The sequence below is a fragment of the Streptomyces sp. WMMB303 genome, assembly GCF_029351045.1.
Classification (GTDB): Bacteria; Actinomycetota; Actinomycetes; order Streptomycetales; family Streptomycetaceae; genus Streptomyces.
Genome location: NZ_JARKIN010000001.1, coordinates 1,070,696 through 1,128,068 on the forward strand (window position 1 = coordinate 1,070,696; position 57,373 = coordinate 1,128,068).

At 73.3% G+C, this 57,373-nt stretch carries 48 protein-coding genes (1 of these 48 only partly in view); 14 read left to right on the top strand and 34 right to left on the bottom strand.

The features are described from left to right. Positions 1-23: 23 nt before the first annotated feature. The gene (locus P2424_RS04930; protein WP_276474569.1) at positions 24-1,046 is read right to left on the bottom strand and encodes a helix-hairpin-helix domain-containing protein; all 1,023 of its coding nucleotides are present in this window, start codon (positions 1,044-1,046) and stop codon (positions 24-26) included. Beyond that, positions 1,043-4,525, bottom strand: a complete 3,483-nt coding sequence (dnaE, locus tag P2424_RS04935; RefSeq protein WP_276474570.1) for a DNA polymerase III subunit alpha — start codon at positions 4,523-4,525, stop codon at positions 1,043-1,045. The genes P2424_RS04930 and dnaE overlap by 4 nt, the downstream gene beginning before the upstream one ends. 461 nt (positions 4,526-4,986) lie before the next feature. Between dnaE and P2424_RS04940 the strand changes: the two genes are divergently transcribed. Continuing rightward, positions 4,987-6,015 (top strand): aspartate-semialdehyde dehydrogenase, encoded by a 1,029-nt coding sequence (locus P2424_RS04940; protein WP_276474571.1) that lies wholly within the window; start codon positions 4,987-4,989, stop codon positions 6,013-6,015. A 258-nt stretch (positions 6,016-6,273) separates the two neighbouring features. Here the strand turns inward: P2424_RS04940 and P2424_RS04945 are convergent, their stop codons facing one another. Further along, positions 6,274-7,350 (bottom strand): S1 family peptidase, encoded by a 1,077-nt coding sequence (locus P2424_RS04945; protein WP_276474572.1) that lies wholly within the window; start codon positions 7,348-7,350, stop codon positions 6,274-6,276. A 575-nt stretch (positions 7,351-7,925) separates the two neighbouring features. After that, positions 7,926-8,840, bottom strand: a complete 915-nt coding sequence (locus P2424_RS04950; protein ID WP_276474573.1) for a S1 family peptidase — start codon at positions 8,838-8,840, stop codon at positions 7,926-7,928. 476 nt (positions 8,841-9,316) lie between these two features. Between P2424_RS04950 and sepF the strand changes: the two genes are divergently transcribed. After that, positions 9,317-9,775: a cell division protein SepF gene (sepF, locus tag P2424_RS04955; protein WP_019355337.1), complete on the top strand. Its 459-nt coding sequence runs from the start codon at positions 9,317-9,319 to the stop codon at positions 9,773-9,775. A gap of 49 nt (positions 9,776-9,824) precedes the next feature. Here sepF and P2424_RS04960 read toward each other — a convergent pair whose 3' ends face one another. Together P2424_RS04960 and P2424_RS04965 are read right to left on the bottom strand one after the other, a co-directional pair. After that, entirely contained in the window at positions 9,825-11,009 is a 1,185-nt protein-coding gene (locus tag P2424_RS04960) for an acyl-CoA dehydrogenase family protein (RefSeq protein ID WP_276474574.1), read from the bottom strand. 43 nt (positions 11,010-11,052) lie between these two features. After that, on the bottom strand, positions 11,053-12,774 hold the full coding sequence (locus tag P2424_RS04965; RefSeq protein WP_276474575.1) for an MFS transporter: 1,722 nt from the start codon (positions 12,772-12,774) through the stop codon (positions 11,053-11,055). 198 nt (positions 12,775-12,972) lie between these two features. On the opposite strand from P2424_RS04965, the gene P2424_RS04970 reads away from it, so the two are divergent. The 3 genes from P2424_RS04970 to P2424_RS04980 all read left to right on the top strand — a co-directional run bounded on the left by P2424_RS04970 (position 12,973) and on the right by P2424_RS04980 (position 15,469). Further along, positions 12,973-13,107, top strand: coding sequence for a hypothetical protein (locus tag P2424_RS04970; RefSeq protein ID WP_276474576.1), 135 nt, complete (start codon positions 12,973-12,975; stop codon positions 13,105-13,107). Beyond that, a complete protein-coding gene (locus P2424_RS04975; protein WP_276474577.1) occupies positions 13,100-14,266 on the top strand; it encodes a glycosyltransferase family 39 protein in 1,167 nt (388 codons plus the stop codon). Before P2424_RS04970 ends, P2424_RS04975 begins: the two co-directional genes overlap by 8 nt. A 294-nt stretch (positions 14,267-14,560) precedes the next feature. Continuing rightward, on the top strand, positions 14,561-15,469 hold the full coding sequence (locus P2424_RS04980; RefSeq protein ID WP_276474578.1) for a phosphatase PAP2 family protein: 909 nt from the start codon (positions 14,561-14,563) through the stop codon (positions 15,467-15,469). A 10-nt stretch (positions 15,470-15,479) separates the two neighbouring features. Here P2424_RS04980 and P2424_RS04985 read toward each other — a convergent pair whose 3' ends face one another. The 5 genes from P2424_RS04985 to P2424_RS05005 form a co-directional block, all read right to left on the bottom strand. Continuing rightward, on the bottom strand, positions 15,480-15,707 hold the full coding sequence (locus P2424_RS04985; RefSeq protein WP_276474579.1) for an I78 family peptidase inhibitor: 228 nt from the start codon (positions 15,705-15,707) through the stop codon (positions 15,480-15,482). 269 nt (positions 15,708-15,976) lie between these two features. After that, entirely contained in the window at positions 15,977-16,963 is a 987-nt protein-coding gene (locus P2424_RS04990; RefSeq protein ID WP_276474580.1) for a YafY family protein, read from the bottom strand. 102 nt (positions 16,964-17,065) lie between these two features. Next, on the bottom strand, positions 17,066-18,064 hold the full coding sequence (locus P2424_RS04995; protein ID WP_276474581.1) for a hypothetical protein: 999 nt from the start codon (positions 18,062-18,064) through the stop codon (positions 17,066-17,068). Further along, on the bottom strand, positions 18,061-19,311 hold the full coding sequence (locus tag P2424_RS05000) for a glycosyltransferase family 4 protein (RefSeq protein WP_276474582.1): 1,251 nt from the start codon (positions 19,309-19,311) through the stop codon (positions 18,061-18,063). The genes P2424_RS04995 and P2424_RS05000 overlap by 4 nt, the downstream gene beginning before the upstream one ends. 269 nt (positions 19,312-19,580) lie before the next feature. Beyond that, positions 19,581-20,204 (bottom strand): transglycosylase family protein, encoded by a 624-nt coding sequence (locus P2424_RS05005; RefSeq protein ID WP_276474583.1) that lies wholly within the window; start codon positions 20,202-20,204, stop codon positions 19,581-19,583. Between the two features lie 459 nt (positions 20,205-20,663). Between P2424_RS05005 and P2424_RS05010 the strand changes: the two genes are divergently transcribed. Continuing rightward, positions 20,664-21,479 (top strand): hypothetical protein, encoded by an 816-nt coding sequence (locus tag P2424_RS05010; RefSeq protein ID WP_276478826.1) that lies wholly within the window; start codon positions 20,664-20,666, stop codon positions 21,477-21,479. Positions 21,480-21,682: 203 nt separating this feature from the next. After that, a complete protein-coding gene (locus P2424_RS05015) occupies positions 21,683-21,973 on the top strand; it encodes a hypothetical protein (protein ID WP_346660066.1) in 291 nt (96 codons plus the stop codon). A 56-nt stretch (positions 21,974-22,029) separates the two neighbouring features. Here the strand turns inward: P2424_RS05015 and der are convergent, their stop codons facing one another. The 5 genes from der to aroH all read right to left on the bottom strand — a co-directional run bounded on the left by der (position 22,030) and on the right by aroH (position 26,648). Beyond that, on the bottom strand, positions 22,030-23,508 hold the full coding sequence (gene der, locus P2424_RS05020) for a ribosome biogenesis GTPase Der (RefSeq protein WP_276474584.1): 1,479 nt from the start codon (positions 23,506-23,508) through the stop codon (positions 22,030-22,032). A gap of 72 nt (positions 23,509-23,580) precedes the next feature. After that, entirely contained in the window at positions 23,581-24,177 is a 597-nt protein-coding gene (locus P2424_RS05025; protein ID WP_276478828.1) for a lysophospholipid acyltransferase family protein, read from the bottom strand. A gap of 65 nt (positions 24,178-24,242) precedes the next feature. Then, on the bottom strand, positions 24,243-24,977 hold the full coding sequence (gene cmk / locus P2424_RS05030; protein WP_276474585.1) for a (d)CMP kinase: 735 nt from the start codon (positions 24,975-24,977) through the stop codon (positions 24,243-24,245). A 201-nt stretch (positions 24,978-25,178) separates the two neighbouring features. Beyond that, positions 25,179-26,270 carry a prephenate dehydrogenase gene (locus P2424_RS05035; RefSeq protein ID WP_276474586.1) on the bottom strand — a complete coding sequence of 364 codons (1,092 nt, stop codon included), beginning with the start codon at positions 26,268-26,270 and terminating at the stop codon, positions 25,179-25,181. 15 nt (positions 26,271-26,285) lie between these two features. Then, a complete protein-coding gene (gene aroH, locus P2424_RS05040) occupies positions 26,286-26,648 on the bottom strand; it encodes a chorismate mutase (protein ID WP_276474587.1) in 363 nt (120 codons plus the stop codon). A gap of 132 nt (positions 26,649-26,780) precedes the next feature. Here aroH and P2424_RS05045 point away from each other — a divergent pair, with 132 nt between their 5' ends. Then, entirely contained in the window at positions 26,781-27,101 is a 321-nt protein-coding gene (locus P2424_RS05045; RefSeq protein ID WP_019355320.1) for a DUF952 domain-containing protein, read from the top strand. Positions 27,102-27,224: 123 nt separating this feature from the next. On the opposite strand, the gene P2424_RS05050 is transcribed toward P2424_RS05045, so the two are convergent. The 9 genes from P2424_RS05050 to P2424_RS05090 all read right to left on the bottom strand — a co-directional run bounded on the left by P2424_RS05050 (position 27,225) and on the right by P2424_RS05090 (position 38,816). Then, on the bottom strand, positions 27,225-28,460 hold the full coding sequence (locus P2424_RS05050) for a pseudouridine synthase (RefSeq protein WP_276474588.1): 1,236 nt from the start codon (positions 28,458-28,460) through the stop codon (positions 27,225-27,227). Continuing rightward, positions 28,460-29,236 carry an SMC-Scp complex subunit ScpB gene (scpB, locus tag P2424_RS05055; RefSeq protein WP_276474589.1) on the bottom strand — a complete coding sequence of 259 codons (777 nt, stop codon included), beginning with the start codon at positions 29,234-29,236 and terminating at the stop codon, positions 28,460-28,462. Before scpB ends, P2424_RS05050 begins: the two co-directional genes overlap by 1 nt. Then, complete coding sequence (locus tag P2424_RS05060; RefSeq protein WP_276474590.1) at positions 29,229-30,344, bottom strand: segregation/condensation protein A; 1,116 nt, start codon at positions 30,342-30,344, stop codon at positions 29,229-29,231. Before P2424_RS05060 ends, scpB begins: the two co-directional genes overlap by 8 nt. Before the next feature lie 25 nt (positions 30,345-30,369). Beyond that, the gene (locus P2424_RS05065; RefSeq protein WP_276478829.1) at positions 30,370-31,062 is read right to left on the bottom strand and encodes a hypothetical protein; all 693 of its coding nucleotides are present in this window, start codon (positions 31,060-31,062) and stop codon (positions 30,370-30,372) included. Beyond that, a complete protein-coding gene (locus P2424_RS05070; RefSeq protein ID WP_276478830.1) occupies positions 31,059-32,267 on the bottom strand; it encodes a ParA family protein in 1,209 nt (402 codons plus the stop codon). Before P2424_RS05070 ends, P2424_RS05065 begins: the two co-directional genes overlap by 4 nt. A 382-nt stretch (positions 32,268-32,649) precedes the next feature. Further along, positions 32,650-33,765 carry an alanine dehydrogenase gene (gene ald, locus P2424_RS05075; protein ID WP_276478831.1) on the bottom strand — a complete coding sequence of 372 codons (1,116 nt, stop codon included), beginning with the start codon at positions 33,763-33,765 and terminating at the stop codon, positions 32,650-32,652. A 372-nt stretch (positions 33,766-34,137) separates the two neighbouring features. Further along, positions 34,138-36,249, bottom strand: coding sequence for a tetratricopeptide repeat protein (locus P2424_RS05080; RefSeq protein WP_276474591.1), 2,112 nt, complete (start codon positions 36,247-36,249; stop codon positions 34,138-34,140). Between the two features lie 270 nt (positions 36,250-36,519). Further along, positions 36,520-37,161, bottom strand: coding sequence for an NUDIX hydrolase (locus P2424_RS05085; protein WP_276474592.1), 642 nt, complete (start codon positions 37,159-37,161; stop codon positions 36,520-36,522). Between the two features lie 5 nt (positions 37,162-37,166). Continuing rightward, positions 37,167-38,816 (bottom strand): CTP synthase, encoded by a 1,650-nt coding sequence (locus P2424_RS05090; protein ID WP_276478832.1) that lies wholly within the window; start codon positions 38,814-38,816, stop codon positions 37,167-37,169. A 410-nt stretch (positions 38,817-39,226) separates the two neighbouring features. On the opposite strand from P2424_RS05090, the gene P2424_RS05095 reads away from it, so the two are divergent. Then, positions 39,227-41,056, top strand: a complete 1,830-nt coding sequence (locus P2424_RS05095; protein WP_276474593.1) for a glycoside hydrolase family 15 protein — start codon at positions 39,227-39,229, stop codon at positions 41,054-41,056. 137 nt (positions 41,057-41,193) lie between these two features. Here the strand turns inward: P2424_RS05095 and P2424_RS05100 are convergent, their stop codons facing one another. From P2424_RS05100 to P2424_RS05135, 8 genes are all read right to left on the bottom strand, one after another. Further along, positions 41,194-42,420 (bottom strand): glycosyltransferase family 4 protein, encoded by a 1,227-nt coding sequence (locus tag P2424_RS05100; RefSeq protein WP_276474594.1) that lies wholly within the window; start codon positions 42,418-42,420, stop codon positions 41,194-41,196. Positions 42,421-42,627: 207 nt separating this feature from the next. Further along, a complete protein-coding gene (gene recN, locus P2424_RS05105) occupies positions 42,628-44,370 on the bottom strand; it encodes a DNA repair protein RecN (protein ID WP_276474595.1) in 1,743 nt (580 codons plus the stop codon). Positions 44,371-44,681: 311 nt separating this feature from the next. Beyond that, positions 44,682-45,605 (bottom strand): NAD kinase, encoded by a 924-nt coding sequence (locus tag P2424_RS05110; RefSeq protein WP_276474596.1) that lies wholly within the window; start codon positions 45,603-45,605, stop codon positions 44,682-44,684. Between the two features lie 74 nt (positions 45,606-45,679). Then, positions 45,680-46,486: a TlyA family RNA methyltransferase gene (locus tag P2424_RS05115; protein ID WP_276474597.1), complete on the bottom strand. Its 807-nt coding sequence runs from the start codon at positions 46,484-46,486 to the stop codon at positions 45,680-45,682. Between the two features lie 3 nt (positions 46,487-46,489). Further along, positions 46,490-46,924 (bottom strand): hypothetical protein, encoded by a 435-nt coding sequence (locus P2424_RS05120; RefSeq protein WP_276474598.1) that lies wholly within the window; start codon positions 46,922-46,924, stop codon positions 46,490-46,492. Between the two features lie 40 nt (positions 46,925-46,964). Beyond that, positions 46,965-47,810, bottom strand: a complete 846-nt coding sequence (locus P2424_RS05125; RefSeq protein WP_276474599.1) for an ABC transporter ATP-binding protein — start codon at positions 47,808-47,810, stop codon at positions 46,965-46,967. 77 nt (positions 47,811-47,887) lie between these two features. After that, positions 47,888-48,940 (bottom strand): iron chelate uptake ABC transporter family permease subunit, encoded by a 1,053-nt coding sequence (locus P2424_RS05130; RefSeq protein WP_276474600.1) that lies wholly within the window; start codon positions 48,938-48,940, stop codon positions 47,888-47,890. Continuing rightward, positions 48,937-50,016 (bottom strand): iron chelate uptake ABC transporter family permease subunit, encoded by a 1,080-nt coding sequence (locus tag P2424_RS05135; protein WP_276474601.1) that lies wholly within the window; start codon positions 50,014-50,016, stop codon positions 48,937-48,939. Before P2424_RS05135 ends, P2424_RS05130 begins: the two co-directional genes overlap by 4 nt. Before the next feature lie 167 nt (positions 50,017-50,183). Between P2424_RS05135 and P2424_RS05140 the strand changes: the two genes are divergently transcribed. Together P2424_RS05140 and P2424_RS05145 are read left to right on the top strand one after the other, a co-directional pair. Continuing rightward, the gene (locus P2424_RS05140; protein ID WP_026004218.1) at positions 50,184-51,212 is read left to right on the top strand and encodes an ABC transporter substrate-binding protein; all 1,029 of its coding nucleotides are present in this window, start codon (positions 50,184-50,186) and stop codon (positions 51,210-51,212) included. A gap of 80 nt (positions 51,213-51,292) precedes the next feature. Then, positions 51,293-52,189, top strand: coding sequence for a siderophore-interacting protein (locus P2424_RS05145; RefSeq protein ID WP_276474602.1), 897 nt, complete (start codon positions 51,293-51,295; stop codon positions 52,187-52,189). 36 nt (positions 52,190-52,225) lie between these two features. On the opposite strand, the gene P2424_RS05150 is transcribed toward P2424_RS05145, so the two are convergent. Then, on the bottom strand, positions 52,226-53,299 hold the full coding sequence (locus tag P2424_RS05150) for an HAD hydrolase-like protein (protein WP_276474603.1): 1,074 nt from the start codon (positions 53,297-53,299) through the stop codon (positions 52,226-52,228). 147 nt (positions 53,300-53,446) lie between these two features. Here P2424_RS05150 and P2424_RS05155 point away from each other — a divergent pair, with 147 nt between their 5' ends. The 3 genes from P2424_RS05155 to P2424_RS05165 form a co-directional block, all read left to right on the top strand. Then, a complete protein-coding gene (locus tag P2424_RS05155) occupies positions 53,447-54,718 on the top strand; it encodes a DUF1015 domain-containing protein (RefSeq protein ID WP_276474604.1) in 1,272 nt (423 codons plus the stop codon). A gap of 196 nt (positions 54,719-54,914) precedes the next feature. Continuing rightward, positions 54,915-56,426: an aspartate aminotransferase family protein gene (locus P2424_RS05160; RefSeq protein ID WP_276474605.1), complete on the top strand. Its 1,512-nt coding sequence runs from the start codon at positions 54,915-54,917 to the stop codon at positions 56,424-56,426. A gap of 23 nt (positions 56,427-56,449) precedes the next feature. Then, a protein-coding gene (locus tag P2424_RS05165) for a SidA/IucD/PvdA family monooxygenase (protein WP_276474606.1) crosses the window boundary here: on the top strand, positions 56,450-57,373 show its 5' portion. Its footprint extends 438 nt past the window's final position; only the first 924 of its 1,362 coding nucleotides appear in the window; it begins with the start codon at positions 56,450-56,452; its stop codon lies off the right edge, out of view.

Genomic DNA, 57,373 nt, shown 5'->3' on the forward strand with positions numbered 1-57,373 from the left:
GCGTCCCGGGAGGCCGGGGCGCCTCAGGCCGCTTTCGGCGGCTCCGACCCGGCCGGGCGCACCGCGGCCGCGCCGAAGCGGCGGCGGGCGCGGTCGGCCGCCGCCTCCGCGCGGCGGGCCTTCTCCTCGCGCACGTCGAACGAAAGCTGGTGGGAGGCGAGTTCGGCCGCCGTCAGCTCCTCGGCGCGGAGCGCGAGGCCCCGGACCCTGGCGCGCTGCAGGCCCAGCGCGTCGTGCAGCGCATAGGCGGCGGCGGTCAGCTTGGGGGTGTGCGCGGTGGGTTCGGGCAGTGAGCGGGTACGGGTGGTGGCGGTGCGGTCGGCATAGCGGACGGTGAGGGTGAGGGCCCGGGCCACCTGCCCCTCGGCACGCAGTCGGAACCCCAGCTCGTCGGCGAGGGTGAGCAGCGCGCCGCGGCGCCGGTCGGCGTCGAGTTCGTCCCGTTCGAAACGGTGCTCGGCGCCCGCGGAGCGCGGTGGTGCCGTGCGGGTGACGGGCGCGGGATCGATCCCCCGCGCCCGCTCGTGCAGCCGCCGCCCCGCCGCGGCGCCGAGGATCCGCTGGAGCGTGGCGGGCGGCGCGGCGGCGAGCCGGCCGACGCTGTCGAGGCCGTAGGCGCACAGCGCACGCGCCGTCGCGGGGCCGACCCCGGGCAGCGCGGCCACCGGTCTGCGGTCGAGGAAGCCGGCCGCGTCCTCGGGGCGCACCTCGCGCACCCGCCCCGGTTCCCCCGCCTGTGCGGCCATCCGTGCCAGCAGCGGATTGGCGGCGACCCCGACGGTGCAGTCGGTTCCGTACAGCGCGAGGGCGCGCAGCCGCACGAGCCGTGCCAGGTCGACGGCGTCCCGTCCGAAGTACCGCAGCGCACCCCGGACGTCGGCGAGCGCGGCGTCCGGGGGCAGGGCCTGGACGACGGGGGTGATGTCGGTGAGCAGGGCGAGGAGCGCGTCGTGACGTCCGGGCGCGGTGGCCCCGGTGCCGTCGAAGTGCACATAGAGCACGTGGGATCGCCGGGGTCCGGCGGGTGCCGGCGCCGGGCCGCTCATCCCGCGCTCCCCGGGCTGGAGTGCCACATCCTGCGGAGCGCCCTGGCCGACCCCGCCGTCTCGCCCGCGGGGCGGAGGTCCGCCCAGGGGTGCATCTCGTATCCGGGGGCGACCTGGAGGGTGCGGCCCGGACCGTCGGCGGGCTGCGGGCCGCCCTCCGGCGGCTCCGCCAGCCGGGCCGTGACCGCCTCCAGGCCGCCGGTGCGGCGCAGCTCGACCAGTTCGGCCAGGTCCCAGGCGGCGGAGCCGACGACGGTGAGGCTGCGCGGCCCGCGCCGCTGGACGACGCCGCGCACCAGCAGCAGCCAGGAGTGGAAGACGGTGTGGGCGCAGGCGGCGTGCGCGTCCTCGAAGAAGGCGAGGTCGGACAGGCCGGTGCCGTCGTCCAGGGTGGTGAAGATGACGCGCTTGCCGGAGGCGAGCGGCGGGGTCTGGGTGGCGGCCTTGGCCCCGGCGATCAGCACCGTCTCGCCGTGCCGTGCCGTGCGCAGGGTACGGGCCGACCGGGCGCCCAGCTCCCGCAGGAAGGCGACGTGGTCGGTCATCAGATGGCGGGAGGTGTCCATTCCCAGGACATCCAGTTCGGCGCCGAGGCGTTCGCCCTGGTCCAGGTCGGGCAGGTGGACCGGTTCGGCCTGCTGCGGGGCCCGGTCCGCGGGTCCGTCGCCCTCGCCCAGCGCGAGCTGCCCCTCGCGCGCTCCGGCGGCACGCTGGGTGCGGTGCAGTTCGGCGAGGTGCAGCAGCAGGTCGCGGCGGTTGCCGCCGGGGGCGAAGGCGTCCAGCGCGCCGACCTGGGCGAGGCGTTCGGCCACGGGCCGGGAGGGGCGGGCCCGGCGCCAGAAGTCCGCGAGCGAGTCGTAGGGCTGCCCGGCCTCGATACGGGCCGCGTCGGCCTCGCTGATGCCCTGCACCTCGCCGAGCGCGAGGCGCAGCCCCCACACCCCAGATTCGGACTCCAGTTCGATCCGATAGGAGGCGGCGGACCGGTTCACCTCCAGCGGCAGCACCGGAACCCCGCGCCGCCGGGCGTCCGCCAGCAGCAGCCGCTTGGGGTACATCCCCGGGTCGTGCTCCAGGATCCCGGCATAGAAGGCGGCCGGACGGTGCGCCTTGAGCCACGCGGACTGGTAGGTCGGCACGGCGAACGCCACGGCGTGCGCCTTGCAGAACCCGTAGGAGCCGAAGGACTCCACGATCTCCCAGGCGTGCGCGACCGTTCCGGCCGCGAAACCCCGGCGCGCCGCCGCGCGTTCGAACCAGAGCTTCGCGGCGGGGCGCTGCTCCTCGTCCTTGAGCACCCGCCGCACCTCGTCCGCCCGGCCGCGGTCGCAGCCGGTGAACCGCGAGAGGATGCGGATCACCTGCTCGTGGAAGACCGCCACGCCGTACGTCTCGGCCAGCGGCTCCGCCAGGTCGGGATGCGGATGGCGGATGCGGCGCCGCCCGTGCCGGGCCTCGACGAAGGGGTGGACCATGTCGGCGCCGACGGGTCCCGGACGGAAGAGGGAGATGTCCACGACCAGGTCGTGGAAGGTCTCCGGCTGGAGCCGGCCGATCAGCTCGCGCTGGCCCGGCGACTCGATCTGGAAGCAGCCCAGCGTCTCCGAGGAGCGGATCAGCTCGTAGGTGGCCCGGTCACCCTCCGGGACCGCGTCCAGGTCGATCCGCTCCCCCGCCGCCCGCTCCACCTCGGCGACCGCGTACGCCATCGCCGACTGGAGCCGCACGCCCAGCACGTCCAGCTTGAGCAGTCCGAGGTCCTCCACGTCGTCCTTGTCGAACTGCGCCATCGCGAAACCCTCGCCGCTGGTGGGCACGACGGGCGTACGGGCACGCAGCGACGCGTCCGAGAGCAGCAGCCCGCACGGGTGCATGGCCATCCCGCGGGGCAGCCCGTCCAGCGCCTCGACCAGCTCCCAGAAGCGCTCCCCGTGCCCGGCGGGCGCTCCCTCGGCCGCCTCCCGCCGCAGCTCCGCCAGCTCCGGCAGCTCGGCCAGCGCGGAGCGCGCGTCCCGCGCCCTGATGTGCGGAAACGCCTTGGCCAGCCGGTCGGTCTCGGCCGGGTCCAGCGCCAGCGCCGCGCCCACGTCGCGGATGGCGTGCCGCACCCGGTAGGTCTCGGGCATGGCGACGGCGGCCACCCGCTCCTCGCCGAAGCGTTCGAAGACCGCGCGGTAGACCTCCAGCCGCCGGGCCGACTCCACGTCGATGTCGATGTCCGGCAGCTCGGCCCGGCGCGGAGAGAGGAACCGCTCCATCAGCAGCCCGTGCTCGACCGGGTCGGCGTGCGCGATGCCCAGCAGATGGTTGACGAACGACCCGGCGCCCGAGCCGCGCGCGGCGACCCGGATGCCCCGCTCCCGCACGTCCTCGACGATGCGGGCGACGGTCAGGAAGTACGAGGAGTAGCCGAGCTTCTCGATGACGGCCAGCTCGTCCTCCAGCCGTCGCCAGCGGGCGGGCTGCCGGTCGTAGCGGCGGGCCACCATCGCGGCGGCGCAGCGGGAGCGCAGGACGCGCACGGCGGTGCGGCCGCCGGTGTCCGCCAGCCGGGACTCGGGGAAGTGGATCCGGCCCAGGCCCAGATCCTCCTCGGGGTCGACCCGGCAGGCCTGCGCGGTCTCCTCGGTGAGGGCGAGCAGACGGTGCGCGGTGTTGCGCCGGTATCCGGCGGCCTCGGCGATCCGCTCCGCGGCGGCGGCCATCTCCGCGGGCCCCTTCAGCCAGCGCTCACCGCTGTCGAGCCCCGCGCGCGGGTCGACGGGGACGAGGCGGCGGGCGGAGTCCAGTACGTCGGCGACGTTCACCTCGGCGGACGGAGCCGGATCGGCGTAGCGCACCGCGTTGGTCAGGACGGGGGTGACGCCCTCCTGCGCCGCCAGTCCCAGCGCTCCGGCGGCCTCGCGCAGCGGCCCGGCGGCGGAGACGGCCAGCCGGAGCGCGTCGCCGTGGATCTCGCGCCACCACCCCAGGAGCGCGGCCGCGCGGTCGGGGCGGCCCGCGGCGAGGGCGCGCCCGACGTCGGAACCGGCGCCCAGCAGCACCGTCACGGCGTCGCCGCGCAGCGCGGTCCGCGCAAGGAGCGGCGCGTCCTGCCCTGCGGCGTGCGCCTCGGTGATCATCCGGCACAGTTCGGCCCAGCCGCGGGCGCCGTCGCGGGCGAGGAAGACGGCGCGCCGGGCGGACTCGTCGATGAAGCGCCCGCCTCTGACCGGGGTGCGGCGCCGCTCTCCGCCCCGCACGTCCGGCTGGTCCGGTGGCGGCGGCCCGACCGCGAGATCGACCCCGTACAGCGGGCGCACCCCGGCGCGTGCGCACGCCTTCGTGAAGCGGACGGCCCCCGCGACGCCGTCCCGGTCGGTGAGGGCGACAGCGGCCATTCCCCGCTCGGCGGCCCGCTCGGCGAGCGTCTCGGGGTGCGAGGCACCGAAGCGCATGGAGAAGCCGGAGGCCACGTGCAGATGCGTGAACGCCGACATCGTCCGCACCACCTCCTGCCTCAGCACCCCCCTCTGTCCCGAGCAACCACAATAGACCAGCTATCGAATCTATATTCGAATAGCACACCACGCCGCCGGCCCCTCCGCCGCACGGGGGCGGCCACCGGGCCGGCGGCCCCCTCCCCGAGGGCCGGGGCGGGCTTCGGGAGCAGGCCGGGGCCGGCGGGCGAGGTCGAGCTGAAGTGACGAGGACGCCCTTGCCGGCCGCCGACAGCGCGGACAGCACCTGCGTACGCTGGCTACGGGGCCGACCGCAGGACTGCGCACGCCCCGCGCGTGAACCACCGAGGCGGGCGGCACCGCGGTGCCGGGCTGTGACCCAAATCAAAGTGCTGGCACCCCGTACCCGGCACCGTGCAGGGTAGGGGCACGCGGGACACGCACGAGACCAGCGCGGCGGGACGAACCCACGAGGCCGCGCGTTCAGCAGAAGGAGCCCCATGAAGGTCGGGATTGTCGGAGCCACCGGTCAGGTCGGCACAGTGATGCGCGAGATTCTGGCCGAGCGTGATTTCCCGGTCGACGAGCTGCGGCTGTTCGCCTCCGCGCGCTCCGCGGGCCGGACGCTGCCCTGGAAGGACGGCGAGGTGACCGTCGAGGACGCGGCCACGGCCGACTACGCCGGACTGGACATCGTCCTGTTCTCAGCGGGCGGTGCCACCTCCAAGGCGATCGCCGAGAAGGTCGCGGCCCAGGGCCCGGTCGTCATCGACAACTCCTCGGCCTGGCGGATGGACCCCGAGGTGCCGCTCGTCGTCTCCGAGGTGAACCCGGACGCGGCCCGGCAGCGCCCCAAGGGCATCATCGCCAACCCGAACTGCACCACCATGGCCGCGATGCCGGTACTGCGTCCGCTGCACGCGGAGGCGGAGCTGACCGCGCTGGTCGTCGCCACCTACCAGGCGGTCTCCGGCAGCGGCCTGGCGGGCGTCGCCGAACTGGACGGCCAGGCGCGCAAGGCGGTGGAGAACGACGCCACCCGGCTCACCTTCGACGGCGAGGCCGTGGACTTCCCCGAGCCGGACAAGTTCAAGCGGCCCATCGCCTTCAACGTGCTGCCACTGGCCGGCTCGATCGTCGACGACGGCCTGGCCGAGACCGACGAGGAGCAGAAGCTCCGCAACGAGAGCCGCAAGATCCTGGACATCCCCGCGCTGAAGGTCTCCGGCACCTGCGTGCGCGTCCCCGTCTTCACCGGTCACTCGCTGCAGGTCAACGCCCGCTTCGCAAACCCGCTCAGCCCCGAGCGGGCCGCCGAGCTGCTCGCCGCGGCGCCGGGCGTGGAGCTGTCCCCGATCCCCACCCCGCTCCAGGCCGCGGGCAAGGACACCAGCTACGTGGGCCGGATCCGCACCGACGAGACGGTCGAGCACGGCCTGTCGCTCTTCCTGTCCAACGACAACCTGCGCAAGGGCGCCGCACTCAACGCCGTGCAGATCGCCGAGCTGGTCGCCGCCGAACTGGGCTGACCACCTGGGCGTTCGGAACGGGCCGGCGAAGCGGCGGAAGCGGGTCGGCCGCCCGCGCGGGTGCAGACCGGGTCGCACCCTCGCCCTCCGGCGCACGGCACGCGGCACGGCAGCCGCACAGCAGTACGGAACCCCCCGGACCACGTCCGGGGGGTTCCGCTGTGGGGGGTCCGAGCCCCTTCCGGAGGGGCTCACCAGGATCCCGTGCGGGGGCCGGGCCCGCCGCCCGGCCGACCGGGGTCGGCCGGTCCCGCGGGGTCAGCCGATCTTGGCACCGAGCGCGTCGAGCGCGGCGGGCACCGGCTGGAAGTAGGTCTCGCCGCCCGAGGAGCAGTCACCGCTGCCGCCGGAAGTGAGACCCAGCGCCTTGTCGCCCGCGAAGAGCGAGCCGCCGCTGTCGCCCGGCTCGGCGCACACGTCGGTCTGGATCAGCCCGTCGACGGTGCCCTCCGGGTAGGAGACGGAGGCGTCCAGCGCCTTGACCGTGCCGTCGTGCACCTGGGTGGTGCTGCCGCTGCGGGTGACCTTCTGGCCCACCTCGGCCTCTCCGGCGCCGGAGATGGCCTGGGTGCTGCCGTCGTAGAGGTCGACCTCGCTCGGGTGGTCGGTGTCACCGGTGTAGGTGGCGATGCCGTAGTCGTTGCCCGGGAACTTGCCCTCCCCGCTCTCCGCGATGGGCTGGCCGCCCTGCGAGTCGGACCACGAGGAGATCGCGGTGGTGCAGTGGCCCGCGGTCAGGAAACCGGGCTTGCCGTCCGCGGTGGTGACATTGAAGCCGAGCGAGCAGCGGCCGCCGTCGCCCCAGATGGCGTCCCCACCGGCGATCTTGGTGGTGAACTTGCCTTCGGTGCGCTTCAGCTCGACCTTGCCGCCCTGGGCCTTGAGCTGCTTCTCGAGCTTGGCCAGCTCGGCGCCCTCGACCGTGCTGTCGGCGGTGACGACCACCTTGTTGGCCTTCACGTCGACGGCGCGGGCCGTGCCCGTCACATCGTTCTCGGTGAGCGTCTTCTTGGCCGAGGTGAGCTGGGAGAGGGTGTGCTCGACGACCCGGGCCCTGGCTCCGGCCGCCTCGACCTTCTCCTTGGCCGCGTCGTCGGTCACGTTGACGACGAGCTGCTTGGCCTTGGCGTCGTAGTAGGCTCCGCCGTCACCCTTGATGTCCGAGGTGAGCTTCGAGGCCAGCTTCGATGCCGAGCCGGAGGAGAGGGTCTTGACCGAGGGGGCCTCGGGCGCGGCGTTGGCGGTGGTGACCGTGAGCGCGCCGGCCGCGAGGGCCGCTGCGCCCGCGCCGGCCAGCAGTATCCGCCTCTTGGGTGCGCGTCGGTGGTTGGACAAGGTGATACCTCCAGTGGGGGGTTGGGACCCGCCCCGGAGCGGGGTGGTCCCGGAGGATGTACGGACACGGCCCTCTTACCCAAGAGAAAGTCGCGTCCATGCCAACTTGTGCGCCGAGTATTGCGATCACCCCGACCTCCGCACAAGGCCCAGATCACGTCAGCCGACCGGAAGTTCGGTTCGGTTGTCAAGATGCCGAACGTCCCTTCCTGTCCCTGACGTCCGGCGGAACGAACACGGCGGGCGACACCATGTGCTCATGAGGTAAGGCATGGACCTGTCCGGTATTCGTCGCCCCGGCGGCCCAATTGCGGCAGCACATCGAGGCACTTCGCCGCGCGTCCGCCCGCGTGCGGCGACGCGGCGCCCGTCGCGCGCACCAACACACCCGCGCACGCACGCACAAAGACGCCCCGCCGGAGGAAGGGCCCACCGCAGCTCGCATCCCGCCTCCACGCGAGAACGCTCCGCGGCCACGGCCCCGCCCGCACACACGGAAGTGCCCGTACACACACCCAGGGAGCGTGTACGGGCACAGGACCGAGCGGTGCTCGGCCGGCACGGGTGGCGCTGCGTCAGTAGACGTTCACGCCGTACGCGTTGAGCGCCTCGGTGACCGGCTGGAAGAAGGTCGTCCCACCACTGCTGCAGTTGCCGCTGCCGCCGGAGGTGAGGCCGAGTGCGGTGCTGCCCCGGTAGAGGGGGCCGCCGCTGTCGCCCGGCTCCGCGCACACGGTGGTGCGGATGAGGCCGTAGACGATGTCGCCGCCGCCGTAGTTGACCGTGGCGTTGAGCCCGGTCACCTGGCCGCTGTGGGTGCCGGTGGTGCTGCCGCGCCGGGTCACGGTCTGACCCACGGACGGCGTGCCGGCCCTGGTGATGTCCTGCCCGCCGACGGTACCGGGGTGCGAGATCGAGGTGTTGTCGTAGCGCACGATCCCGTAGTCGTTACCCGGGAAGCTGGAGCCGACGGTGGGCCCGATGCGGGTGGAGTGACTGGAGTTGGTGTACCAGTCGCCGCCGCCCTCGGTGCAGTGCCCGGCGGTCAGGAAGTAGTACGTGCTGCCGCTGCGGACGTTGAAGCCCAGCGAACAGCGGTAGGAACCCGAGTAGATGGCGTCCCCGCCCGAGAGGTACTTCTTGAACGTACCCTTGACGTGCTCGATCTCCACCGCGCCCGCGTTCTTCCCGGCACTGTGCCGGATCCGGGCGATGTCGGCGTCCGAGACGCGGCTGTCGACCGCGACGACGACCTTGTCGCTCTTCTTGTCGACGTGCCAGGCCGTGCCGGCGACATCCGCCGCACGTACGGCGTCGCTCGCCGAGCCGAGCTGGCTCGCGGTGAAGGTGTGGGGGGACGGAGCTTCCGCGACGGCCGTGGCGGGCGCGATCAGCGCCCCGGCCGCCACCATGCCCGACGCGACGGCGATCAGCCGGTTGCGTCTGCGTCCGGCCGTGCTGTCGTTGGCTTTTGTGCGTTTGGTCCTCACTTTTCCTCCCGATCAGGGAAACCAAGCGTGCTCCTGACAAACGCTGCATGGAGTATTCGCGGCGGCATTCCGGCCCCGCAAGGGCATCTTTCGGACTCCGTCGGTCCAGTTCGCCTGCCGTCCACACCGTTTGGCACCGGTAGGTGCGGGGGAGAAGAGGGTTCTGGCCTATCCCTGGCCAGCCCCTTGTCAATCTGGGCGCACGACCGGACCGTCGCTCACTCGGATGTCGTCGGGCGACCACCGGTCACGGCCGGAACGGGGCAATGCGGCACAACCCCGCGCCCCGTCACCAGCCCCCGGAACAACAACCTTGCTCGAGCGCCACCCGTTTGTGCACCAGAACCGTCACGAATGTCGTGCTGGACGGGTAACCGCTTGGCGCATCATCAGCATCATGGACGACCATAGGGGTTGCGGACCCGCGGCGGAGCGCTAGCAACGGTGGGACACCGCGCAGAGGAGAGGAGGCGTCCATGGGATCGGTGCGCAAGGCGAGTGCCTGGCTGGGCCTCGTCGACGACAGCGAGATGCGGTACTACGACTATGCCGACGGGGCGGACGGCCCGGCCGAGGGGCCGGAGACCGGGAACGCCGCACGCGAGCCGTGGGTCACCGACCCCAGAGTGCGCGTCACGGCCGAGACGGCGCAGGACCAGGGCACCAAGATCGCGACGGTCAGCCCGGACTGCTTCCGGGACGCCCGCGGCATCGGCGAGCTCTTCCGGGACGGGGTCCCGGTGATCGTCAACCTCACCGCCATGGACCCCGCGGACGCCAAGCGTGTGGTCGACTTCGCGGCCGGGCTGACCTTCGGCCTGCGCGGCTCCATCGAACGGGTCGCCAACCGCGTCTTCCTGCTGACGCCGCCCGACTACAGCGTCGTCACCAACGAGGACCGCCGCGACCAGGGCGGCTTCTTCAACCAGAGCTGAGCTGCGGAGGGGCCGGCGAACAGCCCCTCCGCAGCGCGGTGGACGCTGCTCAGCCCCGGAAGGCGTCGACGCCGGTCAGCGCCTTCCCCAGCACCAACTGGTGCATCTCCACCGTCCCCTCGTACGTGAGCACGGACTCCAGGTTGGTGCTGTGCCGCATCACGGGGTACTCCAGCGAGACACCGTTGGCACCCAGCACGGTCCGGGCGGTACGGCAGATCTCGATGGCCTCCCGGGTGTTGTTCAGCTTGCCCAGGCTGATCTGCTCCGGCCGCAGCCGTCCCGCGTCCATCCGCCGCCCCAGGTGGTGCGCGAGCAGCAGTCCCTTGTGCAGCTCGACCGCCATGTCGGCCAGCTTGGCCTGGGTGAGCTGGAAGCCGGCCAGCGGCTTGCCGAACTGCTCCCGTTCGGTGGCGTAGGCCAGCGCCGTCTCGAAGCACGCCCGCGCGGCGCCCATCGAACCCCACACGATCCCGTACCGGGCGTGGCTCAGGCAGCTCAGCGGGCCGCCCAGCCCGCGCGCCTCGGGCAGCATCGCCTCCGCCGGCAGCCGCACCTCGTCGAGGACGAGTTCGCTGGTGACCGAGGCACGCAGGGACCACTTGTGCTTGATCTCGGGCGCCGAGAAGCCCGGCGCGTCCGTCGGGACCACGAACCCGCGGACCCCCTCCTCGGTGCGGGCCCAGACCACGGCGACCCCGGCGACCGAGCCGTTGGTGATCCACATCTTGCGGCCGGTGAGCACCCAGTCCGCACCGTCGCGCCGGGCGTGGGTCCGCATTCCGCCGGGGTCGGAGCCGTGGTCGGGCTCGGTCAGCCCGAAGCAGCCGATCACCTCGCCCGCCGCCATCGGCGGCAGCCAGCGCTGCTTCTGCTCCTCGCTGCCGAACCGGTGGATGGCGTACATCGCCAGCGAGCCCTGGACCGAGACCAGGGAGCGGATACCGGAGTCGGCGGCCTCCAGCTCCAGGCAGGCCAGACCGTACTGCACGGCACTCGCGCCCGCACACCCGTAGCCGGTCAGGGACATGCCCAGGGCACCGAGCGAGCCGAGTTCCCGGGCGAGTTCCCGGATGCCGGGCAGTTCTCCCCGCTCGTACCAGTCGGCGACATGGGGCAGGATCCGGTCGGCGGCCCAGGCGCGCACGGTGTCGCGCACGGCGCGGTCCTCGTCGCCGAGCAGGTCGTCGATCCCCAGCGGATCGTGCGCGTCGAACGCGGGCAGCGGGCTCATGGGCGGCCTCCGGAAGGGGACGAGCACGGATACCGACCAGACGCTACGGCTGGGTAACGCCTCGCGACAAGGGGTTCTCGGCGCGCCCCGACCGGTCCTCGCGGGCCCGGGCCCGCCGCGGGGCGGCGGAGGCGGCACCTGCTCCGGTGCCGGACTCGGCATCGCCGGAGCCCTCCACGGGCGCGGTTGCCCCGGCGGTCTCCATCCGCCGGGGCAACCGCAGCGCCGCCAGCGCACCGAGCAGCAGCAGGCAGGCGCTGACCAGCAGGGTCACATGCAGCCCGGTGACGAACGAGGACCGCGCGGCGGACCGCAGCGCGGCACCCGAAGCGCCGCCGAGGTGTCCGGCGACCTCGTACGCCTCCCCGAGCGAGTGCGCCGCATCGGCACCGGTGCGGTCGGGGAGACCGAGGCGGTGGGCGGCGTCCCGCACCCCCGGCCCATAGGCGGCGTTCATCACACTGCCCAGCAGAGCGATGCCGATGCCGGCGCCGAGCTGGTAGGCGGTCTCACCGACGGCGGCCGCGCCGCCGGACCGGCCGGGCGGTGCCTCGCTGAGCATGGACTCGTAGCAGCCGAACAGGGTGGTCTCCAGGCCGAAGCCGAGCAGCACGAACCCGCCGACCAGCAGGCCCGGCCGATCGTGCTGGCCCACCCCGGTCAGGCACAGCACCGCGGCCGCGGTCACCAGGAAGCCGAGCGCGACCATCGCCCGCGGGCCCAGCAGCGCCAGCAGCCGGGAGCCCAGCAGCCCCGCCGCGATGGCGGCGACGGACAGCGGCAGCAGCCGCAGCCCGGTCTCCAGCGGGGAGAGCCCGAGGACGAGCTGCAGATACTGGGCCGCGATCAGCGCCAGTCCGACCAGCGCCAGCACGGTCAGCACGATGCAGCCCACGGAGGTGCCGAAGGCGGCCCGGGTGAGAGTGCCGAAGTCGATCAGCGGATGGGTGCGCCGCCGCTGACGGCGCACGAACAGCGCGATCAGCACCGCCCCGGCGAGCAGCGGCAGCCAGCACAGCGGGGTGAGCACCTCGCCGCCCCCCGCCTGCTTGACCCCGAGTATCACTCCGAAGAGGCCCAGAGCCGCCATCACAGCGCCCAGGACGTCCCAGGGGCCGTCGCTGCCGGTGGCCGACTCCGGCAGCAGCCACCGCCCCACCGGGAGGCTGGCGGCCATCAGCGGAATGTTGACCAGGAAGACCGCGCCCCACCAGAAGTGCTCCAGCAGCGCTCCCCCGACCAGCGGCCCGACCGCCGCGCCCACCGCGGCGACGGCGCTCCAGATGCCGACGGCCAGCGCCCGCTCCCGGCGGTCGGGGAAGACCTGGCGCAGTATCGATAGGGTGGCGGGCATGATCATGGCACCGCCCACTCCGAGCAGCCCCCGGGCGGCGATCAGCACATCCGGGGTGGGCGCGTACGCGGCGACGGCGGAGGCGGCGGCGAAGAGCGCGTAGCCGAACAGCAGCACCCGGCGGGTGCCGATCCGGTCGCCGAGGGTGCCGAAGAGGATCAGCAGCGAGGCGCACACCAGCGGATAGGTGTCCACGATCCACAGCAGCTCGATGGAGCCGGGGCGCAGGTCCTCGGAGACCGCGGGCACGGCGACGTGCAGCACGGTGGCGTCGACGGCCACCAGGAGCAGGCTCGTGCAGAGCACGACGAGCACGACCCACCGGTTCGCCTCCCGGTCGGACCGCGCTCCCGGTCCGCTGCCGGGGACGTCCGCCGCCTTCCGCGATATGGCCGTGGTCGTCCCGGACATGTACGCACCTCCTGTTGCTCTCGCACCCGCGGGACGGACCGTGGGGGGGTGGGGGACGGCTGCCCGGATCGCGGCTCTCGCACGCGGCCCGATCGGCGTCGGCGTCCGGCCCCGGTGAAGAGGGGCAAGTGCCGGTCAGCGTACGCGAACCGGCACGGGCGTCCAGTGCTCCCCCATCAAACGGAAGGAGCGCCCCCGGTGCAGCTGCCCGACGTGCGGCTGTGCATGACCGCGATTTTCCAGCAGTTTCCGGACACCGGTCGCATCCTTCCCGCCGGACCGCCCGCCGCACCGGGCGCCGGGAGCGTGGCCAATAATCGTCCGAATGACTGACCTCGCCGACCCGGGCACACCCGAGGTGCGTTCCGGGACCACCGGATACGGCAGCCGCCGACTCCTGCGCGGGCCCGCCGCCGCGCTGGCGGCCTACGCGGGCGTGCGCGTGCTGGGCCTGCTGGTGCTGGCGCTCTGGAGCGCGGAGCGGGGCACGAGTGCGCACACCTTGCTCACGGCGCGCTGGGACTCCCTGTGGTACACCCGGGTCGCCGACGGCCGGTACGGCTACCAGGTGCGGCTCCCGGACGGCGGCGTCCATTCCGACCTGGCCTTCTTCCCGCTGCTGCCGGCGCTGGAGCGCGGACTGGCCGAGCTCTCCCCGCTCACCGCGCCGGACGCGGGCATGCTGGTGAGCTGGCTCTCCTCGCTGGCGGCGGCCTGGGCGCTGTATCTGACGGGCGCGCGGCTGCACGGGCACCGTGCGGGAGTCTGCCTGGCGGTGCTGTGGGCGGCGCTGCCGGTCGGCGTGGTGCAGTCGATGGCCTACAGCGAGTCACTGTTCACCGCGCTGGCCGCCTGGGCGCTGTGGTCGGTGCTGCGGGGCCGGTGGGTGTGGGCGGGCGCCCTGACCGCGCTGGCGGGGCTGACCCGCCCGGTGGGGGCCGCGGTGGTGGCCGCGGTGTGGATCGCGGCGCTGCTGGAACTGTGGCGGGAGCGGCGCCGACCGGATGCGCGCATGGCGCTGGGGCTGCTGCTGGCACCCATGGGGTGGCTGGGGTACGTCGTCTGGGTGGGGTTCCGCACCGGAAGTGTGACCGGGTACCTGGACGTCCAGGAGCAGTGGGGCAACGGCTTCGACGGCAGCCTGGCGTTCGCGGGATTCGTCCGGGACACCTTCGGGGACACGCCGGCCGGCGGCCTGGGGCTGGTCGCGGGGGTGGCCCTGGTGCTCTGGCTGTGCGTGCAGTGCGTCCGGCGCCGGCAGCCCGCGGCGCTGCTGGTGTACACGGGGCTGGTGGTGGCTCTCGCGCTGGGCGCCAAAGGGTACTTCGGCTCCAAGCCCCGGTTGCTGCTGCCCGCCTACCCACTGTTGCTCCCGGTGGCGGTCGCGCTGGCGCGGTGGCGGCGCCCGGCCGCCGCGGTGGTGCTGTGCGGTCTGGCGGCCGTCTCGGCCTGCTACGGCGCCTGGTGGCTCAACGGCTCCGGACCGCCGTGAGGACCGACCAGGGCGCACAGGACTCCGAGAGGCGCAGGGGGCGTACGCAGGGGCGCGGGTCGCGCCGACGCGCGACAAAGGCAGGGTGCACCGACCGGTGAATGGTGCGAATTTCCGTCAACCCACGTGTGACGGAAGTCGCTTCACGGTCCCGTCCCGACAATGAATCGGGCCCGGAATCGTGGGGGATAAACAGTACCCGGGCCGTACGAGGCGCTTTTTGCACATCACATCGGCATCACGAACGGGCCGCCCTCGCCGGACCGGCTCTTCACGGCCGGTAATCTCGATTAGGTGCGTACCGACCGAATCTTCTCCCGGCTGGAGCAGGAGCCTCATCGCCCCCGCGGGCCCTTCCCGCGGATGAGCCCTGTCCGGCTGGGCCTGTTCAGCACCACGGTCGCCTTCTACCTGGCGATCGTGGTCGCCGTGCTGGGCACGACCTGGCTCGTGCAGCTCGACTGGCAGGTCATGCTCTTCCGCCCGTACAAGCAGTGGCCCGCCATCCACGGGTTCCTGGACGCCTTCGTGGTGCTGGGGCAGCGCGGTCCCACCGCGGTGCTGGTCGCGGCGTGGCTGGGCTGGCGCTCCTGGCGGCAGCGCACGCTGCGGCCGCTGCTGGCCCTGGGGTTCGCGCTGCTGCTGCTCAACGCGTCGGTCGGCGCGGTGAAGATCGGCCTCGGCCGCCTGGGCCCGCACTACGCCACCGAGATCGGCTCGGCCGAACTGTGGGCCGGCGGGGATATATTCCCTTCGGGACACACCGCCAACGCCGTGGTGACCTGGGGCATCCTCGCCTACCTGGCCACCACGCCGCGGGCCCGCAGATGGCTCTCCGTCGTCGCCGCCGTCTTCGCGCTCGGAGTGGGCGCGACCACCGTCTACCTCGGTACGCACTGGGTGAGCGACGTACTCCTCGGCTGGGCCGCCGGACTGCTGATCCTGCTGGGGTTGCCCTGGTGCGAACCCGCGATCGCGCGAGTCGAGGCCACCGTTCTGGCACTGCGTGAACGGTTCAGCACAGCGGGGTCACCCCAGCCGGGTGAGCCCTCGCCGGCCGCCTCGCCCGCCGCGCAGCCGTTGCCGGCCCGGCAACCGCTGGTCGGGGCCCGGCTCCCGGCACAGGACTCCGGGAACGGAACCCGTGCTGCACTGCCGCGCACGGCGGACGAGACGCGCTCGGCCGCCTCGTCCCGGTCGTGACCGCCGGTCGTCAGCCCGCCCAGCAGCGGACCACCCGCTCGCCCTCGACCGCCAGGTTCAGCCGCCCCACCACGTACTCCATGGTGATGATCGCGTCCGGTTCCAGTAGCCGCACGCTCGACCAGCCCCGCGCGCGGGCCCGCTGTTCGGCCTCCTGCGCGCCGAGACCCACATAGTCCTCGGGGGCGTCCTGCGGGGTGTCGTCGGGGGGTTGTGGTGCTGCGGATTCCGGTGCCATGGGACCACCGTATGCACCCGGCCGCGGCAGCCGGAAGTCCCGCCTTCGCAGCAGCGGCGTCACACTTGCGTCACAACGCTCCGTGCACGCTCCCCCGTTGCCCGCTTCACTCGTACGTGGTCTCCGCGCGTCTGCACGCCACGCAATTCGGCGAATTCCGCATTCGCTTTCCGATGCCCCGACCAGAGGCATTGCCGACTGTCCTACGAATTCCGGAACAGCGCGGGAAGCCCGAACTGAAACCATCGGAAGAACTGCTGAACAATGCGTTACCGCCGCTCTTCCTCCCGGTCGGCGGAGACCAGTGCGCGGGACAGCCGGTCGCGCAGCAGGACGAGCTGCTCCGCCAGGTCCGCGGGCCCGCGGACCTCGAAGTCGAAGTCGAGCAGGAGCAGATGGACGAGCAGCGTCTCCCGCGAGGCGGCGCCGGTCCGCAGCAGGCAACTGTGCTCGTCGACCGCCTCCAGGGTGCCGGCGGCCAGGGATATCCGCTCGGCCGCCACCGCCACGGGAGCGTGCAGCAGAACGGTGGCCTGCGCCGGGTAAACCCGCGTGGAGATGCCTTCGGCCACCCAGGCGGCCAGGTCCCCGGCGGGCGCCGGCCGGGGCTCGAACCGCGGTCCGTGCGGCGGAGTCAGGGTGATCCGGTCGACCCGGAACGTCCGCCAGTCGGCGCGCTCGGTGTCCCAACCCACCAGGTACCAGCGGCGGTGCGTGGTCACCAGCCGGTGCGGCTCCACCAGCCGGTGCGAAGGGACGCCCTCGTGCGACTCGTACCGGAAGCGCAGCCGCTCGTGGTCTCGGCAGGCGCGGGCCAGCTCGGCGAGCGCACCCGGCTCGACAGTGGGCCCGCCGTGCGGACCGGTCAACTGCACGGTGAACTCGTTCAGCGCCGCCACTCTCCGGCGCAGCCGGTCCGGGAGGACCTGCTCCAGCTTGGCGAGGGCCCGCTCCGAGGCATCCCTGACCCCCTCTACGGCGCCGCCCGCCGCGCCGCGCAGCCCCACCGCGACGGCGACCGCCTCGTCGTCCGCGAGCAGCAGCGGCGGCAGCCGGGCCCCGGCGCCGAGCCGGTAGCCGCCGGCGGTGCCGCTGACGGAGTGGACCGGATAGCCCAGCTCCCGCAGTCGGTCCACGTCCCGGCGGACGGTGCGGGGAGTGACACCGAGCCGTCGGGCGAGGTCACCGCCCGAGCGGTCGGGATGGGTCTGCAGCAGCGAAAGCAGCCGCAACAGCCGTGCCGAGGTGTCCAGCATGGAGTGATTCTGGCAGCACCCGCGAGCGAGGCGCGCCCGGCCCCGGACCGGACGGGTCCGGGGCCCGCTCCCGCTCGGTGGCGTGCGCCCGCGGTCCCCGGTTCACTCCACGCGGTCGATCCGCACGGCCAAGTCGTTGTTGAGCGTGTAGTACGGCTTCGCGGTGACCGCCGCGGCCTCGTCGGCGACCGGACCGGCCGCGGCCGGTTGTCCGGCGTCCCGGGTGACGGGCTGCGCGGGATAGGTGAAGATCCGCTTCTTGTCCGGGACATCGTCCAGGATCCGCGCGACCCGCACCGCCTCGGCCCCTTCGGCGGGGCGCAGCCACAGGTCCCACAGCCGGCCCCCGAGCAGCGCCGCGAACGGCAGTACGGCCGCGAACTCCCGCCGGTCGCCCTCCTTCCCGGCCGCGTCGGCGATCACCGGCTCGGCCGGCCCGCGCCGCGGCCATGCCTCCAGCCGCGCGGTGGCGGAGACCTCGGCGCCGTAGAGCCGGCCGCCTACTTCCAGGGCGCCGTCCCGCATCCGCAGCGCACCGGCCTCTGCGTGCGGCCAGCGCATCCAGGACCGGACGCTGAGGTTGCCGTGCTTGGTGGCGTAGGGGATGCGCACGCCCAGCCAGCCGCGGTTCTCGTGCGGAACCCGGTCCACCAGCGAGCGCAGGTCGTTGACGCCCGGGGAGAGTCTGCGCGGATCGCGTCCGGCGAGCGCGAGGAAGACGTTCCAGCGCCCTTCGGTCAGCCTGACCGTGCTGGGCAGCGCGGCGCGCAGCGTGCCGGGCTCCGCGTCCTGCACCGGGGTCAGCGGCAGCCGGACCTCTTCCGTCTCGCCCGAGACGTCCGGACGGCGGCGCAGCAGCAGTCCCGCCTCCTCGCTTCCGGTCCCGGCGTCGGTCCCGGCGAGCCTCAGGTCGAAGGTGAGGCCGCCCGCGCTGTCGGCGGTGCAGTCGGTCGCCGGGCCGCGCTGGGCGGGCTGTGGGGGCACGGGTTCTCCAGCGTCGTGGCGGTGCTCCTCCTCGGCGCCGAGGGGAAGAGGGGCGAGCGGGCCGTCGGCGACGGACGCCGCTCCTGTGGTGACGGTCCTGATCGTGCTGCCGCTCATGCTGTGTGTCCTCCCTGGAGCGCCGCTTGCCCGTTGGCCAGCGCGTCCTTGACGGCGTAGGCCCCGCTCAGCAGCGAGGCGCGGGTACGGTGCAGGCCCCGGCTGCCCTTGCCGACGAGGTCGTGGAGTATCGACTCGTAGCGGGCCCCGATGAGCGAGGGGTCGAAGCGCGCGGAGTCGTTGAGCGCGGCCCGGCCCATCCGGCGGCGCAGTTCGTCGTCGTTGATCAGGCCGAGGAGCGCTCCGGCGACGGCGTCCTCATCGCCCGTCGGCACGAGGCGTCCGTCGACGCCGGGCCGCACGATCTCGGCGGGCCCGTGCGGGCAGTCCGTGGCGACGACGGGCAGGCCGCAGCGCATGGCCTCGACGATGGTCATGCCGAAGGACTCCAGACTGGAGGTGACGGCCGCTATCGACCCCTTGGCCCACTCCGGCTCGATGGGGTGGATGGGCCCCATCAGGAAGACGTGGTTGTAGAGTCCGAGTTCGTCGATGAGGGCGCGCAGCCCGGGCCGCTCCCGTCCTCCCCCGTAGATCCGCAGCCGCCAGTCCGGCCGCTCGGCCACGACCCTGGCGAAGGCGCGCACCAGCAGGTCGTACCGCTTGGCCGGGGCGAGCCGGCCCGCCGCGACGACCCACTTGCTGGTGCCGTCGGCCGGTTCGACGGCCGGTGCGGGGACGCTGTTGGGGACCGCCTCCACCCGGACACCGGGCAGCCGCAGCAGGCGGCGGTAGTCGGTGGCGTCGGCCTCGGTGACGGTGGTCAGCGCGTCGAGGCGGGGATAGACGGTGCGCAGCACGCGTCTGAGGCTGCGGGAGTGGGTCGCGAGGGTGAGGTGCTCCTGCCCCAGTCTCGCGGGCCCGCGCCGGGTCTGGCGGGCGAGGTGCACATTGAGGCCCGGCCGGGTGCCGATGACGACGTCCGCCTCGGTGCTGCCCAGGTGGTCCCCGATGAGGCGGTCGGTCAGCTCGCTGTACATCGGGTACTTGCCGTCGGACTCCGGGAAGACCCGGGCGGGCCGGGTGTGTTCGGCGCCCAGGCTGTCCGGTGAGCGCACTCCGCGGGTGTCGACGAGATGACGCAGCCGCACCCCCGGCCCCGGGTCGAACACCGGCCGGTCCCGGGTCCGGAAGACCGAGACGACTTCGACGTCGTGGCGCTCGGCCAGGGAGCGGGCCAGGTTGTAGGTGGTACGGACGGTGCCCCCGATGGCATACCCGTTGTGGAGCAAGAAGGAAATGTGCATTTGTCCCGAGTCCCACGCATCCTCGCGGTCAGTCCCCCTCTGTCCGCCTGTCACCGAGCTAGACCGTTAAGTGCGGGGCAGGGTTGGGTGCGTTGAGCAGGTTGTTTCAGAAGAGTTCTGAATGGTTTTACTTTTGTGACCTGTTGTGGGGAACGAAATTCGTGCGCGGGACGTAGCCGCCCGGCACCGGAGCAGGCACGGCGGCCCCGCCAGGCACGCACCTGGCGGGGCCGCTCCGCTCCGGCCGCCGGGCGGCCGGGAGCGAGTGGTCAGACGTCGAGCTTCTGACCGACGAGGATGAGGTCGGGATCGCCCCCGATGACGTCCTTGTTCGCACGGTAGAGGTCCTTCCAGCCCTTGCCGTGCGCCGCGGCGATCGAGCCGAGGGTGTCACCGCTCTCGACCGTGTAGTTGCCGGATCCGCCGCGTGTGGCACTGCGGCCCGGATGGGTGGCGGGGCGGTCGTTCGACGGGGAGTCGGCGCGCGGCGCCGACTGCTGCCCGGAGCCCTGCTCGGACTGCGCCGGGCCGGTCGCCCGGGGTGGCGTGCCGGAGGCTCCGGCCTTGACCGAGCAGTTGGGCCAGGCGCCCCAACCCTGGGCCTGTTGCACCTTGGTGGCGACCGCGATCTGCGCGGCCTTGCCGGCCTTGTCGGCGGTGGGCGCGTAGGCGCCACCCCCGTAAGCCCGCCAGGTGCTTGCCGAGAACTGCAGGCCGCCGTAGTAGCCGTTGCCGGTGTTGGTCTGCCAGTTCCCTCCGCTCTCGCACTGGGCGATGCGGTCCCACACTCCGTCGTTCGACGCCGCCGAGGCCGTCGGAGCCGTGGCGGCGAGCAGGGCGAGCGGGGCGGCGAGACCGGCACCCGTGAGCACTGCTGTACGACGCTTGGACAATTCGAACCCTCTCCACGAACCCGGGAGACCCCGTTGCTCCCCCGTGCGGGCCGAGTAGTGGTGGGCGCGTCCGGCGCCCGCACTCGACTCCACCTGTCCCGGGTGGTGCTCGGTGCACCGCCGTGGAATGTAGGGAGCAACTCGCCCGAATTGCAACCAGAACATGGTCTTTGCAGGCCATGCGCCGGTTACCGGCGATAACAGCAGTTTCAGGACGCCCCCCGAACAGGTACATTCCGGTCAGTAGTCGACAGCCCGACCGGCCCGTTGTGAGTCAGCTCACCAGTCGAACTCCCGCGCACCCAACAGGTATTGACGGGGTGTGAACTCTTCTCCCGACTATGTGACCGGTTGCGTACGAACGGGGGACGCGCACCGGCACCCGCGCGTGACCGCGACCACAGATCTCCCGTTGTCCAGGCGAACAGGAACCGAAAGCCAGGAGTCCCCGTGTCCCCCATGCTCGATGTCAGCGACGCCGTACGCGCCGAGATCGGCGAAGCAGAAGCCGAGAGGCTGCTCGCCGGAGAGAACGCCCCAGGAGACTACGACTGCACCTCGTGCCGCGCCCGGGGCAACACCGGCCAGGAGCGCACCAGCACCGTGCTGTTCGTCGGCGAGGAGACCGCGGTCCTCGCCTTCGCACACGCGGCCTGCATCCCCTCCCAGGTGGTGACCGTCGCCGAGGACCAACTCCAGGGGGCGGTACGCACCCTCTCCGCATCCGAGTCCACCCCGGCCGAGCCGCCCGCAGCGCCCGCCGTCCCCTCACCCGCCGCCGAGCCGGGGACGGGGCAGCGCCAGGCGGTGCTGGGCATCACCTGCGGCCAGGTCCTCATCGACGGCACCGCGCGCTCCGCGCTCGTGGTGGAGCCCACCGGGCCGATCGCCCGTCCGGGCTCGGACGGTCCGGGCGACGACTTCCTGCCGCTGCTGATCGAGCAGGGCTTCCTGCCCGTCACCGACGTGGGGCTGCCGCCCGCCCCGGTGGCCGGGTGGTCGGTGCTGGTGGCCATGGGGCAACTGCACGCCGTCTTCCAGCCTCCCGCCACGCCCGGCGGACAGCCGGTCGCCTGGTGGCAGGCGCACCAGCCGCTCGCCGTCACCGAGGGCTGGCGCACTGCGGCCGCCAAGAACCACACGGTCGTGGTCTACGCCGCCCCCGCGGGCTCCATCGGCCAGCAGCCGCGCGAGGACCTGTTGCGGGAAGCGCTGGAGAAGGCGGCGGCCGGGGGCGTACTGGTGGCCGGCACGATGCCGTTGACCGGCACATGAGCCGCCCTCCGCACGCGCCCGGGCCGCGCTCCCGGCTCCTCCCGGCAGCCGGGAGCGAGAGTACGGACATCCCCGGACGACTGGTGCGATCCGGTCATTCGCCGCACGGGACCGCATCCGGTGTGCCGCACGGTCGTTGGGCAGACGTGCAGCAATACGAGCCTCTCCGAGCCCATCACCCGCATCTCGGCCACGGCCGCGCCGTGAGCGCGTCCGGGGCCCCCGCCGTACCCCGGATGCGGGCGCCGTACAGCTCGTCCCCCGAGGGGTCCACTCCCATCTACGACTCGCTGTACGCGGAGTACCGCAGACTCTTCCGGGCTCTGCCGGGAGACCGCAGCGGCGAGGAAGAGCTGCGCTTCGAGGGATTCGGCACGGTGCACGGCGTCGGGTCGGGCGCCTGGGGCGACCAGGAGTCCCCGCCTGCCTGGCACACCCCCTCCTGGCAGCTTCCCGCGCTGCCTCCGGCACCCCGCCACGGCCACCACCGCTGACGGCGCCCTGCCGGAGCCCGGCCCCCGGGTTCCGGCAGGGCAGCGCCCCGGAGCGGCTACTTCTTGCGGCCGCGCTTCTCGCGCACCCGGACCGAGATCTGTACCGGCGTCCCCTCGAAACCGAACTCCTCGCGCAGCCGACGCTCCACGAAGCGCCGGTAGCCGGCCTCCAGGAAGCCCGAGGCGAACAGCACGAAGCGCGGCGGGCGGGTGCCTGCCTGGGTGCCGAAGAGGATGCGCGGCTGCTTCCCGCCACGTACCGGGTGCGGGTGCGCGGCGACGATCTCGCCGAGGAAAGCGTTGAGCTTGCCCGTCGGCACCCGTGTCTCCCAGCTCTCCAGTGCCGTCTCGATCGCCGGCACCAGCTTCTCCACATGCCGCCCGGTGCGTGCCGAGACGTTGACGCGGGGCGCCCAGCGCACCTGGACGAGGTCCCGCTCGATCTCCCGCTCCAGGTAGTAGCGGCGCTCCTCGTCCAGGGTGTCCCACTTGTTGTAGGCCAGCACCACCGCCCGGCCGGAGTCCACCGCCATGGTGATGATGCGCAGGTCCTGCACGCTGATCGACTCACTGACGTCGATCAGTACGACCGCGACCTCGGCCTTCTCCAGCGCCGCGGCGGTACGCAGCGAGGCGTAGTAGTCGGCGCCCTCTGCCATGTGGACCCGCCGCCGGATCCCCGCCGTGTCCACGAACTTCCAGGTCCGGCCGCCGAGTTCGATCAGCTCGTCCACCGGGTCCCGGGTGGTGCCGGCCTCTTCGTTGACGACGACCCGCTCCTCGCCCGCCACCTTGTTCAGCATCGAGGACTTGCCGACGTTGGGGCGGCCGATGAGCGCGACCCGGCGCGGGCCGCCCAGCGGGACGCCGCCGAAGGTCTGCCGGGGCGCCTCGGGCAGCGCCTTGAGCACCTCGTCCAGCATGTCGCCGGTACCGCGCCCGTGCAGCGCCGAGACGGGGTGCGGCTCGCCCAGGCCGAGCGACCACAGATAGGCCGCGTCGGCCTCTCCCGACGGGCCGTCGACCTTGTTGGCGCACAGCACCACGGGCTTGCCCGCGCGGCGCAGCAGCTTGACGACCGCCTCGTCGGTGTCGGTGGCGCCGACGGCGGCGTCCACCACGAACACCACCGCGTCGGCGGCCTCGACGGCGAACTCGGCCTGCGCCGCGACGGAGGCGTCGATACCGAGGACGTCCTGCTCCCAGCCTCCGGTGTCGACGACCTTGAAGCGGCGGCCCGCCCACTCCGCCTCGTAGGTGACCCGGTCCCTGGTGACCCCCGGACGGTCCTCGACCACGGCCTCGCGACGGCCGATGATCCGGTTCACCAGGGTCGACTTGCCCACGTTGGGCCGCCCGACGACGGCGAGGACGGGCAGCGGCCCGTGCCCCGCCTCGCCGAGCGCGCCCTCGACCTCGTCCTGGTCGAAGCCTTCCTCGGCGGCGAGTTCCATGAACTCGGCGAACTCGGCGTCACCCAGCTCACCGTGGCCGGGCTCGGCGCCGTCGTCGGCGGGGTGCATCTGGTCGTTCATGACGTCTCGTCCTCGTCGTTCAGCGGGTCTGTGCGGCTGCCGCGAAGGGTGCGGCCGCCGGTGGTACGGGGGTCAGGGGGCGGCGCGGCCGGTGAGCCGCCTGGCCTCGGTCAGATGCCCGGCGAGCCGTTCCTGGAGCCGTACGGTGGCCTCGTCCAGTGCCTTCCTGGTCCGGCGGCCGGAGCCGTCGCCCACGGTGCACGGGTCGCCGAAGACCACGTCGACCCGGCTGCGCAGCGGCGGCAGCGCCCGTATCAGCCGGCCAGGGCGATCCGAGCTGCCGAGCACCGCGACCGGGACGACGGGTGCGCCGGAGCGCAGCGCGAAGTACGCGAGCCCGCCGCGCAGCGCGGCGAAGTCGCCCTCGCCGCGGGTGCCCTCCGGAAAGATCCCCAGCGCCCCGCCCTGCTTCAGTACCGCCAGCGCGCCGGTCACCGCCGTGCGGTCGGCGCCGCTGCGGTCGACCTCGAGCTGGCCGATGCCGTGCAGGAACGGGTCGAGCGGACCGACGAACGCCTCTTTCTTGATCAGGAAGTGCACCGGCCGCGGTGCGGTCCCCATCAGCATGGGCCCGTCGATGTTGTGCGCATGGTTGACCGCGAGGATCACCGGACCGGTGGCGGGTACCCGCCAGGCGCCCAGCACCCGGGGCCGCCACAGGGTGTACATCAGCCCGATGCCGATCCGGCGGCCGACGGCGGCGCCCCGCTCGCTCGCGGCGGAGTCGGATCCCGTCACCTGGCGGCCTTCTCCCGGTCCTGCGCGGGACCCTCCTTGCCCGCCGCCGCCTTCTCCACGAGGGTGACGACGCACTCGACGACCTGCTCCAGGGTCAGCTCGGTGGTGTCCACCTCGACGGCGTCGTCCGCCTTCTTCAGCGGCGAGGTCTTGCGGCTGGAGTCCGCCCGGTCGCGCGCGGTCAGCGCCTGCCGGGTGGCGGCCAGATCGCTGACGGAGGTGCCGTCGGCGGTCTTGAGCTCGCCGTTCCGCCGGGCGGCCCGCGCCTCGGGCGAGGCCGTGAGGAAGACCTTCAGGTCCGCGTCGGGCAGCACCGTGGTGCCGATGTCCCGGCCCTCGACGACGATGCCGCCGCGCGCCTCCGCCGCGATCGTCCGCTGGAGCCCGGTGATCCGCTCCCGTACCTCGGGCACCGCACTGACCGCGCTGACCGCGGCGGTGACCTCCTGGGTGCGGATCGGGCCGGAGGCGTCCGCGCCGTCGGCCGAGATCGCCGGGGAGAGCGGATCGGTGCCCGAGAGGATGCTGGGCTTGCCCGCGGCGGCCGCGACGGCGTCGGGGTCGGCGGTGTCGACACCGTTGTTCAGCATCCACCAGGTGATCGCCCGGTACTGGGCCCCGGTGTCGAGGTAGCTCAGCCCCAGCCGGGCCGCGACGGCCTTGGACGTGCTCGACTTGCCCGTACCGGAGGGGCCGTCGATGGCGACAATCACTGCCGGGGTTGCAGACACGGTTGTGGGCACCTTTCGTGGGTCTGAGGCTCGCGCGCGGCGCACAGGAACGGACGGGACCGCCCTGGGCCTCCGCACAAGGCTACCGGCTGCCACGGACACGCCAGGCCGCGCGTCCGGGCCCCGCTGCCGCCCCCCGCTGCGGCCGCGGCTCGGTCCGAGCGGCGCTCCGGAGCCGTCGGCCCGTCGGCTCCTGCGACCTCACTGCCGCAGCGACCAGCCGCGTTCGCGCAGCGCCTGCTCCAGCACCGGCACCGCGCCCGGCTCCACCATGAGCTGCATCCGGCCGGCCTGCTGCCCGGTGGCATGCTCGATGCGGACGTCCTCGATGTTCACGCCCACCGACCCCGCGTCGGCGAAGATCCTGGCGAGCTGCCCCGGGCGGTCGCTGATCAGCACTGTCACCGTCTCGTAGACGGCCGGCGCCTGGCCGTGCTTGCCCGGGACCCGGGCCCGCCCCGCGTTGCCGCGGCGCAGCAGTTCCGCGACGCCCGCGGTTCCGCTGGAGCGCTTCGCCTCGTCGGCCGACTCCAGTTCGCGCAGCGCCCGTACGGCGGCGTCCAGGTCGGTGGCGACCGCGGCGAGGATGTCGGCCACCGGGCCCGGGTTGGCGGAGAGGATGTCCACCCACATCCCCGGGTCGGATCCGGCGATCCGGGTCACGTCCCGGATGCCCTGGCCGCACAGGCGCACATCGGTCTCGGCGGCCTCCTCGAGCCGCGCCGCCACCAGGGTCGAGAGGAGCTGCGGGGTGTGCGAGACCAGCGCGACAGCCCGGTCGTGCGCGTCCGCGTCCATCACCACCGGCACCGCCCCGCACAGCGCGATCAGCTCCAGCGCGAGGTTGAGCACCTCCGTGTCGGTGCCCTGGGTGGGGGTGAGCACCCAGGGGCGCCCCTCGAACAGGTCGGCCGAGGCGGCCAGCGGGCCGGACTGCTCGCGGCCGGACATCGGGTGGCTGCCCAGGTAGGTCCTCAGGTCGCCGCCCCGCTCCAGCAGCTCCCGGCGCGGACCGCCTTTGACGCTGCCCACGTCGATGACGCCGCGCGCCAGCCCGGCGCGCTGCACCTCGGCCACGGTCGCGGCCAGGTGCGCCGGCGGCACGGCCACGATCGCCAGGTCGACGGGTGAGCCGGAGGCCGGTTCCTCCCCGGTTCCGGCACCCAGCGCGACGGCCGTGCGGACCCGCTCCGGGTCGCGGTCGCTGAGGTGCACCCGGACTTCCCGCGCGGAGAGGGCCAGCGCGGCCGAGGTGCCGATGAGTCCCGTACCGAGCACGAGGGCGGTGCGCATTGCCGTGGGGTGTCCTTACTGGGCGATGTCCTTGCGGAGGGCGGCCGCGGCGCCCAGATAGACATGCTGGACGCCGGACCTGGGCAGCTCCGTCTCCGTGTGAGCCAGGATACGGACCACCCGGGGCATCGCACCCGCGACCTCGAGCTCCTGCGCGCAGATCAGCGGCACGTCCGCGAGGCCCAGCCTGCGGGCCGCGGCGGCGGGGAAGTCGCTGTGCAGATCCGGGGTGGCGGTGAACCAGATGCTGATCAGGTCCTCGGTGGCGAGGCTGTTGCGCTCCAGCACCTCGGTCAGCAGTTCCTCGACCCGCTCACTCATGTGCCCGGCCTCGTCCCGGTCGAGCTGGACGGCCCCCCGCACCGCACGCACCGCCACCGCTGCTCGCCCCTTTCCGACCCGCCGCCGGTCCCGATCCCCTGTCGGCCGCCTGCCCGGCGGGGCCAGGGTAGGTACGTTCCAGCGCGGATGTCCGGGCCGCCCGCACAGTGAGACGGTACAAGTGGAGGCATGCTCTTCCACGTGGTCCCGCTCGACGACTGGTTGCTCGCCCCGGACCGTCCGTACGCGCCGCGCGCGCTGGCCGAGGACGGGTTCATCTCCTGCACGCCCGACGAGAAGCAGGCGCTGGCCGTCGCCGACGCGCGCTTCCGCGAGGCGGTGGGGCCACTGATGGCCCTCATGATCGACGAACGGCGGCTGGACGCCCGCGTCTGCTGGGACCCCGCCCCGCGGATCCACGGCCGGGTGAACCGGTCGGCCGTGGCGGGCATGCTGGAGGTCCGGCGCGACGACGAGGGCCGGGCCGTCGATCTGGCGCTGTGGTCCTGAGCCCGCCGCCCCGCCCGTCCCGACGGGCGGGGCGGGCGCACGGGGCGCTCCGGGCGCCGCCGTGCGGGACAGGGCGCCCGCGGCGCGGGCCGGCCCTCCGCGGCTGCGGGGAGCCTCGCGCCGCTACAGGCCGACCTCGCCCATCAGCATGCCGACCTCGGTGTTGGTGAGGCGGCGGAGCCAGCCGGACTTCTGGTCGCCGAGCGCGATGGGGCCGAAGCGGGTGCGCACCAGCCGCTCCACCGGGAACCCGGCCTCGGCCAGCATGCGGCGCACGATGTGCTTGCGCCCCTCGTGCAGCGCGACCTCGACCAGATAGTTCTTCCCGGTGTTCTCCACGACCCGGAAGTGGTCGGCGCGCGCGTACCCGTCGTCGAGCCGGATCCCGGACTTCAGCTGCTTGCCCAGGTCCCGGGGCAGCGGGCCCTGGATGGCGGCCAGATAGGTCTTGGTCACGCCGTAACGTGGATGGGTGAGCCGATGGGCCAGCTCACCGTGGTTGGTGAGCAGGATGATCCCCTCGGTCTCGGTGTCGAGACGGCCCACGTGGAAGAGCCGGGTCTCCCGGTTCTGGACGTAGTCGCCCAGGCACTGGCGGCCGTCGGGGTCCTCCATGGAGGCGACGACTCCGGCGGGCTTGTTCAGCGCGAAGAAGAGGTACGACTGGGTCGCGATGGTCAGCCCGTCGACCTTGATCTCGTCCTTCTCCGGGTCGACGCGCAGCCCCTGTTCCCGCACGATCTCGCCGTTGACCTCGACCCTGGCCTGCTCGACCAGCCCCTCGCAGGCGCGGCGCGAGCCCATGCCCGCACGGGCCAGCACCTTCTGCAGGCGCTCGCCCTCCACCTCGCCGAACGTCTTGGGCAGCTTGACCGGGGGCTTGCTGTGCCGGGCGCGGTTGCGCTCCTCGATCTGTGCCTCGTACTCGCGGGGACGCGCGGGCGCCGAGGCCCTGCGGGCGCGCGCCTTGGGGGCGCCGCTCTTGGTCACGTCCTTGCGCACGTTGGCCTTGCCGCCGGTCTTGCCGCCCTGGCCCTTGGCGGCGCCGCCCTGGCCCTTCGGGGTGCCGGGCTTGGCCTTCGGGGCGCCGGGCCGGCCGCCGCCGGCCTTGCCGCCGCCGGACCCGGCGCTGCCGGACCCGGCGCCGGCGCCGCCCTGGGGGTAGCGGCGCTCCTCGGGGCGCGGCGGGCGGGAGTCCGCGGACTGCTGCCGCCCTCGCTGCCCGCCCTGGCCCTGCCGGCCGCCGGGGGCGCCCTGCCCGCGCCGGGCGCCCTGGCCGCGGCCCTCCTGGCCGGAGCGGCCAGCGCCGCCCTGCTTGCCGCCTCGGTTTCCGCCGGTGTTCCTGCCGCTGCTTCGCATCAATGTTCCGTCTGGGAGTCGGGGGAAGGATCGTCTACGTCGAACGACGGCATACCTTCCTGGGTCTCCCCCTCGACGGCCTCCGCTTCCGGGAGGAAGGGCGCCAGCTCCGGAAGCTCGTCCAGGCCGCGCAGGCCCATCCGCTCCAGGAAGTAATGCGTCGTCCTGTAAAGGATCGCACCTGTCTCGGGTTCCGTGCCCGCCTCCTCCAGCAGACCGCGCTGGAGCAGGGTGCGCATCACGCCGTCGCAGTTCACACCGCGGACGGCGGAGACCCGGGAGCGGCTGACCGGCTGCCGGTAGGCGACGACGGCGAGGGTCTCCAGCGCCGCCTGGGTCAGCCGGGCCTGCTGCCCGTCCAGCACGAAGCGCTCCACCGCGTCCGCGTAGTCGCTACGGGTGTAGAACCGCCAACCGCCCGCGACCAACCGCAGCTCGAAGCCTCGGCCCTCGACGGTGTACGCGTCGGCCAGCTCGCGCAGCGCGTCCGACACCTCGCGCGGGCGCCGCTCCAGGACCTTGGCCAGGTGCTCGGGGGTGGCGGGCTCGTCGACGACCATCAGCACCGCCTCCAGCGCGGGCTTCAGCTCCAGCTCCGCGACGCCGTTGCTCCCGGCGGGCTCCGCCGCCGTGCCGCGCTCCTCGTCGGCCTCCTGCACCTCGTAGGTCTCCGTGTGCGCCTCCGCCGGGCCTTCGTCAGCCCCCTCCGGGGCCTCGGCCTCCACCGCTCGGGGCGCCCCGCCGGTTCCGGCCCGGTCACCGACCGCCTCAGTCATCCTTGTGCTCCCCTGGTTCCTGGTCGAACTCGTCGGTCACCAGCGGGGTCCCGTCCCCGGCGTCCGTGGTGCCGCTCCATCTGACGAGGAGCGCGCCCAGCGCCTCGTCCTGGTCCAGTGCGACGGCCCGCTCCCGGTACAGCTCCAGCAGCGCGAGGAAGCGGGCGACGACCGTGAGGGTGTCGGGAGCGTCCCGGGTGAGCTCCTGGAAGCTGGCCTCGCCCCGCTCCCGCAGCCGCGCCACGACCACCTCGGCCTGCTCCCGGACGCTGACCAGCGGGGCGTGGATGTGCTCGACATACACCTGCGGCTTGGGCTTGGGCCGCATGGCCTTGACGGCCAGCTTGGCGAAGCCCTCCGGGCCGACGCTGAGGGCCACCTCGGGCAGCAGCTCGGCGTGGTGCGGTTCCAGTCCCACGGTGCGCGGGTGGCGCCGGGCCTCCTCGTCCAGCCGGGCCGCGAAGATGTTCGCGATCTCCTTGTAGGCGCGGTACTGGAGCAGCCGCGCGAAGAGCAGGTCCCGGGCCTCCAGCAGCGCCAGGTCGGCCTCGTCCTCCACCTCGGCCTGCGGGAGCAGCCGGGCGGCCTTCAGATCGAGCAGCGTGGCGGCGACGACGAGGAACTCGGTGGTCTGGTCGAGGTCCCACTCCGGGCCCATGGCGCGGATGTGGGCCATGAACTCGTCGGTGACTCTGGAGAGGGCGACTTCGGTGACGTCCAGCTTGTGTTTGGAGATGAGCTGGAGCAACAGGTCGAAGGGGCCTTCGAAGTTGTCGAGGACGACCCTGAACCGCCCGTCGTCGGCCTCCTGCTCGGCCTCGGCGGCATCGGCCTGCGCGGCGGAGGCTGCCGGGTGCTCTTCCCCGGCGGCCGGTCCGGCGGCCTCTTCCGGCCCGGTGGGCGGTTCTGCGGTTGCGGGTGCGGGTGCGGGTGCGGAACGTTCCGCCGGTACCGGCGCGGGCGGGGCGCTCGGCGCCGCGGGGGCGGCCGTCACGGCCCCATCGGGACTCCCGACGGCGGCGGGCTCCGCCTCGTACGCCGTCCCGGGCCCCCGCCCCAGCGGTCGGCGGGAGCCCCGGCTGCGGGGTGCGTCGTCAGGAGTGGGCATCGCAGGCAGCGTACTGGCAAGCAGGTCAGCGCCCGCGCAACCGCCGTACGAGAATGCTCGCGTCTCCGCGGGATTCGAGGTCGGCCAGCACGACGGCCACGGCCTCGCGCACGATCCGGCCCCGGTCGACGGCGAGTCCGTGTTCGCCGCGCAGCACCAGCCGGGCGTGTTCGAGGTCCATCAGTTCCTCGGCGGAGACATAAACGGTGATCTTCTCGTCGTGCCGCTCGCGCCCGCTGGGGCGGCGGGCCGCCCGGCCGCGGCGGGAGGCCGCCGGTGCGGCGGACGCCGTCGAGGGGGCCGGTCCCGAACCACCGGCCGGCTGGCGGCCCTTGGCCGCGGCAGAGCGGCGCCCGGTGCGCTCGCCGGACGCCGGGCCCGCCTGTTGGGGCGGTGCGGTCCGCTGGTCGTCAGCCGTGGCCGTGCCGCGCGCGCCGCGTGTGGTGCGCCGCGCGCCGCTGCTGCCGGGCTCGCCGCCGGACTCGTCGGCCGCGGAGCGCTCGGCGCCGCCCGGCTCCGGAACCGGCTCGGAGGCGGGAGCGGGCACCTTGGGTCCGGGAGCGGCGGGAGCGCCCGCGGCCGGGCCCACCGAAGACTGCGCCGGGGCCTCCCCGTTCGCCTGGCCGACCTGCGCGGGCCGCTCCTCCTGCGGTGCGGACGGCTGTACGGCTGCACCGCCTGTCGTACGGAACAATTCGTCGGCTGCCGGGAGACTCACTCGGCGTGGCACCGGGCGAGCACCTCCCTGGCGAGCTGGCGATAGGCGGCGGCGCCGACGGAGTTGGAGGCGTACGTCGTGATCGGCTCACCCGCGACGGTGGTCTCCGGGAAGCGGACGGTGCGCCCGATGACGGTGTGGTAGACGTTGTCGTCGAACGCCTCGACCACCCGGGCGAGCACCTCGCGGCTGTGCACGGTCCGCGAGTCGTACATCGTCGCCAGGATGCCGTCCAGCTCCAGCTCCGGGTTGAGCCGTTCCTGGACCTTCTCGATCGTCTCGGTCAGCAGCGCGACACCGCGCAGTGCGAAGAATTCGCACTCCAGCGGGACGATCACCTTGTGCGCCGCGGTGAGCGCGTTGACCGTGAGCAGGCCGAGCGAGGGCTGGCAGTCGATGACGATGAAGTCGTAGTCGTTGAGCAGCGGGCCCAGCGCGCGCTGCAGCGTCGACTCGCGGGCGACCTCGCTGACGAGCTGCACCTCGGCCGCCGACAGGTCGATGTTGCTGGGCAGCAGATCCATCCCGGCCACCGCGGTCTTCAGCAGCACCTCGTCGGGGGCCAGGCCACGCTCCATCAGGAGGTTGTAGACCGTCAGGTCCAGTTCCATCGGATTGACGCCGAGACCGACCGAGAGAGCACCCTGCGGGTCGAAGTCGACCAGCAGCACGCGTCGTCCGTACTCCGCGAGTGCCGCCCCCAGGTTGATGGTCGACGTCGTCTTGCCGACGCCGCCCTTCTGGTTGCACATGGCGATGATCTTGGCGGGGCCGTGCTCGTTCACCGGGCCGGGGATCGGGAAGTACGGCAGCGGGCGTCCGGTCGGGCCGATGCGCTCCCGGCGCTGCCGGGCGGCATCGGGCGCGAGGGTGGCCGCGTACTCGGGGTCGGGTTCGTACTCCGCGTCCGGGTCGTAGAAGTGACCCTCGGGCAGCTCGCCCTGGTTGGGGTCGTAGTGCGGGTCACTGTAGTCGGCGAAACGCTCGGCGGACGGACCGTTCGCAGCGTCGCCGGCCGTGGCGTTCACGTGGTGGCCGTCCGTGCTCTGGTTGGCTGTCATGGTGGGCGTCAGGTTCTGGTGGGCTGCGAAGGTGCGGACAGCAACGGAGCCGACACCCTCGGGTCCTGTGGGACCTGAGGACCCCTGGCCTCGTACAGGCGCTCCTGGTTGACCACCCCCGGGAGAAAATGTCGACTCGTTCACAAGTCGTCGTACCTCCTTGGTGACCAGGAAATTTCTCAACAGGTCAGCGTGACACCATGCCGACGGTTGGCGACTCTATGGCGTGTCGGCGGTCCGCAGCAACACAATCCGCCTCAGACGGCCCGATGTGTCGGTATGCGGACCCCTTGCTGTCAAGAGGCTCCCGGGTGACGTCGGGGTGGTTTCCCCGGTGGGCAAAAAGGTTGGACAGTTACGTTAAGGGCAAGTCGGGTCGCCGTCCCGCGGACACGGCGACGTCACCGTCCGGACCTTGCCCACAAGGCCCGGACGGTGACGTGAGGTTGCCGATGTTGACGCCGGGAGTTGACCGGCGGCCGGTTCGTCCCGGCCCCGCCGCAGGCGCGCCGGCCGGCTTCGCGGCTCAGCCCAGCAGCGTCGCGATGTCCCGCACCGGCAGGTCGTGCGCCTCGCCCACGGGTCCGTAAGTGACCTCGCCGTCGTGCGCGTTGAGGCCCCTGGCCAGCGCCGGGTCGCGGCGCAGCGCCTCCCGCCAGCCGCGGTTGGCCAGCTCCACGATGTACGGGAGCGTCGCGTTGGTCAGCGCGTGCGTGGAGGTGTTCGGCACGGCGCCGGGCATGTTGGCGACGCAGTAGAAGACCGAGTCGTGGACGCGGAAGGTCGGCTCCGCGTGCGTGGTCGGCCGCGAGTCCTCGAAGCAGCCGCCCTGGTCGATCGCGATGTCGACAAGGACACTTCCCGGCTTCATCCGGGAGACCAGCTCGTTGCTGATCAGCTTCGGGGCCTTGGCGCCCGGGATCAGCACGGCGCCGACCACCAGGTCCGCCTCGAGCACCGCACGCTCCAGCTCGAAGGCGTTGGAGGTGATGGTGCGCACCCGGTTGCCGAAGATCTTGTCGGCTTCACGGAGCTTGTTGACGTCCTTGTCCAGCAGAGTGACGTGGAAGCCGAGGCCGACCGCGATCTGAGTGGCGTTCCAGCCGGAGACCCCACCGCCGATCACGACGGCGCGGCCCGGGTTCACCCCGGGCACCCCGCCGGGCAGCACACCGCGGCCACCCGCGGAGGCCATCAGGTGGTAGGCGCCGACCTGCGGGGCGATCCGGCCCGCGACCTCGGACATCGGGGCGAGCAGCGGAAGGGTGCGGTTGGCCGGCTCGACGGTCTCGTAGGCGATGGCCGTGGTGCCCGACTCCAGCAGCGCGTCGGTGCACTCGCGCGAGGCGGCCAGGTGCAGGTAGGTGAAGAGGGTCTGGTCCTTGCGGAGCCGGTGGTACTCCTCGGCCACCGGCTCCTTGACCTTCAGCAGCAGGTCGGCGGTGGCCCACACCTCGTCCGCCGTGCCCAGGACGGTGGCACCGGCGCCCGTGTACTCGGCGTCCGGGATGGAGGAGCCGGCTCCGGCGTCCTTCTCCACGTACACATCATGACCGTTCCGCACCAGTTCGTTGACCCCGGCCGGGGTGATGGCGACACGGAACTCGTTGTTCTTGACCTCGCGGGGGATACCGACCTTCACGTCGATCACGGTCCTTCACTCAGGGGTGCAGAAGGCAGAGAAAGCCGGGTCGCGCATGCTCGAAGACACCGGGGGGACCGCGGCTCGACCAGTCTAATGAAGGAGGCCGAGCTGTCCAGCCTTACAAACAGTCGATCTTTTTCGATATTGCTATGTGTTTCGCAGGTTCCCGATGGGGGGCTGCGACAGCGCCCCCGCGAGCGCCACGGACGGCCGCCGAGTGGCGCATGTCACCCCCTGCGGGGGCTCGGGGATTCGTTCCTTTTCCATCTCTCGCCCCAGTCCGTCCCCAACTCGGCCCCGGTCCGGCTCCCCGCCTTGCGGCTCCGGTTCCGGGCTCGGATGCGGGCCGGGGAGCGGGCCGGCCGGTTCTCAGTCGCCGGCGGCCCCGGCGGTGCCCGCCGCGGGCCGCCGCAGTCGCGCCGCCGCCGTCCGGTACCGGCGGGCGTCCCGCAGGCTCCCGGCACGCTCACACGCCTCCGCGGCCCGCAGCGCCAGTTCCACCGCCAGCCGGACGTCCCCCGCGCCCCGGGAGACCGCACACGCCTGGCCATAGGTGCGCAGCGCGTCCGTCCGGCGCCCCACCTGCTCCTGCACCGCCGCCACCTCGGCCAGCGCCCGCGCCCGGGCGGCCGGCTCCCGGAGCCTGCGGAAGGCGGCCGCCGCGGCCCGCCACGCCCGCAGCGCCTCCTGGGAGCGGGCCGCCCGGGTGTGCACGGTGCCGACCCGGCCGTGCAGGCGTGCCACCGCCGCCCGGTCCGCGTGCTCGTCCCGGGCCAGCCGCAGCTCCAGCGCCCGGCCGTACCAGTCGGCGGCCCGGTCCCAGTCGGCCAGCTCCGCGTAGCTGTCGCCCAAGGACTCCAGGGCCCGGCCCGCCGCCCACTCGTCCTCGCCCTCCCGCGCCGCGTCCAGCGCCGCGCGGTAGCGGACGAGGGCCTCCGCCCAGCGGTCGGTCCCCGCGTCCAGATCCCCGAGGTTGAGCAGCGCGGCGGCACGCTCCCGGTGCCTGCCGTTGCGCTCCGCCACCAGCAGCACCAGCTCGTGCAGTTCGTAGCGGTCGGCCGCCGCCTGCTCGGGCGCCTCGTGCACGTCGAAGGCCCGGGCCAGTGCCGACACCAGGCGGCGGGCCAGCGTGTCGAGCTCCCCGGCGCCCTCCGCGACGGCCGCCCGGACCGCCGACAGCAGCGCCGGGCGCCGCGTGCGCAGCCAGCTCCGCGCCTCCAGGGGGTGCAGGAAGCGCAGCGCGCGCGGCATTCCCGCCAGTTGCCGGCGTGCCTCGGACCCCGACGGTTCACACACCGCGCGGCACGCCTGGAGCCGGCTGACCAGCCGCTCCAGCATCCGCGCCCGGGCCAGCAGCACCTCGTCCGGTTGCTCGTGCGCGGCTGACGCGGCGCGCAGCAGCGGATCCAGACACCCCGGAACCTGATAGTGCGCGGAGTCGAGCGGCCGCAGCAGACCGAGCCGCTCATAGTCGTCCAGCGCCGCGTGCGCGCTGCTCAGCGAGCAGCCGCCGAGCGCGGAGGCGAGCTGCGGATCGACGAACCCCGCGGGCGCGAGGGCCAGCAGCCGCAGCAGGCGCCCCAGCGGACGCGAGAGGGAGTCGTGGACGAGCCAGAAGGCCCGCTCCAGCGGATCCGGGGCCGCCGAGGACCGGCCGGCCTCCGCGGAGTGCGACTCCTCCGGCGTCGGCGGACCGCTTTCGGCCAGCGCCCGGGAGGCGTCGAGCAGCGACCGCTTGGGGTGGGCGCCGAGCCAGCCGCCCAGCAGCGTCAGCGCCGCCGGAAGAGCACCGCACTGCTCGACCAGCGTCTCGGCGCTGCGCGGATCCACGGTGACCCGCGGCGAGGAGCCGGCCTGCCGGGACAGCAGCGCCACGGCACTCGCGCGGTCGAGGCCGCCGAGGGCGCACGGGCGGACGTCGGGCACGCCGGTGAGCGGCCCCGAGGAGACGGCGACCACCAGACAGTCGCGGCTCTCCGGCGCCAGGTCGAGGATCTGCTCGGAGTCGGCCACGTCGTCGAGGAACAGCAGGACCCGGCCGCGGCGCTCGAGGGCGGAGCGCAGCGCCTCGGCGACGTCCGCCGGGTCGGCACCGGGCGGCGGGTCCTGGGCCGCCGCGTCCTCCTCGGGGCGGCGCCCTGGGCCGGCGCCGGGGCTGCGCGCGAGGGAGGCCAGCAGGTCGCGGGCGGTGCGCTCAGTGGGAACCGGGGTACCGCCCGGCTCGGTGAGCCGGGCCCGCAGCACCCCGCCGGGATAGCGGTCGGCCACCTGCCGGACGAACTCCTCGGCCAGCGTGGTGCGGCCCGAGCCGGCCGCCCCCGCGATCAACAGCACGCGGCTCTGCGGGAGCGGGCGGCCGGACATGGTGTGCAGCCCGGCGCTCTCCAGGTCGGCGCGCAGCGCGCGCAGTTCGCGGTCGCGGCCCGTGCAGGAGTGGGGGCCCGACCCCGCGGCCGCGGGCTGCACCGCCTGATCTGTCACGGGCTACGCTCCCGTTCGCTGTTCACCTGGTGTGTGCGCGGACGAATACCGCGAGCGTAGTTCACCGCGGGCCGCCGGCCGGTGCGAACAGCCGCCGCGCCCGCCCCGGGAATCACCACATCGGCTCAGGTCGGCCGGACCGGACGCCCGGGGCCCGGAGTCCTCGCCGCCCGGCGCCGGGCGGACACCGCGGCACGGCCGCCGCGCCCCGGACGCCCGCGCGCGGCGCGAGGTACGGGGCGGGAAGCGCGGCGGCGGCTCCCGCTGCGGCTACACCGGCTCGAAGGGCCGGGCGGGCCAGGGGGCTTGGGCGGGACGCAGCGCCCCCAGACCGCCGCCGCTGGAGAGCGCGGCGGTCAGCGCCAGACACCCGACCACGAGGCAGTTGTTGTGCAGCTGCCCGGCGAGCGCCCCCCGCACCAGTTCCTCCACCGGCACCCTGGCCAGCTCCATGTCGGCCTCTTCCCCGGAGACCTCGAAGCGCGCGCCCTCGGCCTCGGACAGCCGCCGGGCCAGGAAGATCCGTACGGCTTCGTCGCTGCCGCCGGGGGTGGTGTAGACGTCGACCAGGACCCGCCAGTCCTCGGCCTGGACGTGGGCCTCCTCGTACAGCTCCCGCTGCGCGGCGGCCAGCGGGTTCTCGCCGGGGACGTCCAGCAGGCCGGCCGGGATCTCCCACAGCTTCTCGCGGACGGGGTGCCGGTACTGGCTGAGGACCAGCACGTGGTCCTGGTCGTCCAGGGCCAGCACGGCGACCGAACCGGGGTGGGTCTGGTAGTCGCGGCTGACGGCGACCCCGTCGGGCATGACGACGTGGTCGGTGCGGACCCCCGTCTTGGCGCCCTGGAACGGTGTGGAGGTCGCGGTGACCTCCCACTCCTCGGGCGTGTCGGCGATGCGGGAAGCGGACACGGCGCTCACTCCCCCTGCCGGCGCGCCACGGCGGCCTTGACCAGGCCGGCGAAGAGCGGGTGCGGGCGGGTCGGGCGGGAGCGCAGCTCGGGGTGCGCCTGGGTGCCGACCAGGTAGGGGTGCACCTCGCGCGGGTACTCGACGTACTCGACCAGCTTGTTGTCGGGCGAGGTGCCGGAGAAGACCAGTCCGGCCGTCTTCTCCAGCTCGGTGCGGTAGTGGTTGTTGACCTCGTAGCGGTGGCGGTGGCGCTCCTCGACGTAGGGCTCGCCGCCGTAGGTCTCGCGCACGATGGAGCCGTCGGCGAGCTTGGCCGGGTACATGCCCAGCCGCATGGTGCCGCCCATGTCGCCCTCGCCCGCGACGATGTCGAGCTGCTCCTCCATGGTGGAGATGACCGGGTGCGCGGTGCCCTGGTCGAACTCGGTGGAGTTGGCGTCCTCGATGCCCGCCAGGTTGCGGGCGCCCTCGACGACGATGCACTGCAGGCCGAGGCAGAGGCCGAGCAGCGGAACGCGGTGCTCTCGGGCGTAGGTGATGGCGCCTACCTTGCCGTCCACGCCGCGCTCGCCGAACCCGCCGGGGATGCAGACGGCGTCGCAGTCGCCGAGTTCGCGCTCGGCGGCCTCCGGGGTGCGGCAGTCGTCGGAGGTGACCCACTTGATCTTGACGCGGGCCCGGTTGGCGAAGCCGCCCGCCCGCAGCGCCTCGGTGACCGACAGATAGGCGTCGGGCAGGTCGATGTACTTGCCGACCAGGGCGATGGTGACCTCGTGGTCCGGCTGGTGTACCCGGCGCAGCAGGTCGTCCCACTGTGTCCAGTCCACGTCGCGGAAGGGCAGGTCCAGCTTGCGGACGACGTAGGCGTCCAGGCCCTCGGAGTGCACGACCTTGGGGATGTCGTAGATGGAGCGTGCGTCCTTGCAGGCGACCACGGCGGCGTCGTCCACGTCGCACATCAGCCCGATCTTCCGCTTGATGGAGACCGGCACGTCCCGGTCGGCCCGCAGCACGATGGCGTCGGGCTGGATGCCGATGTTGCGCAGCGCGGCGACCGAGTGCTGGGTGGGCTTGGTCTTCAGCTCCCCGGAGGGGCCGATGTAGGGCAGCAGGGAGATGTGGACGACGAAGACGTTGTCGCGGCCGACCTCGTGCCGTACCTGGCGGACGGCCTCCAGGAAGGGAAGCGACTCGATGTCGCCGACGGTGCCGCCGACCTCGGTGATGACGACGTCCACGTCGTCGGTGGCCATCCGGCGGATGCGGTGCTTGATCTCGTTGGTGATGTGCGGGATGACCTGCACGGTGTCGCCCAGGTACTCGCCGCGCCGCTCCTTGGCGATGACCGTGGAGTAGACCTGGCCGGTGGTGACGTTGGCGCTGCCGTCGAGGTCGACGTCGAGGAAGCGCTCGTAGTGGCCGATGTCCAGGTCGGTCTCGGCGCCGTCGTTGGTGACGAACACCTCACCGTGCTGGAAGGGGTTCATCGTGCCCGGGTCGACGTTGAGATAGGGGTCGAGCTTCTGCATGGTCACCCGCAGGCCGCGCGCCTTCAGGAGCGCGCCCAGGCTGGAGGCGGTGAGCCCCTTGCCGAGCGAGGAGGCGACACCCCCGGTGACGAAGAGGTGCTTGGTCGTCATGGACGTAGGCGGCATGGCCAAGAGGGGGCTCCCGTGGTCGCTTGGTGGGGTGCGATGGCTGCGTCCCGGATGGGTGGCCCGGGTGGCCTCGCTGCGGTTCGGGGGGCTGCCGTCTCGAACACTTCGCGTTCGCGTGCCCACCGCTCCACGGGCTACCAGCGTAACAGTGCCGAGGGGGCGGTGCCGCTGCCGAGGCCCGTCGGCGGGTGGAGGCCGCGACCGGGTGCGCCCCAGGGTGACGGGAGAGTCGCAGCAGGTGAAGCCCTCGGTCAAGCTCACCCCATCGGCGCAGCCGGACTCAGCCGACCGTCGGGCGGAAGGGATCGCTGCGTCGTATCCTGCACGGACATCTGCCTGGGGACAGGCAGAAACTCACAGGTCATCCAGCACGTCCCGCGGGGGCGTCGCAGTTCGTTCGACTGGAGATGCACGTGGCTGGGCGCATCGAAGATTACGCACTCATCGGGGATATGCAGACTGCGGCCCTGATCGGCAGGGACGGCTCGGCCGACTGGCTCTGCCTACCCCGCTTCGACTCCCATGCGGTGTTCGCCGGGCTGCTCGGCACCGAGGAACACGGGTTCTGGCGGGTGGGTCCGGCACACCCGGCCGGGGGCGACCCGCCACCGGCCGACCGCCGCCGCTATCGAGGGGACTCCCTCGTACTGGAATCGGAGTGGGACACCCCACGGGGTACCGTCCGGATCATCGACTTCATGCCTCCGCGGGAGAACCACGCACCGCAGTTGGTGCGCATCGTGGAGGGCGTCAGCGGACGGGTGCGGATGCGCTCGGCACTGCGGATGCGGTTCTCCTACGGCTGGGTGGTTCCGTGGGTGCACAAGGAGGGCCGGCGCACGGTCGCCGTGGCCGGACCGGACTCCGTCTGGCTGGACACCGAGGCCGACACCTACGGCAAGGACCTGACGACCTACTCCGACTTCACCGTCGGCCCCGGCGACCGGGTGGCGTTCACCATCAGCTGGGAGGCGTCGCACCGGCCCGCGCCGGAGCTTCCCGAGCCGGAGGAGGCGCTGCGCACCACCGAGGACTTCTGGCGCGAGTGGGTCGAGACCTGCACGTACCACGGGCCCTACCGGGAGGCCGTGGTGCGCTCGCTGATCACGCTCAAGGCGCTGACCTACGCGCCCACCGGCGGGATCGTCGCCGCGCCGACCACCTCGCTGCCGGAGGAGATCGGCGGGGTACGGAACTGGGACTACCGCTTCACCTGGCTGAGGGACGCGGCCATCACCCTCTCCTCGCTCCTGCGCACCGGGTACCGCGAGGAGGCCCGCGCGTGGCGTGAGTGGCTGCTGCGCGCGGTCGCGGGCGACCCGGAGAACCTCCAGATCATGTACGGCATCGCGGGCGAACGCGAGCTGTCCGAGGCCGAGTTGAGCTGGCTTCCGGGCTACGAGGGGTCCAGGCCGGTGCGGGTGGGCAACGGCGCGGCGGGTCAGCTCCAGCTCGATGTGTACGGCGAGATGGTCGAGGCGCTGCACCTGGGTCATATGACGGGCCTGGCGCGCAACGACTACGCCCAACTGCTCCAGCTCAAGCTGATCGGCTATCTGGAGGACCACTGGGAGGAGAAGGACGAGGGCATCTGGGAGGTGCGCGGCCCGCGCCGGCACTTCGTGCACTCCAAGGTGATGGCCTGGGTGGCCGTCGACCGCACGGTCAAGCTCATCGAGTCGGGTGACGTCGACGGGCCGCTGGAGCGGTGGCGCACCCTGCGGGACGAGATCCACCGACAGGTCTGCGAGAAGGGTTACGACAAGGAACGGAACACCTTCACCCAGTCCTACGGCTCCAAGGAACTGGACGCCTCGCTGCTGCTGATCCCGCAGATGGGCTTCCTGCCGCCGGACGACAAGCGGGTGATCGGCACCATCGAGGCCATCCAGCGGGAGCTGACCACCGAGGACGGCTTCGTGCTGCGCTACCCCACCAGCAGCGAGGCGGGCGCCGACGGCGCGGCCGAGAACGTGGACGGCCTCGCGGGCGAGGAGGGTGCCTTCCTGGCCTGCTCGTTCTGGCTCGCCGACGATCTGGCGATGATCGGCCGGGTGGACGAGGCCCGGAAGCTGTTCGAGAAGCTGCTCGCGCTGCGCAACGACGTGGGTCTGCTGGCCGAGGAGTGGGATTCCGCGCGCCAGCGGCAGGTCGGCAACTTCCCGCAGGCGTTCAGCCACGTCCCCCTGATCGACACCGCGTTGCGGCTGACCGCCTCCGGAGCGTACGGGGTCTGACGCTGCGCCCTGTTCCGGGTGCCCGGTGCGCGGACGCGCGCCGGGCAGCTCACGGTAGGTGCGACTCACGGGGGTGCCGTTCGCCGGATCCCGCGGTACAGGGCGCCCGGCGGTCCGGGGCGGCGGGCGTGCCGGGTTCAGCGATCGGCCGCGGCGCGGATCACCTCGTCGTACACGCCGAGGACCAGCGCGGCGGTGTCGTCCTCGCCGGGCCAGGTGCGTGCCCGGGCCCGGCCCGCCGCGCCGAGCGCGGCACGGCGGGCCGGGTCGGCCAGCAGGCCCAGCACGGCGGAGGCGAGCGAGTCGGCGTCGCCGCAGGGGACCAGTACGGCGGCGGTGCCGACCAGTTCGGGAACGCCGCCGCTCGCCGCCGCGACCAACGGCACACCCGCGCGCAGGGCTTCCTGGGCGACCAGCGAGGGCCCCCGGCAGCGGGTGGGCTGCAGCGCGATGTCGGCCTCCGCCAGCAGCCGCAGAGCGTCGTCCCGCCGCCCCAGCAGCCGTACCGGCAGCTTCTCCTTGTCGATCCGGCGCTGCAGCACGTCCCGCCCGGGGCCCTCCCCCGCGACGGCGAGCAGCGGCGCGGGGGTGAGGCCGCGCCAGGCGCGGGCGGCGGTCAGCGCAGTGTCGTGGCCGTGGCCGCGCCGCCCGTCCAGCCGGCCGACGGCCACCAGCAGCGGCCGGTCCGCGACCCCGAGCCCCGCGCGCGCCGTGCTCCCGAGCCTGTCCGGAGCTGCCGCGTCCTCCCGGTCCGGTGCCGGCACGGCCCCGGTCAGCGGGACGGGTGCCGGGGCGAGACGTGCGTCGCGGGCTCCGCTGCGGCGCGCGGCATCCACGAGTTCGGTGGTGGTCCCCAGGACGACGGTCGCGGCACGGGCCACCCGCCGGAGCAGAAGCCGGGTCACCAGGTCGTGGGCGGCGTCCGTCCGCGAGGCGTGTCCGGGCCCGGCGCGTGGCAGGGCGTGCCAGGTGACGACGAGCGGCACCGGACCCCGCCGTCTGCCGAGCGCGAGGGCGGCCAGCAGCCCGGCGCGCAGACCGTGCGCGTGGACGAGATCGGCCTCTGCGCAGACCGCGCGCAGCCGGGCCACCGCGTCGGCCTCCGAACGGGCGGGCAGGGCGGTGAACTCCGCGCCGGTTCCGGTGAACGAGTGCCGCAGTGCTGCATCGTGCCGGGTGCACACCGTCACCCGCACCCCGCGCGCGGTCAGTCCACTGGCGAGGGAGCGCGCGTGAGCCGCCGTGCGCGCCGAGGGTACGTACGTCCCGTCGGCCGCCGGCCCGCCCCCGAGCACATGCACGGCGTGCGGCGGCCGCGCACCGACCGCGGGCCGGCGTGCGGCGTGGGGACGGCTCGGGCTCACGGCGGACGGGCTCCCTGGCTCGGAGGTGGGCGGATGCGTGCCCAGGATGCCAGCCCAACCGGGACCGGCACGCCGTCGCGCGGACCGCGGCGCCGCCACGCAGGGCGTACACCCCGCGCTCTCACTCACACGAGTGAGAGCGCGTGAAGCCGCATCGTGCGCCCCCAGGCGCGCGCTCCACCGCGCGTGCCCGGGGCGCGCGGCGGCTCACAGTCCACCGCGGGCCGCCTCCAGGAGTTCCTCGGCGTGTGCCCGGGCGAGTTCGGAGTCCTCCTGGCCGGCGAGCATCCGGGACAGCTCACGCACCCGCTCCTCGCCGTCCATGACCCGGACACCGCTGCGGGTCACCGACCCGTCGTCGGTCTTCTGCACCACCAGGTGCCGGTCGGCGAACGCAGCCACCTGCGGCAGGTGCGTGACCACCACCACCTGCGCCGACCGGGCGAGCCGCGCCAGCCGGCGTCCGACCTCGACCGCCGCCTTGCCCCCGACACCCGCGTCGACCTCGTCGAACAGATACGTCGGCACCGGATCGGAGTCGGCGAAGACCACCTCGACCGCGAGCATCACCCGGGACAGCTCACCGCCGGAGGCGCCCTTGGCGATGGGCCGGGGCGGCGCCCCCGGATGCGGGGCGAGCAGCAGTTCGACCTCGTCCGTGCCATGCGGCCCGAAGGCCACCGGGCGTCCGTCGACCTCGATGCCGTCCGGATCCTCGGTGTGCTTGAGCGCGAAGCTGACCCGGGCGTGCGGCATCGCCAGCTCGGACAGTTCCTCGGTCACCGCGTCCGCGAACCGCTTGGCGGCGTCCGCACGCGCCTCGCCGAGCGTACGGGCGAGGGACCCGAGCTCGGCACGGAGCGCGTCCCGCTCGGCACCCAGCTCGCCGATCCGGTCGTCGTCGCCCTCCAGCTCGGCCAACCGCTCGGCACCCTCCCGGGCCCAGCCGAGTACGGCGCTGATGTCCTCGCCGTACTTGCGGGTGAGCTGCGCGAGTACGGCACGGCGCTCCTCGACCGCGGCCAGGCGGAGCGGGTCGGCGTCCAGATCGTCGGCGTACCCGGCCAGTTCGCCCGCGACGTCGGAGAGCAGGATGTGCACCTCGCCCAGCCGGTCGGCCAGCGCGGCCAGCGCCGGATCGTGCGCGCGCACCGCCTCCAGCGCACGGTGCGCCCCGGCGACGAGCGTGGCCGCGTCGACGCCTTCGGGATCGGCGGGGTCTCCGGCCAGCGCGCCGTGCGCGGTGGTGGCGGCGGAGGCCAACGCCTCGGCATGGCCCAGCCGTTCGGCCTCGGCGGTCAGTTCGGTGTCCTCGCCGGACCGCGGCTCGGCGGCCTCGACCTCCTGGATGCCGAAGCGCAGCAGGTCCGCCTCCTGGGCGCGGTCGCGGGCCCGGGTGGTCAGCTCCTCCCACTCCGCGGCGACAGCACGCAGCCTGCGGTACGCCTCCTGGTAGGCGGCCAGCGGCCGGGCCACCGCCTCGCCCGCGTAGCGGTCCAGCGCCTCGCGCTGCCGCGCGGCGCGCAGCAGGCCCTGCTGGTCGGTCTGGCCGTGCACGGCCACCAGATCGTCGCCCAACTCGGCGAGCAGCCCGGCCGGCACCGAACGCCCGCCCACGTGGGCCCGCGATCGCCCTTCGGCCGAGACGGTGCGGCTGACCAGCAACGCCCCCTCGTCCAGCTCAGCGCCCGCCTCCTCGGCACGGCGCGCCGCCGGCGCGTCCGGTGCCAGTGCGATCCGGCCCTCGACGAGGGCGGACCTGGCGCCCACCCGGACCAGCCCGGCGTCGGCACGCCCGCCGAGCAGCAGTCCGAGGCTCGTGACGACCATGGTCTTCCCGGCGCCGGTCTCGCCGGTCACCGCGGTGAAGCCTGGGGACAGCTCGACAACGGCGTCGTCGATCACGCCCAGGGCTTTGATCCGCATCTCCTCCAACACGGATACGACCATACGAGGTCCCCGCGCACCGGCCACACCTGTGGTCCGGGTGGTAGCCGGATCGTGGGGCGGCTCCACAGGAGGAATCGACCCGGGTTGCACAGGCATATCCGTTTCCTCCCCCACCGTCTCGATCCCCGCTCCCTCCCATGGCCTCGTCACCCCGTCCCGGCTGCCCGCGGCCCCGCTGCGGGGCCCTCCGGCACCACCCGGACCCGTGCACCGGCCCCCGGACACCCCCTGAGGCAGGCCGCCGGTCGTGTCCTCGAAGGAGCCCCGCCCGCCGGGTGGGGCGGACGGGGCTCCTTCGAGGAGACGAGTCCCTAGCGCGGCGCCCCGCGCCAGCCCGTGACGGGCAGCGCGAACTTGGCGACCAGACGGTCGGTGAACGAGGCATGGTGCAATCGCGCCAGCCGTACCGGCACCGCACCGCGCCGCACCTCAACCCGGGCCCCGGCGGGCAGTTCGACGCTGCGCCGCCCGTCGGCCCACAGCACCCCGTGCGGCGTCTGGGGACGCACCTCGACGGCCAGCACCGAATCGGGCGCGGTCACCAGGGGCTTGGCGAAGAGCGCGTGCGCGCTGATCGGCACCATCAGCAGCGCCTCGACCTCCGGCCACACCACCGGGCCCCCGGCGGAGAAGGCGTAGGCCGTGGAGCCGGTGGGGCTGGCGCACACCACACCGTCCCCGCCGAAGCTGGAGACGGGCCGCCCGTCGACCTCGATGACGACCTCCAGCATCCGCTCACGCGCGGCCTTCTCCACCGAGACCTCGTTGAGCGCCCAGTCGGCGTGCACCACCTGGCCGCTGCCGGGGCTGTGCGCACCGTGGCCACCGTTGCGCACCAGCACGTCGAGGGTCATCCGCTCCTCGACCTCGTAGGCGCGGGAGACCACGCGGTCCACGACCTGGTCCAGATCGTCGCGCTCGGCCTCGGCGAGGAAGCCGACCCGGCCGAGGTTGACGCCGAGCATCGGCACGCCCGAGGCGCGGGCGAACTCGGCGCCGCGCAGCAGAGTGCCGTCCCCGCCCAGCACGACCAGCAGTTCGCAGCCCTCGGCCGCGTCCTGGCCGGCCGACACGGTCTGCACCCGCTCGGGCAGCGGCAGGTCCGCCGCCTCGTCCGCGAGCACCCGCACCCCGATCCCGCAGCGCAGCAGCCCCTGGACCACCAGTTCGGCGCTGCGCACGGCGGCCGGTCTGCCGGTGTGCGCGAGCAGGAAGACCGTACGGTCCCCGCCCACCGCGCCGGGGTCCGGCACAGCGCCCCGGCGGTCACCGGGAGGGTGTGCTGGCTGCGTAGCTCCGCTGTCCTCGGTCACTTGGGCCCCTCCGCCACCGCTCGCTCGACTTCGGCCGGGTCGAGGGTGTCGGCCCCGGCACGCAGCCACAGAAAGTATTCGACGTTTCCCGAGGGCCCGGGCAGCGGACTCGAGGTGACGCCCAGCGCGCCCAGACCCAGGGCCGCCGCGTGCCCGGCGACCGTTCGCACGGCCTCGGCGCGCAGCTCCGGACTGCGGACGACACCTCCGCTGCCCAGCCGTTCCCTGCCCACTTCGAACTGCGGCTTCACCATCAGCACCAGATCCGCCTCGGATACGGCACAGCGGACCAGCGCGGGCAGGACGAGCCCCAGGGGAATGAACGACAGGTCACCGACGACGAGTTCCACCGGCTCGCCGTCGATGTCCTGCAACGTCAGTTCCCGGACATTCGTGCGGTCCTTGACGATGACGCGCGGGTCGTTCCGCAGCGACCAGGCGAGCTGACCGTAGCCCACATCCACCGCGACCACCCGGTCCGCCCCGGCGCGCAGCAGCACGTCCGTGAAGCCGCCGGTGGAGGCACCCGCGTCCAGCGCACGCCGACCGGTCACCCGCAGTCCGCGCGGACCGAACGCCTCCAGCGCTCCGGCGAGCTTGTGGCCGCCGCGCGAGACATACCCCGGATCGCTCTCGTCCGCCTTGACGACCAGCGCGGCACTGGTCTCGACCTGGGTGGCCGATTTGGCCGCGACATTGCCGCCGACCGTGACCCGGCCCGCGGCGATCAACTGGCCCGCGTGCTCCCGGGAACGGGCGAGGTTGCGGCGTACCAGCTCCGCGTCGAGTCGGCGTCGTGCCACGGTTCAGCTCCGGGGGGTGTGGGGGCGGTCCAGCGCGGCCAGGCTCTCGCGCAGGCCGTCGTGGACATCTTCGTACACCTCCAGGTGGCCGGAGACGGCGAGGTGGTCAGCGTCCTCCAGCCGCTTGAGCCGGGCGTCGACGGAGCCGTTTCCGGTCGGGCGCACCCCCACGCCGAGAGGGCGCGGACCGTCCTCGGACTCCTCCCCCGGCGCGGGGACGCCGGGCCCGCCGTCCGGCGCGGGGAGACCCGGCCTCTCGTCCGCCTCGGGGAGGCCCGGGCCGCGGGCCACGGGGGCTTCGGCGCCCGCGGGAGCCTGCCCGGGGTGCCCGTGCGGCTGATCGGGCCGCGCCGTGTCGTCGTACCGCTCGGTGGCGCTCCCCGCGGGCTGCTGCCCGGGGGCGCGGCCGGGCTCGGGGCCCTGCGCGAACTCGCTCATGCCCCGACGCTACCCTCCGGGTCCGACAGAGCGGCCCGCGTCAGCGCCGTGCCGCGGGCACCACCAGCGGGGTGCCGGTCTCGGGATCGTCGATGACCCGGCAGGGCATGCCGAAGACCTCCGCCACCAGCTCCGCCGTCACGATCTCGCCGGGTGCGCCCTGTGCGACGATCCGGCCGTCCCGCATGGCGATCAGATGGGTGGCGTAGCGGGCCGCGTGGTTGAGGTCGTGCAGGACGGCGACCAGGGTGCGCCCCTCCTCCTCGTGCAGCCGGGCGCACAGGTCGAGGATCTCGATCTGGTGGGCGATGTCCAGGTAGGTGGTGGGCTCGTCCAGCAGCAGCATCGGCGTCTGCTGCGCCAGCGCCATGGCGATCCACACACGCTGCCGCTGGCCTCCGGACAACTCGTCCACGAAGCGGTCCCCGAGGCCCTCGACGCCGGTGGCAGCCATGGACTCGGCCACCACCCGCTCGTCGTCGCGGGACCACTGCCGCAGCAGTCCCTGGTGCGGATAGCGGCCGCGGGCCACCAGGTCCGCGACGGTGATGCCGTCGGGTGCGGTGGACGACTGGGGCAGCAGGCCGAGGGTGCGGGCGAGCGACTTGGCCGGCAGGCCCGCGATGTCGCTGCCGTCCAGCAGTACCTGCCCACGGGTGGGTTTGAGCATCCGCGAGAGGGCGCGCAGCAGCGTCGACTTGCCGCACGCGTTGGGGCCGACGACGACCGTGAAGGACCGGTCGGGCACGGCCACGTCCAACTCGCGGGTGATGGTGCGCTGGTCGTAGCCGAGGGTGAGGCCGTGCCCGGTCAGCCGGGGCTCCCCGGCCGCCGGTCCGGCGGCGGCAGCGGTCTGCGCCCGGTCGTCCTGTGTCGCGGTCTTCATCCTGTCCCCGCCTCCGTCGTGCGTACGTACGTCTGTGCCGGCCGGGCCGTGGGGGCCGTGCGCACCGGTGGGGCCGTTCATATCCGCCCCGCTCTGCGCTCGGTGGCCAGCAGCCACACCAGGTACCCGCCGCCCACCACCCCGGTGATCACGCCCACCGGGAGCTGGTGCCCGTCGAAGGCCCGCTGGGCGAGCAGATCGGCGCAGATCAGCAGCAGGGTGCCCATACACATCGAGGGCAGCAGATTGGGTCCCGGTGCCTTCGTCAGCCGCCGGGCGAGCTGCGGGGCGCACAGTGCGACGAAGGAGACCGGCCCCGCCGCGGCGGCCGAGAGCGCCACCAGCAGGATCCCGGCGACCAGCAGCGCGAGTCGGGTGTGTTCGACACGGACACCGAGCGCGTAGGCCGCGTCGTCGCCCATCTCCATCATTCCCAGCGCGCGTCCGCAGCCGAGCAGCACCAGCGGGACGAGCACCACCATGCCCAGGGCCAGCGGCAGTACGTCGGCCCAGCCGCGCCCGTCCAGGCTGCCGGTCATCCACAGCACGGCGCGGGACGCCTCGGTGAGGCCGGCGCGGGTGATGAGATAGCTGTTGACGCCGGTCAGGATGGCGGTGGTGCCGACCCCGACGAGCACCAGCCGGTAGCCGTGCATGCCGCCCTTCCAGGCGAGGGCGTAGATCAGCGTCCCGGTGGCGAGTGCCCCCGCCACGGCGCCGCCCGCCAGCAGGGCGCTGCTGCCGCCCACGGCGAAGATGACCAGCAGCGCGCCGGCCGCCGCTCCGCTGGTGAAGCCGAGGATGTCCGGGCTGCCGAGCGGGTTGCGGACGACGGCCTGGAAGACGGCGCCGCTCAGCCCCAGGCTCGCGCCGACCAGCAGCGCGGTCGCGGTGCGGGGCAGCCGCAGCTCGTTCACGATGAACGCGTCGGCGGGGTCGCCCTGTCCGAGCAGGGTGCGCAGTACGTCGCCGGGCGGCATCGGGTATTCGCCGCTGCCGATCGCGAACACGGCTGCGACCAGCGCGAGCAGCAGGCAGCCGGCGCCGACCAGCAGGGCGCGCGGACGGTAGCCGACCGAGAGGCCGCCCGCGGTGCGGACGACGCGGGAACGGGTGCCGGTGAGGCTCATGCGGGTGCCACCCTCCTCCTGCGCACGAAGTAGAGGAAGAGCGGGCCGCCCAGGACCACGGTCACGATGCCGACCTGCAGTTCGCCGGGGCGGCCCAGGATCCGTCCGAGGATGTCGGCGCCGAGCAGCAGCACGGGGGCCAGGACGGCGCAGTACGGCAGCATCCAGCGCTGGTCGGGGCCGGTGAGCGCGCGCACCATGTGCGGCACCATCAGTCCGACGAAGACGATCGGCCCGCAGGCGGCGGTGGCGGCGCCGCACAGCAGGGTGATGGCCACGATGGCGGCGGCGCGGGTCCGGGCAGGCCGGGAGCCGAGGGCCCGGGCGGCGTCGTCGCCGAGCGCGAGCGCGTTCAGCGGCCGGGCCAGCGCGAGTGCGACCAGCGCGCCGACCGCGATGAAGGGCAGGGCCGAGAGGACCGTGGCGTCCTGGGCGCGGGCGAGCGAGCCGACCATCCAGAACCGCATCCGGTCCAGCGAGGCGGTGTCCAGGAGCTGCACGGCGCTCACATAGGAGATCAGCGCCGCGTTCAGCGCCGTCCCCGCCAGGGCGAGCCGGGCGGGGGTGGCACCGCGGCCGCCGCCCACGGCGTAGACGAGTACGGAGACGACCGCGGCGCCCAGGAAGGCGAAGCCGATGTACCCGGTGTACCCGGCGACGCCGAAGAAGGAGATGGCGGTGACGACGGCCGCCGCGGCACCCGCGTTGATCCCCAGCAGGCCGGGGTCGGCCAGCGGGTTGCGGGTCAGCGCCTGCATGACACCGCCCGCCAGACCGAGCGCGGCACCGGCGAGCAGGCCGAGGAGGGTGCGCGGCAGCCGCATCTCGTGGACGACGGGGTAGCTCGCCGAGCCGCTGTCCAGCAGTCCCGACCACGCCTCACCCGGGGAGAGCGGCCGGGCGCCGAAGGCGAGACTGAGCAGGGCGACGAGCAGCAGGACGAGGGTGGCGGCCAGCAGCCCGGCGGCCCGGGCGAGCGGCGCCCGGGCCCGGGCGGGCCGCTCCGGGCGGGCCGCCGACGGCTGCGGCTCGACCACCGAACCCCTGTGCGGCTGCGGGGTCTTGGGGAGAGTCACGTACGCGCTCCGTTGGGGCCGGGGAATCGTGCGGCCCGGCCACTGGACAACAACAACTTTGGTTAGGTTAGCCTAACTGGGAACTCGGCCCCATGGCCGCCCCGCATGGACGTCCGCGGCCTGCCCGCGGTGCGTTCGCAGCACGTCGAGAGAAGGCCGGAGAGAAAATGCCCAGCTCCTCCCCCATGTCCCCGCTTTCGCGCCGCGGTCTGCTCGCCGCGGGCGGCGCCGTCGGTCTCGGTGCGCTGCTCACCGCCTGCGGAAGTGACGACTCCGGATCCGGTTCGGGCAGTGACCCGAAGGGCAAGGGCTGGTCCTTCACCGACGGCCGCGGCGAGAAGGTCTCCCTGGACGCCGTGCCGGAGCGGATCGTCGCCTACACGGCCACGGCCGCCGCGCTGTGGGACTTCGGCGTCCGGGACCAGGTCGTCGGCGTCTTCGGGCCGACCAAGCAGAAGAACGGTGAACCCGACGTACTCGCCGGGGACATGGACATATCCAAGGTCGAGATCATCGGCAACGCCTTCGGCGAGTTCGACCTGGAGAAGTACGCCAAGCTCCGGCCGCAGCTGCTGATCAGCAACATGTACCTCGAGGACGCGCTCTTCTACGTCCCGGACGAGAGCAAGGACAAGATCTACAAGCTGGCTCCGCACGTGGCCATGAAGGCCGCCGGGGTGCCGATGCTGGAGGTCGTACAGCAGTACGCCAAGCTCGCCGAGTCGCTGGGCGCGGATGTGCAGGCCAAGGCCGTCACCGACGCCAAGGCCCGCTTCGAGAAGGCCGCCGAGCGGCTGCGCAAGGCCGCGAAGAGCGGCATCCGCGTGATGGCCGCCGCCGGGGCGCCCGACCTGTTCTACGTCTCGGACCCGGACGCCAGCACCGACCTGCAGTACTTCAAGCAGCTCGGGGTTGACTTCGTGAAGCCCGAGAAGCTCAGCAAGCAGGGCTTCTTCGAGGAGCTGAGCTGGGAGAACGCGGACAAGTACGAGGCCGATCTGATCATCCTGGACAACCGCACCCAGTCCCTGCAGCCCAAGGCCCTCGCCTCGAAGCCGACCTGGAAGGACCTGCCGGCCGTCAAGGCGGACCAGGTCGCCCCCTGGGCCGCCGAGCCCCGCTTCTCCTACGCGGGCGCCGCACCGCTGCTGGAGAACCTCGCGGAGGCGATCGAGAAGGCCAAGAAGGTCCGCTGAACCGCCGCGGGGGTCCGACGCCCCCGGCCCGCACGGCCCCGCACCGCCCGAACCCGTCCCTCCCGGGAGGAGCAATCACGATGAGCACGGCCAGCACGGCGCGGTCCGCGCCCTCCACCGTCCCGTTCGAGTTCTTCGCCCTGCACGTCGTGCGGACCCGCCGACTGGGCCCGACCCTGCTGCGGGTCACCTTCGGAGGCGAGGGGCTGGACCGGTTCGCCTCCGGAGGCCGCGATCAGCGCGTCAAGCTCTTCCTGCCGCAGCCGGGGCAGACCGCGCCCGTGGTACCCGTCGCGGCGGGCACGGACTGGTTCACCCAGTGGCGTGCCATGGACGAGAACATCCGTGGAATCATGCGCAGTTACACCGTGCGGGCACTGCGCAAAGGCAGCCAGTACGGTGCCGCGGACGAGTTGGACGTCGACTTCGCGCTGCACGGCGAGATCGGCCCCGCCTCGCGCTGGGCGCTGCGCGCCGCGCCCGGGGACCGGGTGACGCTGCTCGGCCCGGTCGTCGAGGACAACGCCGGTGTCGACTTCCGTCCGCCGGAGGGCACCGACTGGGTACTGCTCAGCGGAGACGAGACGGCCCTGCCCGCCATCGGGGCGGTGCTGGAGTGGCTGCCCGCCGGAATGCCGGTGCAGGTGTTCGCGGAGGTCGCCCACCGGGAGGACATCCAGGACCTGCCGACCCTCTCGGACGCGCGGATCACCTGGCTGGTGCGGGACGAGGACGGGAGCCGGACCGCCGGTTCCCGGACCGAGCGCGCGGTGGCGGCGGTGCGCTCGGCCGCGCTGCCCCCGGGTACGCCCTACGCGTGGCTCGCGGGCGAAGCCGGCACGGTCAAAGCCCTGCGGCGTCACCTGGTGAACGAGCGGGGCTTCGACCGCCGGGCGGTCACCTTCACCGGCTACTGGCGGGCCGGCACCACGGAGGAGCAGCTGGTCGCCGAGGCCCTCGCGGCCGCGGGGAGCTGAGGCCGGCCGGCGCCCGGCCGCCGCACGGTCCCGGCCTCAGAGCCCCAGCCGGCCCAGCGGCTTCCCCGCGTCCAGTCGGCACTCCGCGGCACCGGCCGCCGACCAGGCGGCCCCGCACAGGGCCCGCAGCCCGTCGACCGGATCGCCGTCGCCCGCCAGTTCCAGCCGCCCGTCCTCGGCCCGGGCGCTCCAGCCGCCGCACCCGGCAGCGCCGTCCGGCCCCACCCTCACCTCCGGTTGGGGCTCCAGCAGGCCCCGCAGGTCGCGGGCGACATAGGTGGGGCGGTGCACCGGAGAGGCGGCGAGCAGCCCGGCCGCGTCGGTCACCCCGGTGAGGACCAGCAGCGAGTCCACGCCCCCCGCGTGCGCCCCTTCGATGTCGGTGTCCAGCCGGTCGCCGACGACGAGCGGGCGCCGCGCGCCGGTGCGCAGGATGGACTCCCGGTGCATCGGCGGCAGCGGCTTGCCCGCCACCTCGGGCTCGGGCGGCGTGCGCATCCACCGGGTCGCGAGGCGCACGACCTCCACGGCCGAGCCGTTGCCGGGTGCGATGCCGCGTCCGCTGGGGATGGTCAGATCGGTGTTGGAGGCGAACCACGGCACCCCGCGCTGCACGGCGAGCGCCGCCTCGACCAGCCGCCCCCACTCCATCGACGGCCCGCCGTAGCCCTGTACGACGGCCTCGGGTTCGTCGTCCGCCGTCTCGACGACGGTCAGCTCCCGCTCCGCCAGCGCGGCCCGCAGCCCCTCGGCGCCGACAGCCAGGACCCGCGCGCCGCGCGGCACCCGCTCGGCGACGAGCCGGGCGACGGCCTGCGCCGAGGTGACGATCTCGTCGGCCGCCGCGGGCACGCCCAGCTCCGTCAGATGTGCGGCGACCACCTGCGGCGTGCGGGCCGCGTTGTTGGTCACGTACGCCGTCCGCAGCCCGCTCGCGCGGGCGGCGGCGAGGGAGTCGACGGCGTGGGGCACCGCCTCTCCCCCGGCGTAGACCACCCCGTCCAGGTCCAGCAGTGCCGTGTCGTACGCGGTGTGCAACGCACGTCCGCTGGCCTGCGGGGCGTGCCGCGGCGCCGGTGCCGCCGTGTCGGAGGCGGGGCTGTCGTGCATCAGGGGTCGCTCCTCGTGACTCTCTCCCGGGGGACGCGGACGCCGGGGCCGGCCTGCGCGCGCCACCGATCCTCTCGCACCCTCCGCACCTCTGCGCCCCCTGTGCCCCACTCCACCGGCCACGGGACACCGGCATACCATGCACGGATGACCGTCCGAGGACTGAGACTCACCCCGTTCCGGGGGCTGCGCTACGTGCCGGAGAAGGTCAGCAGCCTGGCTGCCGTGACCTCGCCCCCGTACGACGTGGTGGTCCGGCCGGACGGGCTGCGGCACCTGGAGACCGCGGACCCGTACAACATCGTGCGGCTCATCCTGCCCCAGGCCGAGGATCCGGCCGCGCGGCACCGCAAGGCCGCCGGAACGCTGCGCCGCTGGCAGGACGAAGGGGTGCTGGCGCGCGATCCGCGGCCCGCGCTGTACGTCTACGAGCAGCGCAAGGGCGAGCTGCTGCAACGGGGCCTGATCGGAGCCCTGCGGCTGTCGGACCCCGAGGAGGGGATCGTGCTCCCGCACGAGGCGGTGATGGACGAGGTGGTGGCCGACCGCGCGGAGCTGATGGGCGAGATGGCCGCCAACCCCGAGCCGCTGCTGCTCTCCTACCGCGGCGACGGCACCCGCAGCGGCGCGACCGCCGTCATCGAGCGGACCATACGCGGCGCGCCGCTGGCGGCGACGACCACCGAGGACGGTTTCGCGCACCGGCTGTGGGCGGTCACGGATCCGGCCGAACTCGCCCAGGTGGACGCCGAGCTGTCCGGGCACAGCGCGCTGATCGCCGACGGGCACCACCGCTGGGCGACCTATCTGCGGCTCCGCGCCGAACAGGGCGGCCGGGCCGAGGAGTCGCCGTGGAACCACGGCCTGGTCCTGCTGGTGGACACCGCGCGCTATCCGCTGCAGGTACGTGCCATCCACCGGATACTGCCCAGGCTGCCGGTGAAGCGGGCACTCGACCTCCTCGACCGCGCGGAGGCGCCTTTCCGGGTGCGCAGGCTCGAGGCGCCGCTGGACGAGGCGCTGAAGGAGCTGGCGGACACTCCGGGGAACGCGTTCCTGCTGACCGGGGGCGACGGTGTCTTCCAGCTGCTCGACCGGCCGGATCCCGCGCTGCTGGAGCGCACGGTCCCGGCGGACCGGCCCGGGGCATGGCGCCGGCTGGACGCCACGGTGCTGCACTCCACGCTGCTGGACGCGGTCTGGCAGGTACCCGACCGCCCGGCGGACATCGGCTATCTGCACGACGTCGGGGCGGCGTTGGAGCAGGCGGCGGCGCACGGCGGTACGGCCGTGCTGCTGCGGCCCGTTCCGGAGTCGACGGTGCGGGCGCTCGCCGAGCGCGGCGTGACGATGCCCCGCAAGTCGACCTCTTTCGGCCCCAAGCCCGCCACCGGACTGGTGCTGCGCACCCTGCGCTGACCGGCGGCCCCCGGCCCGCGCGCCCTGCGCCGGCCGGCTGCCCGCCACGGCCCGCGCCTCCGGCGGGCCGCTCCCGTATCCCCTCGCGGGCCGCCGCGAGGCCCCCTTGTCCGCGGACGGACAGGGTTGGTTAGGCTAGCCTTACCTGACCGCGCGAAGTGCGCGGTGTGCCACGTCCGTGTCAGGAGGACACTTCATGAGCAGCAGGTCACACCTGCTCAACGACAGGACAGCGGAGCACTACAGGCGCTCCCTCACACACGGCGTCGAACGGGTCGCCACGAGACTCGCCGGTACCGAGCAGCCCTTCACCGGCATCACCCCGGCCGAGCTCGCCGCCACCGTGTCCGCCGTGGACCTGGAGCAGCCCCTGGGCACGGCGAGCGAGGCACTGGACGAGCTGGAGCGCGTGTACCTCCGCGACGCCGTCTACTTCCACCACCCGCGCTACCTCGCGCACCTCAACTGCCCCGTCGTCATCCCGGCCGTGCTCGCAGAAGCCGTGCTCTCCGCCGTCAACTCCTCCCTGGACACCTGGGACCAGAGCGCGGGCGGCACCCTGATCGAGCGACGGCTCGTGACCTGGACCGCGCAGCGGGTGGGATTCGGCGCGTCCGCCGACGGCATCTTCACCAGCGGCGGTTCGCAGTCCAATCTGCAGGCACTGCTGCTGGCCCGCGAAGAGGCCTGCCGCCTGGTGCGCAAGAACTCCGAGACCGCGCTCAGCACTCCGCAGATCCTGCCGAAGCTGCGGATCCTCACCTCCGAGTGCAGCCACTTCAGTATCGAGAAGGCCGCGGTACTGCTGGGGCTGGGCACCGAGGCCGTCGTCCCGGTGCCCTGCGACGAGCAGCGGCGGATGCGCGTCGACGCGCTGGGCGAGGAGATGGCCCGCTGCGAGCGGGCCGGCGAGACCGTGATGGCTGTCGTCGCCACCGCCGGCACCACCGACTTCGGCAGCATCGATCCGCTGGCAGCCGTCGCCGACCTGTGCGAGCGGGCGGGCGCCTGGCTGCACGTGGACGCCGCCTACGGCTGCGGGCTGCTCACCTCGCGCCGCCGCCGAGGGCTGCTGGCCGGTATCGAGCGCGCCGACTCGGTGACAGTCGACTACCACAAGTCCTTCTTCCAGCCGGTGAGTTCCAGCGCCCTCCTGGTCCGCGACGGGGACACCCTGCGCCATGTCACCTACCACGCCGACTACCTCAACCCGGCGCGCAGCGTGGAGCGGGAGATACCCAATCAGGTCGACAAGTCACTCCAGACCACGCGGCGGTTCGACGCGCTCAAGCTCTGGATGACGCTGCGGGTGATGGGCGCCGACGCGCTCGGCGAACTGTTCGACGAGTGCGTGGACCGGGCCGCCGAGGCCTGGCGCCTGCTGGACGCCGACGACCGGTTCGAAGTCGTCGTCGAACCCCGGCTCTCCACCCTCGTCTTCCGCCACCTGCCGCGCGGCGCGGACGCCGCGCTCACCGACCGGGCGAATCTGCACGCGCGCGACGCGCTGTTCGCCTCCGGCGAGGCCATCGTCGCCGGCACCGTGGTCGACGGCCGCCACCACCTCAAGTTCACCCTGCTCAACCCGGAGACCTCGAGGTCCGACATCGCCACGGTTCTGGACCTGATCGCCGCACACGCCGACCGGTACGCCGCCGAGCACGGCGCGGTCCACCCGCCCGCCCTCAGCACCGCCCCGGCATGCTGACCGATCCGACACGGAGCCCCCACGTGACGCCCTCCAGCGCCAGTCCCGACGACACGCCCGTCCACGATTTCGTCGCCATCGGCGTGGGCCCCTTCAACCTGGGCCTCGCCTGTCTGACCGCACCGATAGCGGAGCTCGACGGGATCTTCCTGGACGACAAGCCGGAGTTCGACTGGCACCCGGGCATGATGCTGGACGACAGCACCCTGCAGACCCCCTTCCTGTCCGACCTGGTCACCCTGGCCGATCCCACCTCGCCGTTCTCCTTCCTCAACTACCTGAAGGAGTCCGGCCGGCTGTACGCGTTCTACATACGCGAGAGCTTCTATCCGCTCCGTGCGGAGTTCAGCGACTACTGCCGCTGGGCGGCCGACCGCCTGGGCGGCACGGTGCGGTTCGGCCACCGCGTCACCTCGGCCGAGTACGACGAGGCCGATGGCCTCTACACCGTCCACGCCGAGCACCTGCCCGACGGGGAGCACCGCGCCTTCCGCGCCCGGAAGCTCGTCCTGGGCACCGGCACCCCGCCGCACCTCCCCGGGCCGTGCCAGGACCTGGGCGGCGACCTGCTGCACAACTCCCGCTACCTGGAGCACAAGGAGGCGCTGCAGCGGAAGAAGAGCATCACCCTGATCGGCAGCGGCCAGAGCGCGGCGGAGATCTACTACGACCTTCTCCAGGACATCGACGCCTGCGGCTACTCGCTCACCTGGCTCACCCGCTCCCCCCGGTTCTTCCCCCTCGAATACACCAAGCTGACGCTGGAGATGACCTCTCCGGAGTACGTGGACTACTTCCACTCCCTCCCGGCCGACACCCGGGACAGCCTGGTCGCCTCCCAGAAGAACCTCTACAAGGGCATCAACTCCGAGCTGATCGACGCCATTTTCGACCTGCTCTACCAGAAGAACCGCCGGGCCCCCTGCCCCACCCGGCTGATGACCAAC

Excerpts from the sequence above, each read along its gene's own strand:
- P2424_RS05155 (WP_276474604.1), top strand. The coding sequence starts at position 53,447 with ATGACCGTCCGAGGACTGAGACTCACCCCGTTCCGGGGGCTGCGCTAC.
- P2424_RS05130 (WP_276474600.1), bottom strand. The coding sequence starts at position 48,940 with ATGAGCCTCACCGGCACCCGTTCCCGCGTCGTCCGCACCGCGGGCGGC.
- P2424_RS05045 (WP_019355320.1), top strand. The coding sequence starts at position 26,781 with ATGCTCTTCCACGTGGTCCCGCTCGACGACTGGTTGCTCGCCCCGGAC.
- P2424_RS04995 (WP_276474581.1), bottom strand. The coding sequence starts at position 18,064 with ATGAGCGGCAGCACGATCAGGACCGTCACCACAGGAGCGGCGTCCGTC.
- P2424_RS04985 (WP_276474579.1), bottom strand. The coding sequence starts at position 15,707 with ATGGCACCGGAATCCGCAGCACCACAACCCCCCGACGACACCCCGCAG.
- P2424_RS04990 (WP_276474580.1), bottom strand. The coding sequence starts at position 16,963 with ATGCTGGACACCTCGGCACGGCTGTTGCGGCTGCTTTCGCTGCTGCAG.
- P2424_RS04930 (WP_276474569.1), bottom strand. The coding sequence starts at position 1,046 with ATGAGCGGCCCGGCGCCGGCACCCGCCGGACCCCGGCGATCCCACGTG.
- P2424_RS05140 (WP_026004218.1), top strand. The coding sequence starts at position 50,184 with ATGCCCAGCTCCTCCCCCATGTCCCCGCTTTCGCGCCGCGGTCTGCTC.
- dnaE (WP_276474570.1), bottom strand. The coding sequence starts at position 4,525 with ATGTCGGCGTTCACGCATCTGCACGTGGCCTCCGGCTTCTCCATGCGC.
- P2424_RS05090 (WP_276478832.1), bottom strand. The coding sequence starts at position 38,816 with ATGCCGCCTACGTCCATGACGACCAAGCACCTCTTCGTCACCGGGGGT.
- P2424_RS04960 (WP_276474574.1), bottom strand. The coding sequence starts at position 11,009 with ATGAGCCCGCTGCCCGCGTTCGACGCGCACGATCCGCTGGGGATCGAC.
- P2424_RS04965 (WP_276474575.1), bottom strand. The coding sequence starts at position 12,774 with ATGTCCGGGACGACCACGGCCATATCGCGGAAGGCGGCGGACGTCCCC.
- P2424_RS05120 (WP_276474598.1), bottom strand. The coding sequence starts at position 46,924 with ATGAGCGAGTTCGCGCAGGGCCCCGAGCCCGGCCGCGCCCCCGGGCAG.
- P2424_RS04975 (WP_276474577.1), top strand. The coding sequence starts at position 13,100 with ATGACTGACCTCGCCGACCCGGGCACACCCGAGGTGCGTTCCGGGACC.
- P2424_RS05010 (WP_276478826.1), top strand. The coding sequence starts at position 20,664 with ATGCTCGATGTCAGCGACGCCGTACGCGCCGAGATCGGCGAAGCAGAA.
- P2424_RS05035 (WP_276474586.1), bottom strand. The coding sequence starts at position 26,270 with ATGCGCACCGCCCTCGTGCTCGGTACGGGACTCATCGGCACCTCGGCC.
- P2424_RS05025 (WP_276478828.1), bottom strand. The coding sequence starts at position 24,177 with ATGTACACCCTGTGGCGGCCCCGGGTGCTGGGCGCCTGGCGGGTACCC.
- P2424_RS05060 (WP_276474590.1), bottom strand. The coding sequence starts at position 30,344 with ATGCCCACTCCTGACGACGCACCCCGCAGCCGGGGCTCCCGCCGACCG.
- P2424_RS04940 (WP_276474571.1), top strand. The coding sequence starts at position 4,987 with ATGAAGGTCGGGATTGTCGGAGCCACCGGTCAGGTCGGCACAGTGATG.
- P2424_RS05125 (WP_276474599.1), bottom strand. The coding sequence starts at position 47,810 with ATGAAGACCGCGACACAGGACGACCGGGCGCAGACCGCTGCCGCCGCC.
- P2424_RS05145 (WP_276474602.1), top strand. The coding sequence starts at position 51,293 with ATGAGCACGGCCAGCACGGCGCGGTCCGCGCCCTCCACCGTCCCGTTC.
- scpB (WP_276474589.1), bottom strand. The coding sequence starts at position 29,236 with ATGACTGAGGCGGTCGGTGACCGGGCCGGAACCGGCGGGGCGCCCCGA.
- recN (WP_276474595.1), bottom strand. The coding sequence starts at position 44,370 with ATGGTCGTATCCGTGTTGGAGGAGATGCGGATCAAAGCCCTGGGCGTG.
- P2424_RS05150 (WP_276474603.1), bottom strand. The coding sequence starts at position 53,299 with ATGCACGACAGCCCCGCCTCCGACACGGCGGCACCGGCGCCGCGGCAC.
- P2424_RS05050 (WP_276474588.1), bottom strand. The coding sequence starts at position 28,460 with ATGCGAAGCAGCGGCAGGAACACCGGCGGAAACCGAGGCGGCAAGCAG.
- P2424_RS05160 (WP_276474605.1), top strand. The coding sequence starts at position 54,915 with ATGAGCAGCAGGTCACACCTGCTCAACGACAGGACAGCGGAGCACTAC.
- sepF (WP_019355337.1), top strand. The coding sequence starts at position 9,317 with ATGGGATCGGTGCGCAAGGCGAGTGCCTGGCTGGGCCTCGTCGACGAC.
- P2424_RS05095 (WP_276474593.1), top strand. The coding sequence starts at position 39,227 with ATGCACGTGGCTGGGCGCATCGAAGATTACGCACTCATCGGGGATATG.
- P2424_RS05000 (WP_276474582.1), bottom strand. The coding sequence starts at position 19,311 with ATGCACATTTCCTTCTTGCTCCACAACGGGTATGCCATCGGGGGCACC.
- der (WP_276474584.1), bottom strand. The coding sequence starts at position 23,508 with ATGAACGACCAGATGCACCCCGCCGACGACGGCGCCGAGCCCGGCCAC.